We start from the raw sequence: 57,338 nt of genomic DNA, 5'->3' as shown, positions 1-57,338 counted from the left end.
GCGGACTGGGCGGACATCGACCTGCCGGCGCTCATGGCCGCCGCCAACATCTGCGACGAGATCATGGGCCGCCGCGATGGCACCGCCGAGCGGCGCTATACCGTGAACGGCGCCGTCACCCTCGGCGAGGGCAAGATCGCCATCACCCGCAAGCTGGTCGCCGCGATGGCCGGCGCGTTGGTCGTGAGCGGAGGGCGCTTCTACATCCATGCCGGGGCGCCCGCGCTGCCGGCCGCGACCCTCACCTCGGACGATCTGCGCGGCGACGTGACCATCGTGGGCTCGCGGCCGCGGCGGGACCTCTTCAACGGCGTGCGCGCCGTCTATGTCGAGCCGGCCGCCGCCTGGCAGCCGACCGATGCGCCGCCGCTGCTCGCCAGCAACTACGTCACCGAGGATGGTGGCGAGGCGATCTACCGGGACATGGAATTTCCCCTCACCACCTCGGCGGCGACGGTCCAGCGCCTGATGAAAATCGAGCTGGAGCGCAACCGCCGCCAGCGCGAGGTGGCGATGCAGGCTAACCTTGCGGCGCTGCGCCTGCGGCCCTGGGACGGGGTGACGGTAGCGCTCGAACGCTTGACGCCGTTCCCGGCGAGAGTGACCGGCTGGGCTCTGGCGCCGGATGGCGGGGTGAACCTGCAACTGGCCGAGGAGGATCCCGCCGTCTGGGCCTGGAACCCGGCGACGGATGAGCGGGCCACGGGCCAGAACCCGTCGGTGGTGCTGCCGAACCCGGGCGTGATCGCCGCGCCGGCCGCCATCCTGGTGGAGACGCCGCTCGGGACATCCTTAACGGCGATCGCGGTGTCCTGGTCGGCGGTAGGCTCGGCCTATCTCGCCGGCTACGAGATTGAATTTCGCCCCACCGCCGTCGCGGTTTGGCAGGGCTATGCCGGCGGCTTCGGCGCCACCGCTGTCGCCATCCCCACGGCCGAGCCGACCGCGTTCCGCGTGCGCGCCCAGGCGCGCAGCGGCGCGGTGTCGGGCTGGCGCGAGGCGCTGGTGCCGGCCGCCGCGTCGGGCCTGGCCGCGACCGGCATCACCGGCGGCGTGCGCCTGTCGGGCGGCTTTCCGGCTGACGGGGTGCGCCTGCAGGTCTTCGAGGCCAGCAGCGCCAGCCTCGCCGCCGCGACCAAGCTGGCCAGCGAGCCGACCGCACTGCCCTGGGACCGCATCGGCCTCACCACCGGCCAAGCCCGCTGGTACTGGCTGCGCAGCGTCTCGGCCGAGGGCAACGTTTCCGCCTTCGCCGGCCCGGTCACCGCCACCGCCCTCTGATCGGAGAACGCCATGCCGGCCCGCATCGACGACCTCCTGGTCCTCAACGCCAACCTCAACAAGAGCGACTTCGCGAAGTACCTGCGCGATCGTGAGGCGGTGCTGCCGAACGATTTCGGCGGGCTGGGCGACGGCGTGGCGGATGATCGCACCGCCATCCAGGCGTGCTTCGATCGCGCCGGGGCAGACCAGAAATTCGCGATGATCCCGCCCGGCACCTGGAACGTCTCCGGCACCGTCACGCTGCCGGGCGGGGCGCGCGGCCTGATCATGCAGGGGACCATCCGCTACACTGGCACGGCACCCACCTCCGTGCTGGTGCTGGGCGATGGCGGCACCATCCGGAACGCGGAAAAGCTCTACAGCGGGCTGAACGTGATCCGCGCCACCCAGTCCGACTGGTCCTCCGAGGCCGATATCGGCATCACCGTGCGCAACGTCGATGCGAGCCAGATCGAGCTGCGCCGCGTCGAAGGCTTCACCATCGGCATGCGCACGCTGGGCGATGGCCGCGGCGTGGAGGACAGCACCTTCACGCTGGGGCGCATCGTCAACAACCGCATCGGCCTCGACATCTGGTGCGCGACGGCAACGGCCTGGAACACTTCGATCCGCTACTATGGCGGCCACTTCGCCCAGGCGACGGGGGTGAATGCCGCGCTGGATCGGTTCGGCGTGCGCTTCGGCAATGAGGTCGGCGCCTATTCCAACCACAACCGCCACGTCTTCGACGCGCCGAACTTCGAGCTGCGCCAGGCCGGCAGCAATATCGCCATCCCCTTCCTGAACCAGACCTCGGGCTCCGCCATCATCGCGCGCAACATGCGCATGGAGGCCTGCTCACCGCTGGCCGCCCGCCACACCGCCGGGGCGCAGGATTGCGAGTACGACATCGCCTGGACCAACACCTACCTGGTCGCCATCGACTACACCGCGACGGCGAACCGCTGCGGCAATGCAGTGATCAACCGACACCGGGCGCCGGCGTCGCGGTTCCACCGCTTCCTCGCTGGGGCGCCCAACACCCGCGCCGCGGCGTTCCGGCAGTCGGCGACCGAGGTGGGTGTCGAGGGGCTGATCACCATCGCGACCTCGACCACCACCGCGACCTTCATGGCGGATTTCTGCTTCAACGGGCTGACCGACCTGACGCCGACCGATCGCGCGGTGACGCTGGCGGCGAACCGTGGGCTGGGGTGGATGCTCGACACCACCCAGGCCAAGGAATTCGCGCTGGCGCATTGGCTGACGAGCGGCGCCTCGGGCGGGCGACTGTTCGTGCGGGTGTTCGACGGGGCGGGGAACATCCGCGAGGACATCGCGGGCGACGTGCTGGCCTCCATCACCACCATGCAGTGGAACGGCCCGGCTAAGGGCTGGAACGCCGGCGCGCCGATGGATGATGCCAACTTCAATCGGCGGCAGACGATCCGCGTGGGGGCGTCCGTGGCCTATGCGCAGGTGGGGGTGATCGGCTTCGACGGGCCGATCGATCTGCAGTCGCTGCGGCTCTACGGGCTGCCGGAGGCAGCTCCTGCGGTGCTGAACGGCACGCCGCTGCTGACGGGAGCGCTATTCGGCTCGGGGCGACGGGAGTTTGCCGCGGAGGTGTCCTGGGATCTGCCGAGCCTGGCGCCGGGAGCGACGTCGCTGCTCGACGTCACGGTGAACGGGGCACGCGCGGGCGACCTGGCGTCGGCGTCGCTGGTGTCGTCAACGCGGTTCATCGAGCTCGATGCGGCGGTCTGGTCGAACAACACGGTGCGGGTGATGGCGCGGAACATCTCCGCGGCGACGTTCGACTTGGCGGCGGCGACGCTGTCGGTGGGTGTAAAAAAGCGGCGGGTTCCGTGACGGCGGTCCGCAATGAGCATCCCCCACAGGGAGGGGGTGCGCAGCCCAACCTCGCACCCCCTCCGTCTTACCTCCCGGCATGCCGGGCAACATCTGGCCGGCCCTATGACGGCCGGCCTGGTGGGCTCCGGTCGGGTTCGCCGCCATCCCCACCACCGCCATCGATCTGCCCCTCGTGCAGCGTCTCCGGCGGTCCCCGCGCTTTCGGGTCCGGGTCCCCATCGTGTGTGGGCCATCAATGACCCGATGCGGTCACGCGGCCACGCTGTCCATCTCCGCAATCTTCTGGAACTCTGCCAGAAACTCGGGACGCTGCTGCGCGAGATATCGAACGACGCGCGCATTGCCGAGCAGCCGCGCAAGATAGCCTCGTGCCAGCACGAGATGGAGATGGTCGGCTCCGTAGGATTGCTCAGCGACCTTCATCTCGCGGTTCAACTGCCCAGACTCCCTCTCCATCAGGGCCATCTGCTCATGGCTGAGCCCTTTGACCTGCTTCGGCTTCGCGTCGGGGACCAGCTGCGTCTGCGGCGTGGCCGCGAGCAGGGCACGGGCATAGCTCTCGGTATATCGGTCCATGGCCACCATGAGCTCCACCGCTTCGATCTGCCGCATCGGAACCATCTTCTTCAGCACGGCGAAGACATGCGACGAGACCGACTTGTCCGTCAGGATCTCCACGGCTTCGGGGCAAACGCCGTGCAGCAGCTTCTTCTTCTGGCGCAGCGTATTGATATCGATGTTGAGAGCGCGGGCGATCCGGTCCTCCGGCACCCTATCCTCGATCGCCTTCAGGATCATGCGATGCTCCTGGACGATGGCGAGCCGGTTGATGCGTTTGTTGTAGGTGAATGCCTCGTCATCCGTCGCAATCAGGCACACCACATCGAGGTCACCCCGCTCTTCCAGAACAGCAATGCGCAGGTGGCCATCGAGGAGCAGGTAGCGTCCCGGCTTTGATGGATGGCGCGCGACAACGGGCGGTTCAATGACACCGACCTCTCGGATCGATGCGGTGATACGAGCGTATTTCGACGACCGTCTCACCTTGGCCGGGACCGAGTGCAGCATCTCGATCTTAGCGATCGGGATCCTGATCCCGGCGCTCTCGAATGCCGACCGGATCGGCCCCGCGTTTGCATCGTCTGCCATACTCAATCGGCCCCTTTGCTCTGCAGTCGTTCGGCGAGGCCCCGCGGCAGGGTTTCCAACTGTTCAGCACGGAGAAGATTGACGAAGGCATCCTCGGAGAACAGCGCGCGCAACGCCTCCGTCACGAAGACGAGGCGATCCCGTGTCGCCTCCGCCTTCCGGACGATCATGCGCTTCTTATCCGTATCCTGCTGGTAGGTGCGGACGAGGGCCTCGACTGACAGGGTCCGATGGCGCTTCGGGTCGTTCGGGTTCAATCCTTTGCCGCGGCGCCGGCGCTGCTCCACGAGGCGCTTCGCGGCGATCAGCCTGTGGCCACGAAGCAGGTTCCGCTCATACGCGTCCTGCAGGACGTTCTGGGTCTCTTCGTCCTTGGCCATGGCAATGTCGACCGCGATACTGACAGGAATTTGGCCGCTCTCGACGGCGCGAATCAGGCGTGTTTCCCCTTTGCCGAGTAGCCGAATCACTCCTTTTACATACTCGCCCGTCAGCCCGGTCTTTCGCGCGATATCAGCCTCGGAATGCCCCCGCTGCCGCATGCCGTCGATGTCATGCAGCAGATCGAGCGCCTGGTGCTGCCGCCGAGCCAAGTTCTCCACGAGGCTCATAACCAGGCAGTCCTCGCTGCCTGCCTCGACCACGATCGCCGGGATTTCGGCTTGGCCGAGGACACGAAAAGCCTCCAACCGACCCTGTCCGCAGACGAGATCGTATTTCACGGCCCCCGCGACCACGCGGCGCGCCACCGTGATCGGCCTCTTGAGGCCAATGGCTGCAATGCTCGCGACGATCTCCTGGAAGGTCTTCTGGTTTCTGGCTCGCGGGTTGATGACCTCGATCAAATCGACCGCGACCGACTGAACCATGGGCGGCTTGGGGTCGGCCATCATGCGACCTCCAGGATGTGAGTTCGGGCTGCCAGGTCGAACAGCGCATCGAGCCTGTCGAAGCGGTAGGCATCGAGCGATATGCCGTTGCTCTCACGCAGCCGAAGCCGAGGCAGGTTCATGTCGAGGCGCGGCAGCAGGTAGTAGTCGAGCGCCTCACGATTGCCTGGCGCCATCCGAACCGCGACGGTGATGTCGGGGGCGATGCCCGTATCCATCCGGACATGCCACCGACGCCCACCAGCCTCGGTCTCCTGGCACCGGGCCAGGACAATGGATGTGGTGAACTCCCTGTTGACCGTCAGGAGCTCCGTCGCCGGATTCTGCTCCACGGAGCCGCCGGCAGCCCGAATGCCTTCGATGGTGGCTGCGACCACTTTCGGATGCATCGCCCGCAGAAGCCGATTCACCTCGAGGTAGCGATAGTCCCTGCCTGGCGTGAAGCCGACCAGCTGGTAGGCGCGGAGCAGGCTCCCAAAGCGTGCCTGATAGGCGCTGCTGGATGGCGCATCATCGGTCTCGTCGATGACGAGGCCAGAGAGATACCCACGATGCGCGAGGGCGCGACGCAGCACCTCCAGCATCTCGTCATCTGAGAGCCGGCGCGATCGCTCCTGGATGATGACCTGCACGGCGTCGAACAGCAGGCGATCGACCACAGCCTCGAAAGCGGCGTCGCGACGGACCCACATGTCGCGTCCATTGCGAACCCGCTTGCCGTGCAGCTTGCAGGAGATGCGGTTCCAGACGTTATCGCCAACGTATTTCTCGTTGATGAGAACCTGGTGCACCGTTCCGCGCGTCCAGGGGCGGTCCAGGTCCGTACGCAGATTACGGTCGTTCAGGATGGCCGCGATCTCCCGCTCCGGCCGGCCGTCTTCGACAAAGGTGCGATAGATCCAGCGTACCGTCTCCACCTCCTGCGGTGGCCCGGGCACCAGCACCACACGATCGATGTGAATGCTTTTCTGTTGACCCCGCGTCAGCACGCCCTTCGACGTGCCAGCCTCGTCGAGCAGTTTTCGCCGAAGTCCGAACCCGGGTGGCCCCCCTTGTCGAAAGCCTAGCTCGATCAGCCGGCACTGGCCGATGAAGGTCTTGTTGCCGAGGTCCCGGCTGTATTCCCGCGCCATGACCCGCTTGACGCTCTTGAGAATGTCGGAGCCGACGCTGCCATCATTCTCGAACTGCTCGGCGCAGTACTCGACCGTGACGCCGGCCCGCTTGCAGACATACTCGTGATAGGCACTCTCGTCCGCGTCCTGGAAGCGGCCCCAGCGGCTGATGTCGTAGACGAGGATCGTGGTGAAGTCGGCACGCCCCGACCGCACATCATCGAGCAACCGCTTCAGCGCATCTCGGCCTGCGATGCTGAGGCCGCTCTTGCCGTGATCCGCGTAGGTCCGAACGATCTCGATGCCACGTCGCCTGGCGTATTCCCGGATCGCGTCGGATTGGTTCTCGGTGGAGTAGCGTTGATGGTCGGTCGACATTCGCACGTATTCTGCGGCGCGGATACCGGCAGTCATTGCTGGTTTTTCATCGTCCACGCCAGGGTCCTGCACCACGCTGCGTCCCTCTTCGTTGTCCGTCGCTCCGCGTGGGGACCCTGCTGCCCCTGCTGAAAAGCAGAAGCTGCGCGACAGTTCGGACCGCGTTGCAATTTCGCCCAGAGAATAGCGAGGGCGAATCGTGTTGTGCGGACAAAGAAGGGCAATCAGTTGCACTCGAAGGGCAACAAGTTGCCCTTCTTCGAGAATGCGGAGGACGCGCGGGAGTGCTACGCGCGCGAGATCGGGAACGCGTTGCGAAGCGAGATCGCCGCCACAGGCCGGTCCGCGAAAGACATCATGCGCTGGACGCGGGCGAGCGAGCGCGCTGTGAAGGGGTGGATCAGCGGAAGGCGGGGGCCGACTGGCGAACACCTCATCCCGCTGATGGCACGCTCCGACGCCGTTTTTGCCGCGGTCCTCAGGGTCACCGGACGGGAGCGGTCATCGCGGAGCAGGCAGGTCGCCGAGGTCAGGCGCCTCCTTGGCGAAGTCGTGCTTGCGCTTGACGAAGTCGACCGGTGAGGTGAGCTGGTAGCGGGACGGGCGGAATGCCTGGTAGCCCGGGCCGGAGGTGCCTATTCGGGATCGCGTGGTGCCCGGATGATGCCGAGGTCCAGCGTGTGGCAGGCCAGACCAAGTTCAACTGGGCTATCCAGCACTCGCCGCCGCGCCGCGACCCGAAGGGCTCCACCGACCCGCGCCTGAAAGAGCGCGAGGTTGTCGCCGGTCCGGAAGCGCGAAGGAAAGGCGATGCCATCGAAATTGGCCGGGTGTCGGTGGAGTGCTGCGGCCCAGGAACGTGCCAGGCGCTGGTCTGCGGCGCCCACGACATCGGTCGGCACGCGCGAGCGGGCGAGCGCAGCACCACGCAGATCCACCACGCGCACCGGCCGGATCACCTCGATCACCGCCCAATCCCAGAGTGCCAATTCTGCCTCTGCGACCAGGAACGGACCCGGCAGGGCTGCATTGGCCCGGTCGCGCAGCAGGGTTTCCTGCAGGCAGAGGGTGAAGCTCTCGCCGAAATACATCGGCAGCCATCGCGGCGTCCTCCCGCGATCCAGCATGGGATCGGAGAAGCGGGATCTGCCAGGCCCGGCGCCAAGGGCGTCGGCATGGGTGGAGCGCACGAATCTCAGCCAGCGCGCGCCCACCGGAATCGTCGCGACCGACGGATGAAGTTCTGAGGCACTCCGCGGCGGACGGGCCCGCGCCCGCCGATCCATCACGCGCCTGTCGGGCCGAAGGCACCGATACTGCGTGCGAGGTCGACGAGCTCCGCGGCGCGACGCCGATCGGCAGCGACCTGCAAGCCAGACTGCATGCCAAGCTCTGGGTGCTGCTGGCGCAGGAAGCGGAATACGGCCCAAGGCTCGCCGAGCACGTCATGCAATTCTCGCAACGCCGCGATGGGCAGGCCATCCGGCCCCACCTGCCACGCAGGGAAGCGCACGCCACGCTTGGCGCCCTCGATCCCGAGCAATTCTCCCCGCCGCCGCTTCTGGAGGACGGCCTCACGCGACAGGCCGAGCCGCTCTGCGATCTGGTCGGAGGAGAGCATGTCCGGCCCCGCCAGCAGCTCCGCCGCTGCATCGGCGCCGCGCGTGTAGGCGCGTCGCAGCGCGGCACGGGCTTCTGCCGGCGTCAGCTCGGGGCGCCCTGCTTCAACCTCGGCAGCCGGCGCCTTTGGACGAAGGGCCTTGGTGATGTGAAAGCGGCTGTCCCCCTTCCGCTTGGCGGGGCCAATATCCAGCGTCAGCGTGCGACCAGTGCGGGCCACGGTGCCGGCGCTGCTGGCGACAGCCGATAGGACGCGGCGAGCCTCCTCAAGAGAGATTCCAGGAGGGACCTCAATCCGGGCGCCACGTCGGGCGGCCGCACTGGATGCGGTCGGGCGACGGGAGGGCTGGGATGCGGTTGGAGCGGCCATGACGGCAATATCGTCGTCGCAGGGCGTTTCGTCAAGTTCGTCAGGTTCGTCAGGCTGTGGGATGAGCGGGAGGTCGCGAGGCAATCGGCGACCGAGCCTCGCTACGCTCTCCAAGGCTCCAGCCTAGAGACCGCCTGTACCGAGTCGCACCTCCTCCGCCAGTTCCCCTCTGATTCGCACCGCGCCGCCGCCTCTCACTCGGGCTGGCGCATCCTGTCGCGACGCAATCGAAGCCGCGCAAGAAGCTGCTACGGCCCGCTCGTAACCGGTCGCGCCTCCTCCGCCAGCCCCCCATCCCTGCCTCACCAGCCGCATCCCGGTCCCGAGTCCACACCCTAATCGGCCGACGCCGCCTCTCCACCGCCCTTCCGTCCCCAGACCTGCACCACCGCATAGATCGTCGCCGTGGTGCCCGGATCGGCCAGGTGGGTGCGGCAGGCGGCCATGGTCTCGTCGAGCACGGCACAGCTTGTCAGCCCCGCCCGCAATAGCGGGCCGCGCAGGGAATCGACCGTGTCGGGCAGCCAGTCCGCCTGCGGATCGCCCGCCTGGCAGCCGACCAGGAAGGGGCGGTAGCGCACATCCTGCAGCTCCGCCTGCCGCAGCATGCCGAACAGCCGCCGTGCCACGCTGCGCCCGGTACCGCTTTGCTCCAGCCCCGCGCCGAGCAGCGCCTTCAGCCGGGCAAAGGCGGGATGCGGGGGGAAGCAGGCCATGCAGGCCAGGTCCTGCTCCTGCAGGGCCACCACGCCGCCAGGCCGGACCAGCCGGATCGCCTCGGCCAGCAGCGCCGCGAACCGTTCCCCGCCGGTAAACAGGAAGCGGCCATGCACCAGGTCGAAGCTGGCCTCCGGCAGGCCGGTCCGGCAGGCATCGCCCTGCAGATACGCCACCGAACCGGCGGCACAGGCGCCTGCGTGGTCCAGGAAGCGGCGCTCCAGATCGAGGCCCACCACCCGGCCCGTGGCACCGGCGCGCGCCGCCATCAGCCGCGTCACATCGCCCAGCCCGCAGGCCAGGTCGAGGCAATGCCAACCCGGCCCCACCCCGATGGCCGAGAGCAGCGCCTCGGTCTCCGCCGTCAGCCAGGCGCCCTGCGCCGCCAGCCGGACGATCTCGCCGGCGCGGGGTTCCAGCGGATACATCGCGCAGCCGCCTCAGGCCGCCCGGTCCGCGTGGCGATCCACCGCCGCAGCCATATCGGCCAGGCGCGGATGCTCCAGCAGGTCGGCATCGGTGATGAAGACCGACCGCCGCTCGTAAAGCCCGGCGGCCACCTGCAGCATGTCGAGCGAATCCCCGCCGAGTTCGAAGAAGTTGTCCTCGCGCCCGATCTCGTCGAGTTCGAAGAGCGTGCTCCAGAGGCCGGCGAGCAGCCGTTCCGTCTCGCCGCGCGGCGGCACGGCCGGCGGCAGCCCCTGCGGCCGGGTGCCGCTGAGCACGGGCATGCGGCCGCGCGCGATCTTGCCGCCGGCGGAGCGCGGCAGGCTCTCGAAGACGCCGATCCGCCAGGGCAGCATGTAATCCGGCAGCAGCGAGGCCAGCCGCTGCCGCAGGCCGAGGCCGGTGAGCAGGGCGCCCGGCACCGGCTGCACCCAGGCCGCCAGGCGCAGATCGCCGCAGGCCGTGCGCATGGCCTGCACCACGGCTTCCGCCACGCCCTCCTGCCGGCAGAGCACCGCCTCCACCGCGGCCAGTTCCACGCGATAGCCGCGGATCTTCACCATGTGGTCGGCGCGGCCGAGATGCTCCAGCATCCCGTCTGGATGCAGCCGTCCGAGATCGCCGGTGAAGAGGCAGATGCGGCCCGGGCGTTGCGGATCGGGGCGGAAGCGTTCCGCCGTCAGCTCCGGCCGCTGCCAGTAGCCGCTCGCCAGATAGTCGCCGGAGACGACGATCTCCCCCACCTCCCCCACCGGCACCGGCGTGCCATGCTCGTCCAGCACGGCGATGCTGCGCTCCTCCACCGGCAAGCCCACCGGCACCACCTCCCGCCCCTGCAGGGCGGCGGGATCGATGACCCATTCGGCGATCATGCCGGCCTCGCTGCTGGCCAGGCGGTTCACCACCGCGCAGTCCCAGCCCAGCCGGTCGCGCAGCGCCATGACATCCTCCGGCCGCAGCACCTCGCCGCCCACGATGATGCGGCGTGGCTGCCATTCCTGCCGCTCCGGCAACCGCGCCGCCACCAGGTCGCGCAGCACCGGCGGCGTCACCGGCAGCACGGTGATCCGCCGCTCCGCCGCCCAGCGCCCGAGCGCGAGCAGGCCGTGGCGGCGGCTGTCGAAGGCCTCCACCGTGGCGCCGGCCAGCAGCCCGCCGAGCACGGCCGGCGTCGAGCCCGCATAGGCGAAGGAGGAGAGATGCGCGATCCGGTCGCCCGGTGCATAGCCGTGGTGGCGCGTCTGCAGCCCGGCATGCCAGCACAGCGAGCGCTGGCTGCGCACCACGCCCTTGGCCGGCCCGGTGCTGGCGGAGGTGAGGTAGATGATGGCCGGATCCTCCGGCCGCGGCGCGCGCAGGACGCCAGCGGGCGCTGCAGCGTCCAGGCCCACCTGAACCGGCGTGCTGCCCGCATGGTCGCGGCACCAGGCTTCCTGCGCCGGCGCGGTGACGATGCGCGCCACCTGGCCGAACAGGCCGACGACATCCTCCGGCGGCGCAGCCGGGTCGATCGGCATGGCCGGGATGCCGGCCTTGAAGGCGCCGAGCAGGGCGACGATCGCCTCGATGCCGATGTTGAAGACCAGCGCCACCACGCTGCCCGGCGGCAGGTCGGACAGGGCGGCGGCCGCCCGGTCGCTCTCGGCCTCCAGCGCCGCATAGGTCAGGCTGCGGCCGTCCTCGACCAGCGCCTCGGCCTGCGGTAGGGCGGTGGCGATGCGGCGCAGGCGGGCGGGGATGGTGCCGTCGAATTCGGCGCGTTCGAAGGGGATCACGGCGCGATCTCCGCCACCAATTCGCCGGGCGTCAGCACGCGGTCGATCAGCTGCCGCTGCCGCAGCCACTGCTGGTAGGTCATCAGGCTGTCCAGCTGCAGCCGCGCATCGACCGGCATGCTCGGCCAGCAGGCCCGCGCCAGAAGCTCCGGCGGAAGCCGCGTGGCGCGCGCCAGGATCTCCAGGTTGCGCGGCGTCTTGCCCGCGTTGTAGCGGGCGAGCGCTGCGCGATAGGCGCGCAGGAAGCGGCGGCCAAGCGCCTGCCCATCCGCCAGCATGCGTTCGGAGAACATCAGCGCGGTGAACTGCCCGCCCGGCAGCAGATGCTCCCCACCCACCGCGACGCGACCGATGCCCGCCTGGTCCAGCCGCGCCACCCAGGGTTCGGAGAGGAAGGCAAGGTCCAGCGCGCCGGCGCCGAGCGCCGATTGCTGCGCCGCCACCGGCATTTCGCGGAAGCTCACCTGCAGCCGTTCCGCGCCGGGCCTCTGCCGCAGCAGGTCCACCAGGAAGCCCTCGAAGGCATTCGGCTCGGCGCTGATGCGCAGCGACCGCGGCTGGCCGGAGGTCAGCTCCGCCATCGTCAGCCCGGTGCCGTAGAAGGCGGCATAGGAGCATTCGCCCGGCGCCAGCACCACGCCGGAGGCGACCAGCCGGGCGCGGCCGCCACGCGCCACCGCATTGAACAGCGCCGGGGACGCCTGCGGGATGGCAGCGTCCAGGTCGCCGGTCATCAGCCCCGGCACGGCGAGGTGGGAGGAGGAGAGGGCGACGGGCTCGATCGTGATCCCCTCCTCCGCGAAAAGCCCTTCCTCCAGCGCGATGAAGATCGGCGCCTGGGAGAGGAAGGGCAGCACCACCAGCTTCACCCGCTCCGCCCGCGCCGCGCCCGGCAGCGCCGCGATGAGGCAGAAGGCGAGGCCCACCGCCCACGCCCTCCAGGCCACGCCGCGTTTTCGTTTTTGCCCTGTCCGCATCGATCGAATCCCTTTCCGCAATCTCAGCGGCCGAGGCAGCGATTGAAGACAATGCCGAGCGTGGCGACGACCAGCAGCGTGCCGTAGAGCTGCTCCACCCGCATGGTCTGCCAGGATTGCCAGACGGCGCCGCCGAGCCCGTCGCTGCCGGTCAGCATCTCGACCGAGATCAGCACCACGATGGCAGCATTGAGCGACAGGCGGATGCCGGCCCGCAGCATCGGCCAGGATCCGGGCAGCACCAGCCGGCGCAGCAGCATCAGCCGCCCGGCGCCGTAGTTGCGCGCCACATCCCAGAGCAGCGGGTCGATCGACCGCACGGCGACGGCGCCGGCGATGGCCGTGGGGAAGAAGGCGACCAGCGCCACCGGCACCACCTGCGCCCTCTCCCCGAAGCCGAAGAGCACCAGGAACAGCGGCAGTAGCGCCACCTTCGGCATCGGGTGCAGGCCAGCGATCACCGGATCCAGCGCCCGGTGCAGGCGCGGCAGCAGGCCCATGGCGAGACCCGCCAGCAGGCCGAGCCCCACGCCCGGCCCGACACCCATGGCCAGGCGCTGCGCGCTCGCCGCCAGATCCTCCGCCATCTCGCCGCTGCGCAGGCTGGCCAGCAGCCAGTCCAGGATCACGGTCGGGGCGGGGAAGAGCAGCGGCGCCACCCATCCGGCGCGCGCGGCGGCTTCCCAGGCCGCGGCGAGGGCCAGCAGGGCGAGCAGATGCGGCATCAGGCGGCCGGCGCCATGGCGGGCGCAACCTCGGGCGCAGGGGCTGGCACGACGTCCGTATGACGGGCGGGAGCCAACATCTCCCAGATGCGCCAGCGCAGCTCGGTCACCTCCGGCGGTGGCCGGCCGAGGATGCGCCGCGGCCGGGCAAAGGGCACCGTGATCTCCGCGATCACCCGGCACGGCCGCGCCGAGAGCACGACGACGCGGTCGCAGAGCAGCAGCGCCTCCTCGATGTCATGCGTGACATAGACCACGCTGCGCCCAGTGCCGGACCAGAGGTCCAGCAGCTCCTGCTGCAGCAGCATGCGGGTCTGCGCATCGAGCGCGCAGAAGGGCTCGTCCAGCAGCATCGCCTCGGCCTCCGCCACGAAAAGCCGGGCGAGCGCCGCGCGCTGGCGCATGCCGCCCGAGAGCTGGTCGGGCCGCGTCGCCGCGAAATCGGCGAGACCCAGGCGGCACAGCATCTCCCGCGCGCGCGCCTGCCGCGCCGCGCGCGAAACGCCCTGGGCTTCCAGGCCGAAGGCGACATTGTCGAGCAGGCTGAGCCAGGGCAGCAGGCCGTGATCCTGGAAAGCCATCAGCCGACGGGGCGGGCGGCGGCCGGTCCAGCCGGGGAAGTCGATGCTGCCGGCGCTTGGCGCCCGCAGCCCGGCCAGCATGGCCAGCACCGAGGATTTGCCGCAGCCGCTGGGCCCGATCAGGCCGAGGAATTCGCCCGGCGCGACCTCCAGGTCCAGCCCGTCCACGGCACGCACCGGGCCGGCCGCCCCGGGATAGTCCAGCCGCAGGCCGCTGAGCGCGATCCTCACGCCGGCGGCGCCTCGAACAGCGCGGCGACCAGCTCGGGCAGGCGGCCCTGGCGCAGGAACCAGCGGATGGTGCTGTGGTCGGCCAGGCCCTCGGCCGGCACCAGCCGCGCGCCCGGCAGGTCCCGCATCCGCTCCGCCTCCCGCCGGTCGGCCTCATGCCCTTCGCCGAAGCAGAGGATGGTGCGCGGCGGCCGCGCCACGGCGGCATAGGCCTGGGCCAGGTCGAAGACGAGGCCCGGATTGCGCTCCGCCACCGCGCGCATGGCCGGCGAGACCTGCGGTTCGTGCCGCGTCTCCGGATTGGTCATCAGGCTGAAGGCCAGCGCTGCCTCCGCCCCCAGGTCGAGCGCATAGCGCAGCGCCGCATAGCCGCCGGAGGAATTGCCCAGGCAGGCGAGGCGCGCAGCCCCCAGCCCGGCGGCCTGCGCGCGCAACAGGTCGAGCATGCCGCGATAATCCGCGATGCAGAGATCCGGGTCGCCGGCCAGGTAGAAGCTGGCGCCGAAGTCGCGCAGATAGATCAGGTGCACGCCGCAGCCGCGCAGCGCGCGGTGCAGCTCATCCAGCAGCAGCCAGTAGCCCCGGGCGCCGCCGGAAAAGACGATCAGCGCGCGATCGCTGCCCGCCGGATTGCGCCAGACCAGGCTGGTGCCGGGCCGCGCCGGATCGGCGCCGCCGGCCGCAAGATCCGCGATCAGCCCGCTATGCTCGACGCTCCGGATGATCTGCGCGCAGGCGCGGCCGGTCGTGCTCTCGCGGTCGATCTCGGGAAGCCCCTCCAGCACCTGCCTCGCCTGGTCCGGGGTGCCGAAGCGCAGAAGGTCCTCCACATCCCGTAGGCTGGACGGCGCATCCGGCGCGTGGCGCTCATGCGCATTGCTGCGACGGCCGAAGGCGCGCCGGTCCCACCAGGTATCGTGCTGCGGCCAGCGGGCGCGCAGGGTGGCGCGCAGTGCCTTGAAGGCGGGCCCGTCATGCGCCAGCCAGGCCGCCATCATGGCCTGCTCATACCAGCCGGGCTGCGCCAGCGCCTGGAAGCGGTCGAGGAGCGCCTGCCAGAGGACCACCGCCTCCGCCCAGGCGCCGCGCCATTCGGCCAGCTTCGCCAGGCCGATCCAGCCCAGCGGCTCCTCCGGCCAATCCGCCTGCAGGCGGGCCAGGGCCTCCGCCGTATGGGGCGGCACCAGCGCATCCTCCGGCCGGCGCGGCCGGTTGAAGTCGAGCAGGGCGCGCGCGAAGCTGAGCGCCTCCTCGCGCCCGCTCAGCAGCGGCCAGCGGTGCAGGGCCTCGCCCTGCAGATGCAGCGCAGCCAGCGGATCGCCGCCGGCGCTGGCCTGCCGGGCGCGGGCCAGGAGTGCGCTGCGCGCCTCCTCCGCCAACGCGGCCGCATCGGTCAGCGGCTGCCGCCCCACCTCCCCGCCTAGCGTCTCTCTCCGCGGTTCTGCCCAAACCAGGGCGCCCGTCGAACCATCGCACGGCCCATGGCCGTCGCCCCGTTGCACCGCGCCCGCATCCTGCCAGGAGGTGAGTCTCTGGTTTGAAAATGAGGGCGTAAACGTAAAGAAACGATGAAGGCGCGGCGCCGATTGAAAGTCAGTCGACCTGCGTGCTGATGCGCCAGAGATTGAAGATCTTGCGGCGCGCATCCTCGCTCGGCCGGCCGGCTTCGCGATCCGTCAGCGCCTGCTCGCCATGCAGCCCGATCCGCATCCAGCCGCGGCGGGCCACCGCGCGGCAGCAGATCGCCTCCGCCACCTCGCGCCGCGGCTCGGACCAGCTCCGCACCGGCATGCCATCCACCGTCACCGTCAGGCGGTCGCGCAGGGCGGGATCGATCCAGCCCTTGTTGTAGAGGCGGAGCGTCAGCCGCGCGCCGGGGCCCGGCACCGGCAGGTAGATCAGCGCCTCCCGGCTCGCGCCCACCCAGCGGCAGCATTCCCGGCTGCCGGCGGCGTCACGGCCATGCAGGCCGCGGCCGACGATCGGCATGTTCATGTCGAAGACCTGCTCCGCGCCGATCCGCATGGGCTGCAGCGTGGCGAGCCGGGCGGCGACGAACTCAGCCTCGAACTCCGCCAGGGTGTAGTCGGTGGCTGGCGCTTCGCGCAGCGCGGCGACCGCGCGCGCATGCAGGATGCGGTCGCCGGCGGTCAGCGCGGCGGCGGCGGCCAGCGCCGCCTCGCTGTGCGGTTCGGGGCGCGTCGGGTTGCGGACTTCCAGCGGATCGGGCGGGCACCAGCCCAGGTCGCGTGAGAGCGCGCCGAGCAGCCGGTCCACCTCCTCCAGCACGCCGATCCGGGCGTGATAGGCCTGCACGCTCCGCCAGGCCTGCTCGGCCCGCTCCTCCGGCGCCATGGCATCGAAGGCCTCGGCCGGGACGCTGTGCTGGGTCAGGGCCCGGCATTGATGGTCCTCGAACATGCTGCGGAAGGCGGGGTTGTCGGCGCAGGCATCGCGCAGCGCGGCGAAATCGGCCAGGCCGCGGCAGGCTTCGTGCATCCGCTGCCAATCCGCGGGCTTGTGCACATAGTCGTGCGGCGCCAGCCGGCGGTAGTCCTGGAATTGCGACAGCGCCCGCCGGTCGGCGCGGCGCAGCACGGTGACGACGTGATCCTCCGCCGCCAGCCAGGGGGCGATGTCGATATGGCCGTGCAGCACATCGTACCAGGCGATGCTTTCGCGCGCGGCCTCGGCCAGTGTGTCGCGCAAAGCGGGGTCCTGGAGATTCGCGATCTCGCTTTGCGCGATGCCGCGGTCGCGCAGCCGCTGCGCGAAATCCGCCGGCGATCGCGCGCGCTCCGCATGCGCCTGCGTATCCAGCAGGGCGTTGAAGGCCGTGCCGCCGCATTTCGAGATATGCAGGTGGAAGATCTTGCGTGCGGCGAGCATGGGATCCCGATGCGAGGTGGTGCCAGGCGGACGGGCCTGGCTGGACCGGTGGCCACCCTCCCTGCTACGGGAAGACTTAACCATTCCTTTCCCGAATCGTATAGATCCTGCGCGCGGCCGCGCAGCCAGGGGGAGAGTCCAGCACCCGTGATCTCGATCCGCCACGCCTTCCTGTTCATCCACCGGGGTAAGTCGGGCGGCAATTCCGTCTCCGAGGTGCTGCTGCCCTATTCCGAGGACCAGAAGCACGTCACCGGCAGCCAGGACGGCACGGAACGCTTCGACGTGCAGAACGACACGCTCGGCACCCGCAAGCATTCCCGCCTGGCCGACTACAAGCGGGCGCTGCCGGAGGAGGTCTTCAACCGACTCTACAAATTCTCCATCATCCGCAATCCGTTCGAGCGGCTGGTCAGCGCCTATTTCTCCCCGCATCGCCTGGCCGATCGCCAGATCGGGGGTTTCGACCGCGCCGCCTTCCTGCAGCTGATCGAGGGCCAGGCCACGCTGCGCGATTTCACCTGCACCCGGCCGGGCGGCACGCTGGATGCGGAGCTGGACCGGCTGATGCGCTTCGAGCGCCTGGAGCAGGATTTCGGCGAGGTCCTGCGCGCCCTCGGCCTGCCGGCGGCGCCGCTGCCGCATCGCAACCGCGGCCAGCACGCGCCCTATCGCGCCTATTACGATGCGGAACTGCGGAAGCTGGTGGAGACGCGCTTCCGCGAGGAGTTGGACTGGGGCGGCTACGTCTTCTGAAGGTTTGCGCGCCTGCCCTCAATGCGCCTGCGCGCGAATCCTCAACGCGCCTGCGCGCATGCCTTCAACGCGCCTGCGCGCGATGCACCAGCGGCGCGTCATCGCCCGCCCCCGCCCGCGCATCCGCCAGCACCCCGTGATGCGGCGACAGCGAACAGGCCGGGTCGGTGGCGTCGATCTCGCCGGTCAGCGCATAGGCCTGGCAGCGACAGCCGCCCCAATCCGCCTCGGCCAGGGCGCAGCCGCGGCAGGGGGCGGGCATCCAGCCGGTGCCCCGGAAGCGGTTGAAGGCGTCGGAGCCCATCCAGGCCTCGGCCAGGCTGGTCTCCCGCACATTGGGGAAATCCAGCCCGGGCAGGCTCTCGGCGGCATGGCAGGGCAGCACGCGGCCGGCGGGATTCACCACGATGAAGCGGCGCCCCCAGCCGCCCATGCAAGGCTTCGGGCGGGTCGCGTGGTAGTCCGGCACCACATAATCGATCACCATCCGGCCGCCGAGGCGCGCGCGTGCCGCCTCCACCTGCTCCGTCGCCCGGTCCAGCATGGCGCGGTCCGGCAGCAGCGCGTCGCGATTGGCCAGCGCCCAGCCGTAATACTGCACATGCGCCACCTCCAGCCGCTCCGCCCCCGCCGCCTCGGCGAGCGCGATCAGCCCCGGCAGGCTGGGCAGGTTCCGGCGATGCACCACGGCATTGATGGTCAGCGGCAGCCCTGCCTCCCGCACCAGCGCCGCCGCCGCCAGCTTTCGGACATGGCCGCCGGGGAAGCCGGCCTGGGCATCGGCGCGGCCGGCCTCGGCGTCCTGCACCGAGATCTGCACGTGATCGAGGCCGGCCTCGCGCAGCGCCGCGATGCGCTTCGCATCCAGCGTGACGGCGGCGGTGATCAGGTTGGTATAGAGCCCCGCCTCCACCGCCGCTTCCACCAGCGGCACCAGGTCCCGCCGCAGCAGGGGCTCGCCACCCGAGAGATGCAGCTGCAGGCAGCCGAGTTCCGCCGCCTCGCGGAACACCCGTGCCCAGCTTTCGGTATCCAGCTCGGAGGCGACCTGCGCCAGCTGCAGTGGGTTGGAGCAATAGGCGCAGGAGAGCGGGCAGCGATGCGTCAGCTCCGCCAGCAGCGCCAGGGGTGCGGAGACGGCGTTCATGACAGGCTCACCAGCCCCTTGTCGGACAGGTCCACCAGCAGCGCCGCCACATCCTCCGCGATCACCGCCTCCGGCGCCGCATAGGCGCGGGCGAGCTCCGCGGTGATCTCGCCCAGGCTGCGCGTGCCATCCACCAGGCGCAGCACGGCCAGCGCCGTCTCATCCGGCACCAGCATCCGCTCCGGCGCCATCACAACCCAGCGGTCGCGCGCCGCATCCTGCCGCAGCCGCACGCCGCGGCGTAGCGCCGGCACGGTGGCGGGGGTCATGACGGCCGCCGGAAGGCGCCCGGCGGCGGCAGGCCGGGCGTGACATAGGCATGGTGCAGCGCGTCCAGCTGCGCCCAGAGCAGGTCGCATTTGAAGCGCAGCGCGCCCAGCACCGCCTGCTGTTCCGCCACCGTTCGCGCATGTTCCCGCACGTGGTCCAGCGCGAAGTCCACATCGCGCGGCGCCTGGGTCAGCCGCGGCGTGAAGTAGGCGAGCGTCTCGGGCGAGACGAAATCGTAGTGCCGCAGCATGCCGGCCACACGCTCGCTGATGATCTCGGGGCTGAACATCTCGGTCAGCGAGGAGGCGATGGCTTCCAGGATGCTGCGATCGCGCACGAAATGCACATAGGCATCCACCGCGAAGCGCGTCGCCGGCAGCATCAGCCGCAGGGAGGTCACGTCGTCCCGGTCCAGGCCGAGGCCGTCGGTCAGCGCCAGCCAGCGCTCCACGCCGCCCGGCGCGCTGCCGTCACCATCGTGATCCTCGATCCGCCGACGCCATTCGCGGCGCATGCCGGGGTCCGGCAGGCGGGCCAGCAGCGTCGCATCCTTCGCCGGGATGCTGGCCTGGTAGTAGTAGCGGTTCAGCGCCCAGGCCTGCACCTGGAAGCGGTCCAGCTTCCCGTCATGCAGCAGCCGGTGGAAGGGATGCAGGATGTGGTAGCGCTCGGCCCCGATGGCGCGCAGCGCCGCCTCCAGCGCATCGGGCGACAGCGGCGTGCGGGACACTTCGTTCACAGCGTGATCTCCATCCCGTCGGTGCCGACCTCCCAGCCCGCGGCGAGGATCGCGGCGTGCTCGGGGCTGTCGGAGAGCAGCGCGGGGTTGCTGTTGTTCAGATGCACGAGGATGCGTCGGCCGAGCCGCAGACCCGCGAGCTGCGCCAGCGTGCCCTCCGGCCCATCGATCGAGATATGGCCCATGCGGCGCCCGGTCTTCGGCCCGATCCCGGCGCGCGGCATCTCGTCATCCTGCCACAGCGTGCCGTCGAAGCAGAGGCAATCGGCGCCCTCCAGCCGCGCGCGCAGCGCATCCGTCACCGCCGCGCAGCCCGGCACGAAGACCAGAGCATGGCCGGCGTCATCGGTGATGCGCAGGCCGATGGTCGCGTCCTCCGACAGGCCGGGGTCGCCACCGGACTCGGCGAAGAGCGGCACCTTGCCCGGCACGGCAAACCCCTCGACCGCCAGGCCGAGCGGCCGGCCCTCCGCATCCGCCAGCGCCACCTTCCGGTCAGTCGGCAGTTCGTGGCGCGGCACCAGCGCCGGGTTCACCGCGCCGAAGATCGGATTGGCCGCCAGCACGCCCAGCACGGAGGCCGGCGCATGCAACACAAAGCGGTGGCCCTCGCGCAGGGTCAACAACCCGGCGATGGCATCCACCTCGCCACCCGTCAGCACCACCGCGGCAATCGGCGAATGGCGCTTGCGACCACCGTCTGGCCGCGGATGCAAGGCGGGCGTCGCCTCGATCTGGGCGCGCAGGTCGGGGGAGGCATTCACCAGCACCCAGCGCGCACCATCGGCGGAAACCGCCAAGCCGCATTGCGTGCGTGGCAGCGCCGCCGGATCCCCGGCCCGGGCGCGCCGGCAGGCCTCGGCGGCGGAGTTCCACTGGGGAAACCCGCCGCCGGCCCCGGTACCGAGCAGGATCGCCTTCATCGCCATCCGGCGCGGTAGCCGAGGCCGAAGCTCAGACCTTGCGGGCCACTTCGGCGCAGGCGTAGGAATTGATTTCGCAGCCGAGCGAAATCTCGACGACGCGGGGCTTGGTCCAGGCCATGATCTTCTCCTCCTTGGTTGGCGACGCCCGGGATATGGCGGCCCTTCACGCTAGTCCCGCCACACATTTCCGTCATGAAAAATCGTTCATGCCGTTGGGCGGTCATGATCAGAAAGCGCAGGGCTGGGCGGAGTTCGCCCTGGGGGCCGGAATAAGCGCCCTCAACCCTCCCCGGGCTCCGGCGCGGCGGGCCGGCGGGGCTTCAGCGGCGTCATCAGGTACAGGGTCACCGCCGTGAACAGGCAGATGGTGACGGCGACATGGTAGCTGCCCAGCGCCACCGCCGCGCCGATGGCGCCGGTGGCCCAGATGCTGGCAGCCGTGGCCGTACCGCGGATCATCGCATCGCCCTTCAGGATCGCGCCGGCGCCGATGAAGCCGATGCCGGTGATCACGCCCTCCACGATCCGGGCCACCGCCTCGGGGTTGTTCTGCGTGATCGGCTCCGCCGCCTGGACGAAGCCACAGCTGGCGATCGCCACCAGGGGGAAGGTGCGCAGCCCGGCGCTGTTGCTCTCCCGCTCACGGTTCCAGCCGATGATGAAGGCCAGCGCGTAGGAAATGCCGAGGTCCCGGATATTCGGGCCATAGTCGAACACCAGGTGGCGCAGCACCTCCTCCAGCCAGGCCTGATCCACCCCGAATGCCCTCCCCTGTCGAAACAGGCGGCATAACCCGCCGGCATCGCGCGGGTTGCACCCGGTCCGGCACCTATTCCGCCGGCTGCGGCTCGGCCTCCTGCCGCCGCAGCTCCGCCGCGCGGGCGCCGGGGGCGCTGGTGAAGCCGGCCAGGCGGGCATAGGCCACCGGCACCACGAACAGCGTCAGCAGCGTGCCCAGCAGCAGCCCGCCCGAGATCACCAGGCCGATGGTGCTGCGCGATTCCGCCCCGGCGCCACCGGCCAGGGCCAGCGGCACGGCGCCCAGGATGCTGGCGGCGGTGGTCATCAGGATGGGGCGCAGGCGCAGCGCCGCGGCTTCCTCCGCCGCCTCGGCCGGCGCCATGCCCTCGTCGCGCAGCTGGTTGGCGAATTCCACCAGCAGGATGCCGTTCTTCGCCACCAGGCCGATCAGCAGCACCATGCCGATCTGGCTGTAGATGTTCACCGTCAGCCCCGCCGCCCAAAGGGTCAGCAGCCCGCCCGCCAGCGCCAGCGGCGCCGCCGTCATCACGATCAGCGGGTGCAGGAAGCTTTCGAACTGCGCCGCCAGCACCAGGAAGGTCAGCACCAGCACCAGCGCGAAGATCACCAGCACGGCCTGGCCGGTTTCCTGAAGGTCCAGGCTTTCGCCCAGCCAGCGCAGCGTCGCCTCCCCGGGCAGCGCCTCGGCGGCGGCGGCCTCGGTGCGGTCGATCATGCTGCCCAGCGTGGCGCCGGGGGCCAGGTTGGCGCCGATCTCGACCGCCGCCAGGCGATCGACGCGGCGCAGTTCCTGCACCGTGCCGACCTCGCGCAACTCCACCACGGCCGAGAGCGGCACCAGCGTGCCGTCGCGGGCGCGCAGATGAACCGTGCCGATATCGCCCGGCGCGGCGCGGTCCTCCGCCTCCGCCGCCAGGATCACCTCATATTCCTCGCCGCGGTCCAGCCAGCGCGTCACCTCCCGCTCGCCGAACAGCACGCCCAGCGTCTCCCCGATCGCGGCGGCGCTCAGGCCAAGGCCGGCGGCGCGATCGCGGTCGATGCGGATTTCCACCTGCGGCTTGGTCGGCTTGTCGGAGGTATCGAGCGCGACCAAGCCGGGGATGCCGCCTGCCTCGGCCAGCATCGTCGCGCCCCATTCGCGCACGCGCTCGCGCTCCGTCCCCGCCACGGCGAAGCGGAACTGCCGCCCGCTGCGGCGCTGGCCGAGTTTCGGCGGCGCCACGGCGAAGGCGCGCACGCCGGGGATCGCCGCCAGCCGGCCGCGCAGATCGGCCACCACCTCGGCCTGGGAGGTCTCGCGGTCGCCCCAGGGTTTCAGCCGGAGGATGACGATGGCCCGGTTGGTGGTGGCGGTGCCGCCGCGGCCGGGGGCCACGATGCTCAGGAATTCCTCGGCCGGCGCATCCTCCCCGACCAGGGGCGCCAGCGCCGCCTCGATCTTCAGGACCGAGGCCAGCGTATCCGGATAGCCGGCGCCCTGCGGTCCTTCCGCGATGATCAGCACCGAACCGCGATCCTCCTCCGGCGCCAGTTCCTGCGGCAGCGCCATCCAGGCCAGCACGCCGGCGCCGGCGAAGAGCAGCCCGCCCAGCAGCACCAGCGCCGGCGCCTGCAGCAGGAAGCGCAGCACGCCGCGATAGCGGTCGCGCAGCCAGTCCTGCGCGCGCGTGCTGGCGCGCGCGAGGCGCCCATCTTCCTGCGTGCCGGCAAAGAAGCGCGCCGAGAGCAGCGGCGCCAGCGTCAGCGCCGCGGCGGTGGAAAACACCACCGTCGCCGCCAGCATCACGGCGAATTCCGCGAACAGCCGCCCGACATTCCCCTGCAGGAAGGCCAGCGGCAGGATGACGGAGAGCAGCGCGGCGGAGGAGGCGAAGACCGCAAAACCCACCTGCCGCGTCGCCCGCACCGCGGCCACCATGATCGGCTCGCCCTGCTGCTGCCGCCGGCGGATATTCTCCAGGATCACCACCGCATCGTCGACGCAGAAGCCGATCGCCAGGATCACCGCCAGGATGGTGAGCACGTTGATGGAATAGCCGAGCGCCGCGGCCACCGCGATGGCGGGGATGATGGAGGCCGGGATGGTCACCGCCGGGATCAGCGTGGCGCGCAGCGAGCCGAGGAACAGGTAGATGACCAGCACGATGACGCCGATGGTGATGGCCAGCGTCCAGGCGACATTGGCCAGCGTCTCCCGGATGAACAGCGCCTCGTCATAGGACAGCTGCAGGGAGACGCCGGGCGGCAGCGACCCGCCCAGCCGCTCCGCCGTTTCCGCCACGCCGGAGGAGACCTCCAGCGCATTGGCATCAGACCGGCGCAGGATGCCGATGGCGATCGCCTCCTGCCCCCCGGCGCGGAAGGCGGAGCGGTAGTTCTCCACGCCCACCTCCACCCGCGCGACATCGCCGAGGCGGACGCGGCCATCGCCCGTGGCCTCGCCCTCCCGCAGCACCAGCCCGGCAAAATCCTGCACCGTGCCGAGGCGGGTCAGCGCGCGCAGGGTCAGCTCCTGCCGCCCGGTCTCCAGCCGCCCGGCCGGGACTTCGAGGTTTTCGGCGCGCAGCGCATTGGCCACGTCCACCGGCGTCAGGCCCCGCGCCGCCAGCGCCGCCTGGTCCAGCCAGATGCGCATGGCATAGCGCCGCCCGCCATAGATCTCGACGCCGGCGACGCCCGGCACGATGCCCAGCGCATCCACCAGCCTTCGCTCTGCCAGGTCGGTCAACTCCGCCGTGCCCAGGCTCTCCGAGCGCAGCGTGAGGTACATCACCGCATCCTCGTCGGCCGAGGCCTTCTCCACCACCGGATCCTCGATCTCGGTAGGCAGGTCGCGGCGGGAGGCGGAGACCCGGTCCCGCACCTCCGCCGCCGCCGCGTCGAGGTCGGTGCCGGTGGTCAGTTCGATGATGATGATGGAGGATTCGTCGCGGGTGATGGAGCGGATGATGCGGATGCCGGCGATGCCGGAGAGGTTGTCCTCGATGATCCGCGTCACCTCGCGCTCCACCACCTCCGCCGGCGCGCCGTTATACAGGGTGCGGACGGAGACCACGGGCGGGTCAACATCCGGATATTCGCGGACGGAGAGGCTGAAGGCCGCGCCGATGCCGATGGCGACCAGCAGCAGGTTGAAGGCCAGCGCCAGGACGGGGCGCAGCACCGGCAGGTCGAACAGGCTGCGCATCAGCGGCGCGCCACCGGGCCTGGCACCGGCTCCGGCTCGGCCGCCGGCGTCGCGGGATCGGCCGGCGCGGCCTGCACCCGCGCGCCATCCTGCAGGCCCTGCAGCCCTTCCAGCACCACCTGGTCGCCGGCCGCCAGACCCTCCTGGATCTCCATGCGCTGCGGCAGGCGCTGGCCGATGCGGACCGGGGTGCGCTGGGCGATGCCGTCCGCGACGCGGAAGACGAAATGCTCCGGCCCCTGCAGCACCACGGCGCGCGGCGGCACCGTCACCGCCTGCTCCACCACCTCCGCCGCCACCCGCACCTGCATCAGCATGCCGGGCCGCAGGGCGCGGTCCTCGTTCGGCAGCCGCGCCTCCACCTGCACCGTCCGCAGCACCGGATCGACGCGCGGCACCACGATGCGGACGCGGCCCTCGAAGACGCGGCCGGGAATGGCTGTGGAGGTGGCCTGCACCGCGGCACCCTCCGCGATGCGCGCCGCGTCGCGTTCCGGGACGGCCAGGCGCAGGTCGATCGGGTCCACCGCATCCAGTGCCACCAGCGGCGTGCCGGGCTGCACCAGCGTGCCGATGCTGACCTCCTTCAGCCCCAGCCGGCCGGCGAAGGGCGCCAGGATGCGGGACTGGGACAGGCGGGATTCCGCCGCAGCCGCCCGCGCCTCCGCGCCCGCCAGGCGCTGGCGCAGATCGGCCACGTCGCCGCGCGGGGCAAAGCCACCCCGGGCTAGGCGGGAGGAGCGGGACAGCTGCTGCTCCAGCTCCGCCGCCTCGGCCTGCGCGGCGCGGAATTCGGCCTCGGCCGGGCCGGGGTCCAGGGTGACCAACAGCTCACCCTCGGCGACCTCGGCGCCCTCCTCGAAAGGCAGGCTGGTGACGCGGCCGGTGATCTCGGCGGCCAGCCGCACGCTGCTGGTGGCGAGGATGGTGCCCAGCGCCGGCACCTCCCGCACCAGGCGGGTGGATTGCGCGGTGGCCAGCACCACCGGGGTGGGCGGCGGCGCGGGGGCGGCCTGCTGCTCCGCCGCGGGCCAGAGCAGCCAGGCGCCAAGCCCGGCAGCGGCCAGGATGGCGACGCCACCGGCCAGGGCGGCGCCGCGGCGCACGCGGCCGTGATCGGGTTGCGGATCTGTCATCCGCGCAGCAACGGCAGCTGTGGGTGCGGAGTTGCCTCGGCGCTTCGCGATGCAACAAAGCGTCACACGGCGGGCGGCTCAGCGCTGGATCAGGCGATAGTTCACCGTCAGGTCGATGGTCACGCCTTCCGGATCCGCGGGCGGCGGGAAGGCCGGCAGGCGGGCGCCGCTGAAGGGGAAGGTGGTGCCGAAGTTCAGCGAGGGCGAGCCGGAGGGGGTGATGAGCCGCACGCTCAGCACCCTGCCATCCGGCGCCGCCACCACCCGCACCCGCACCGTGCCGGATTCGCGGTTCTGGATGGCGCCCAGCGGATAGCTGATGTTCTGGTCCAGCCAGCGCCGGAATGCCGCGCGCCAATCCGCCCCCACCTGGGCGCCGGTGACCCTCAGGTTCGGATCGGCGCGGGTTTCCCCCTGCAGCAGCCGCGGATCAACGGAAAGGTCGAGCCCCCGCCCCGTTGGCCGGCCCGCGGGCGGGCTGGGCCTGGCGGCGGGGCCGAGCGCGATGCCGCCCGGCGCCCAGAGCACGCCCGGCGGCAGCGCCGGGGCCGAGCGTCGGGGCGCGGGCGCGGCGGGTGCCGGGGGCGGCGGCAGGGGCAGCGCCTCCGCCTGCTGCGGCTCGGCCTCCGGCGCCGGTGGCGGCGGGGCGGGCGGCTGCAGCTGGGCCATCGCGGGGGGAGGTGGCGCAGGCGCCTCGGCCGGCGGCGGTGGCGGGGCCAGGGGCAGCGGGATGGAAAGGGGCGGCTGCGGCTGGGCCAGCTGGGGCTGGGCGACGGGTGGCCGGGGCTGGGGCGGCGGCGGTGGCGCCTGGGGCAGAGGGATCGGCGGCGCGGGAGAAGGCTGCGGCAGCGCGAGCCGCGGCGGCGGGGCCTGCGGCAGCGGCGGGGCGGCCTGGAGCGGTTCCGATGGGGTGGGCGCCACCTGGGTCGGCGGGGGGGGTGCCGGAGGCACGGGGGGGGGCGGCGGCGGGGGCGCGGCGGCCTCGGAAGGCGGCGGGGCGGGCGGGGCCTCGATGCCGGGCGGGGGCTCGGCCAGGGGCCGTTCCGGCTGGCCGCCCTCGAAGACCACCTCCACCGCCGGCGCCGGCAGTTCCTGCACCTCCCGCGGGCGGGCCACGAAATAAAGCGCCAGCAGCCCGTGCAGCAGCAGCGAGGCGACGAGCCAGGCCAGGATGCGGCGGGTGCGCCGCCGGGTGCGCGGCACCAGCCATGGCGAAACAACCGCCGCGCTGGGCCGCAGCTGGGGCGGATCGCGCCGCGCCGCCGCGACGGGCGCAGGGCGGAAGCGCGGCATCGGGCGGGTCAGCAGGCGGGGGTCGGAAGCGTCTGGCACGGTGCCCGGTGTGATGCTGACGGGGGGCTTACCGGATTCCGCGCCCGGACCAAAACCGGGCGCGGTAACGAAGTGTGGTGGTGCGGGACCGGGGCGGAATGATGCGCCCCCGCCCGCTTGCCGGTGGACAGGCCGCGCATCCACCGCAATACGCAAGGAACACAGCGGACAGGAATGCCGGATGGCCCGTCCAAGCCCCGCCCTCGTCAGCATCGGCCAATCCCCGCGCGAGCATATGGTGCCGGAGGTGCTCGCCTTGGCCGGCGCCGCGGCGGATGAGGTGGCGGTGCGGGAATTCGGCGCGCTGGACGGGCTGGACGAGGCCGGCATCGCCGCCGGCGCCACGGGAGCGGGAGCCGGTGCTCTTCACCCGCCTGGCCGATGGCAGGCGGGTGCGGCTGGGCGCCGGCTTCCTGGCCCGCCGCCTGGCCCCGCTGTTGCACCGGCTGGACGCGGAAGGAAACGACCTGATCGTGCTGGCCAGCACCAGCCTGTTCCAGCCCTATCGCCTGCGCACGCCCTTCGTGCATGCCCAGCAGGTGGTGGATGCCTGGATCGGCGCCCTGGTGATGGGGGAGGCGCGGATCGGCGTGATGCATTCCCTGCCGGAGCAGCATCGCGGCTCCGCCCATGGCGCGCTGATGCAAAGCGCCCGCGCCGTGGCGCGGGAGGATGACATCGCCGATTTCGACGAGGCGGCGCAGCGCCTGGCGGCGGCGAACCTCATCCTGATGCATTCGGTGGGCTATACGGAGGCGATGGCCGAGCAACTGGCCGCGCGCACCGGCAAGCCGGGTGGTCACCGCGCGGCGCATCCTGGCGGGCGCCATCCGGCTGCGCCTGGTGGCGCTCGCCCCGCGCCCGCCGCCGGTCCATCCGACGGAGCCGGGCTTCGGCAATGAGGCGGAGCCGCTGCAGGCGCTGATCGACCGCCTGCCCGGCCAGACCGAAAGCCTGACGCCGCGCGACCGCGACGTGCTGATGGCGCTGCTGGGAGGCGAGGGCAACAAAGAGATCGGCCGCCGCCTGGGCATCAGCCATCGCACGGTGGAAATCCATCGCGGCCGCGTCATGGCCAAGCTGAATGCGGGCTCCGCCATCGAGCTGTTACGGCGGCTGATGATCGTGCGGGATTTGTAGGATGCCCGGATTCCGGCATCCCTGCCCGCTTGCTCGGCGGAACGCGCATCTCGGGTAAGGAGCCGCCCTTATTCAGAAGCGCGCCGCCGCACTGCAAGCTGCCAGGCAAACATTTCCGGCCGCCCTTCGCGGGCCGCTGCAAGGAGAGGTGCTGGCCAGATGGCAGACGCGGCGACCCGCTACCGGATCGGATTCGACATCGGCGAGACCTTCACCGATTTCATCCTGCTGGATCGCGCCACCGCGACCATCCGCCTGCACAAATGCCTGACCACGCCGCAGGATCCGGCCGAGGGCGCGCTGGCGGGCCTGGCCGCGCTGGTGGCGGAGGCGGGGCTGGCGCTGTCCGAGATCTCGGAAATCGTGCACGGGACCACGCTGGTCACCGATGCGCTGAACGAGCGCAAGGGCGCCGGTCTCGGCATGATCACCACCGCCGGCTTCCGCGACGTGATCGAGATGGGGACGGCGCAGCGCTACGACATCTACGACCTGTTCCTGCAATATCCCGATCCGCTGGTGGCGCGGCGCAACCGGCTGGAAGTGCCGGAGCGGCTGGACCGTGATGGGCAGGTGGTGACGCCGCTCGATCTCGAGGCGGTGCGGCAGGCGGCGCGGCAGCTGGTGGCGGGCGGGTCGCAGGCCCTCGCCATCTGCTTCCTGCATGCCTATCGCAATCCGATGCATGAGAAGGCGGCGGCCGCCGCGATCCGCGCGGAATTCCCGGATCTCGCGCTGTCCTTGTCGAGCGAGGTCGTGGCGGAGCTGTGGGAGTACCAGCGCTTTGTCACGACCTGCGCCAATGCCTATGTGCAGCCGCTGATGGACCGCTACCTGGCGCGGCTGCAACGCGAATTGTGGAGCCGTGGCTTCCGCGGCGCGCTGCGGCTGATGCAATCCGCCGGCGGCCTGGTGGGCCCCGAGGCGGCGCGCAGCTTCCCGATCCGCCTGCTGGAATCCGGCCCCGCCGGCGGCGGCCTGGCGACCGCCTTCTTTGGCGGGCTGGTCGGCCAGAAGGATGTGATTTCCTTCGACATGGGCGGCACCACCGCCAAGGCCTGCATGATCGCCGATGGCGCCTGCGAAGTGGCGCCGATGATGGAAGTGGCGCGGCTGCACCGCTTCAAGAAGGGCTCCGGCCTGCCGATCAAGGCGCCCGTCATCGACATGATCGAGATCGGCGCCGGCGGCGGCTCCATCGCCAACATCGACGAGGTGGGGCTGCTGAAGGTCGGGCCGCATTCGGCGGGCGCCGATCCGGGTCCCGCCTGCTACGGCCGCGGCGGCACGCAGGCGACGGTGACCGATGCGAAACTGATGCTCGGCTACTACGATCCGGGCTTCTTCCTCGGCGGCCGCATGGCGCTGGACAAGGCGGCGGCGGAGGCGGCGCTGGCTTCGGTCGGCGCGCAGATCGGGCTCTCGGCGGCGCAGACGGCCTGGGGCATCCATCGCACGGTGACGGAAAACATGGCCGCCGCCGCGCGCATCCATATCGTGGAGAAGGGCAAGGACTCGCGCCGCTACGCCATGGTGGGTTTTGGCGGCGCCGGCCCCGCCCATGCGGTGGAGGTGGCGCGCATCCTCGGCGTGGAGGAAGTGCTGATCCCGCCCGCCTCCGGCGCCGCCTCCGCGCTCGGTTTCTTGGCCGCGCCGCTGTCCTTCGAAAGCGTGGGATCGCTGCCCGTGGCGCTGGAGGATCCGGCGGCGCCGGCGGTGATGCAGCAGGTGCTGGCGGAACTCGCGGTGGAGACGGCGGCGATGCTCACCGCCTCCGGCGTGGACCAGGCCGAGATCAGTATCGAGCGCAATGCGGATATGCGCCTGGCCGGCCAGATCCATGAGATCAACCTGCCGCTGCCGGAGGGCGACATTACGGCCAAAACCTGCCGGCGCTGATGGCGGCCTTCCGCCGCGTTCATTCCGCGCGATTCACCTCGGTCTACGAAGGTGTTTCCCCCGAGATCGTCTCCTTCCGCGTGCGCGCCGCAGGACCCGCCCCGGCGCTGACCGTGGCGCAGGCGGATGCGCCGGCGGGTGGCGTGCCGCTGAAGGGCCGTCGCATGGCTTGGTTCGGCGACCGCTTCCACGACACGCCGGTCTATGACCGCTATGCTCTGGCCTCCGAGGGCATGATCCAGGGCCCCGCCATCATCGAGGAGCGGGAGGCCACCACCATCCTTGGCCGCAGGACGGTGTGACGGTGGGTGCCGCCGGCACGCTGCGCATCCGCGTCGGCGTCGCCGCCCCCATCGCCGCTCGCATCACCCCCGCCACGCCGATCACCGAGGCCCGCGCGCTGATCGAGGCCGATCCGGTCTCGCTGGAGATCATGTGGAGCCGGCTGGTGACCATCGTGGAGGAGATGTGGCAGGCCATCTGCCGCACCGGCTTCAGCCTCATCGTCTCCGAGGCGCAGGATCTCGCCTGCGACATCCTGGATGCGGCCGGCGAATCCCTCGCCCAGTCGCCGCGCGCCATGCCGGTGTTCAACCTGACCCTGCCGCGCGCCGTGAAGGCGATGCTCCAGAAATATCCGGCGGAGACGCTGCGGCCGGGCGATGTGCTGATCACCAACGATCCCTGGCTCTGCGCCGGGCATTTGTACGACATCGCCATCGTCACGCCGGTCTTCCTGGATGGCCAGCTGGTGGCGCTGATGGGCACGGTCGGCCATGTGGGCGATATCGGCGGCATCAAGGACGGGCTGAAGGCGACCGAGATCTTCGACGAGGAGCTGCAGATTCCACCCGCCAAGCTGTACCGAGCCGGCGAGCCGAACGACACGCTCTTCGACATGATCGCGGAAAATGTCCGCAAGTCGGAGGAGGTGCTGGGCGACCTGCATTCCTTCATCGCGGCCAATGCGCAGGGCGGCGAACGCCTGCTCGGCTTCATGCGCGACTACGGCATGCAGGACCTTCGCGCTCTGGCCGCCGTGGTGCAGGGCCGTGCGGAGCGCGCCATGCGCGATGCGATCCGCGCGCTGCCCGATGGCGTCTACCACTCCACCGTCAGCAATGCCGCGCTGGGCCGCAGGCTGGACTATCCGCTGAAGCTGACGGTGGCGGGCGATGAGATCGAGCTGGATTTTGCGGGCGCGCCGGAGCAGCTGCCGCTCGGCGGGCTGAACTGCACCTACAGCTACACCATCGCGCATGGCTCCTACCCGCTGAAATGCATCCTCAGCCAGCAGGTGCGCGGCAATGCGGGCTGCTACCGGCCGATCACGGTGAAGGCGCCGGAGCACTCCGTGTTGAACTGCACGCGCCCTGCCGCCTTAGCACTGCGCACGCGCACCGGCTGGCACCTGGCGCCCAACATTTTCCGCGCGCTGTCGGATGCGGCGCCGGATAGGGTGCAGGCGCATACGGGACTGCCCGTCTCGGTGAAGGTGCATGGGCTGGATGCGAAGGGGCGGCTCTATGCCGACCACTTCTTCATGGGCGGCGGCCAGGGCGCGAGTGCGGCGCATGATGGAAAATCCGCGCTGCTCTGGCCGACCTCGGCCGCCAATACCTCCATCGAATTGTTCGAAACACGCTCCCCCGTGCTGGTGGTGGAGAAGTCGCTGATCGCGGATTCCGGCGGCGCCGGGCAGCATCGCGGCGGCCTCGGCACGCGCACACGGATGCGCAAGCTGCATGATGACGGGCCGCCCACCCAGGCCTCCGTCGCCGCGGAGGGCGTGGGCGTGGACTCGCCTGGCCTGTTCGGCGGGTTGCAGGGTGGTGCCGCGCGTGGCGCGGTGCTGGACCGCGACGGCAACCTCGCCCGCGACTGCGGCGCGGGCGAATTGGTGACGCTGACCGATACCAGCCGGATGATCGAGCTGCGGCTCTGCGGCGGGTCCGGCTTCGGCGACCCCGCCTCGCGCAGCGCGGCGCTGGGGGAACGGGATTTATAGGCAGGTTACGTCAGCCCCGCCGCGGCGAAGGCCGCGGTGCAGGCAGCAGAATAGGAGACGACGCATGAACCGCCGCGAACTCTTCCTTGGTGCCGGTGGCCTGGTCGCCGCCGCCTCGCTCAGCCCGGCCTATGGCTTCGAGCGCGAGGGCAATCGCCGTATCCTGGTCTTCTCCGGCAATCAGCCCGTGCCGATCCTGGACCCGCATCAGCGCTACGACTGATCGACGCGCATGATGCAGCGTTGCCTCTATGATTCGCTGGTGCGCTACGAGGGCGCCCCGCGCGCATCATCCCGTGGCTGGCAGAGAGCTGGCAGACTAGCGCGGATGGTCTGACCTGGACCTTCCGCCCGGTCGGCAACGCTAAGTTCAACAATGGCGACGTGCTGGATGCGGAAGCCGTGCGCTTTTCCTTCCAGCGGGGGCATCTCCTGGATGCTGTCGCGGCACCTGAAGCCGGAGAATGTGGTGGCGGTGGATGCGCGCACCGTGCGCTTCACGCTGGAACGCGCCTATCCCGACTTCATCTCCTTCCTGCCGCTGTGGTTCGTGGTGAGCCCGAAGCAGGTGATGGCGAATGTGGAAGGGGACGATGACGGCCAGAAGTGGCTGACCACCAGTGCCGCCGGCTCCGGCCCCTTCACCATCCGCCGCTGGGATGGCCAGACGGTGATGTCGCTGGCGGCGGTGCCGTAATACTGGAAGGGCTGGCCGATGTCGGAGGCCGACCGCCCCGCCGGCGTGATCTACCGCGCCTTGCGCGAATCCGCCCCCCGCAAGGCGGCGCTGCAGCGTGGTGAGGTGGATATCGCCGCCGGGCTGACGCCGGACGACCTGGAACAACTCGCGCGCATTCCGAACATGGTGGTGACGAACGATACGGGCGCGGCCCCCTTCGCCATCATGATGAATACGCAGAAGGGTCCGACCGCCGATATCAACCTGCGCAAGGCCATCGCCTTTGCCTTCGACTACGATGCGCTGATCGCCATCCACAAGGGCGATGCCAAGCTGATGGACGGCCCCTTCCCCTTCGTGACGGAGGGCCGCATCGCGCTCGACATGCCGCGCCAGGACCTGGACCGCGCGAAGCAGTACATCGCCCGCACCGCGACGCCGCAGGGCGGGTTCGAGCTGGAATACCTGCTGGTGGCGGGGCATGAGGTGCAGCGGCAGATCGGCCTGGTGCTGCTGAATGCGCTGCAGCCGCTCAACGTCCGCGTGAACATCGTGGGCCAGCCCTGGCCGACGCTTATCGGCCGCGGCGCGAAACCGGAGACGGCGGCGGCGATGACGGCGGTCTATGTCACGCCCGTCACCACCTCGCCGGACACCGTCGCCTCGCAATATGCGTCCTCCGCCGCCGGCCAGTTCTGGGGCATCCACCATCTGCGCGATGCGAAGATCGACCGCATGGTGGCGGAGGCCGCGGTGGAACTGGATGCGGCGAAGCGCATGGCGATGTATGCCACCATCCAGCGGCGCGTTGTCGAATTGCAGCCGGTGGTGTTCTGCATGACGGCGAACCAGCAATGGGCCATGCGCAGCTACGTGCGCGGCTTTGCGCACCAGGCGCTGAACCTGACGGCGAGGTGGACCTGTTCCCGCTGTTCGCCGCGCGCGGATGAGCATGGCGCGCTACCTGGTCGGGCGGCTGGTGCATGTGGCGCTGATGCTGCTCGGGCTGGTGGTGATCACCTTCATCATCGCCAATGTCACGCCGGCCGATCCCGCCGCCCTGGCCGCCGGGCCGGATGCGACGCCGGAGATGGTGGCGACGATCCGCGCCGAATACGGGCTGGACCGGCCGCTGCCGGAGCAGTTCTGGCGCTATGTAACCGATCTCGCCCAGGGCCATTTCGGCCGGTCGCTGACCAGCGGCAATACAGTGGGCGAGGATCTTCTGCGGTATGTGCCGGCGACCTTCCAGCTGGTGATCCTGGCCATGGGCTTTGCCTGTGTGGTCGGCATTCCGCTCGGCATCCTCGCAGCCGTTTGGCGCGGTTCCTGGCTCGACCACGGCACCCGGGTGCTGGCCGTCTCCGGCATCGCGCTGCCGGCCTTCTGGATCGCGCTGCTGCTGCAGATGGTGGTGGACGTCTGGTGGGGCTGGCTGCCGACCGGCGGCATCATGTCGATCGCCGCCGATCCGCCGCCCGCCATCACCGGCATGGTGCTGTTCGATTCCCTGATGACGGGGCAATGGGACAGCCTGCGCGATGCCGCATCCCATGCCGTGCTGACGGCCTTCGTCCTCTCCCTGCCCTGCCTCGCCTCCGTGCTGCGGGTGAACCGGGCGGAGATGATCGAGGTGCTGGGATCGGACCATGTCACCGCGGCGCGCGCCCATGGCGTGATGCCGGCGCGCGTGGTCGGGCTGCTGGCGCTGAAGAATGCCATGCTGCCGACGCTCGCCATGATCGGGCTGCGCTTCGGCTGGATGCTGGGCGGCACGGTACTGGTGGAGACGGTCTTCGACTGGCCAGGCGTCGGCCTCTATGCGGTGAATTCCGCAATCGCCTCAGACTTCAAGCCGGTGATGGGGGTGACGCTGGTGATTGGGCTGATATTCATGCTGGCCAATCTGCTCGTCGATCTCGCCTATGGCTGGCTCGACCCAGGGACGCGCGGCGCATGAGCGAAGCGAGCCTTCCCCCCTCACGCCTCGCGCGCTTCGGCACGGAACATGCCGGCAGCATCCGCCAGGCGCGCTTCTTTGTCTGGACCTTCACGCGCAGCCCCTCGGCCATGCTGGGCCTTGTGCTGGTGCTGGCCTTCCTGGTGCTGACGCTGATCGGGCCCTGGATCGTGCCCTATCCGGATCACGCGCGAGGCGCGGTGAACCTGGCCAACCGCCTGCAGCCGCCTTCCGCCGCGCATTGGTTCGGCACGGATGAGATGGGCAGCGATATCCTGACGCGCGTCGTCATCGGCACGCGCACCAGCTTCTGGATCGGCGTAACCATCACGGGTCTCGCCGCGCTGGTCGGCGTGCCGCTGGGCATCGCGGCCGGCTATTTCGGCGGGCGCATCCGCGCCGTCATCATGCGCGTCACGGACGTATTCCTCCCTGTCCCCGGGCTGGTGCTGGCACTGGCCATCGTCGCCGCGCTCGGCCCGGGCATCCTGCATGGCGTGCTGGCGCTCGCCATCGTCTGTTGGCCCGGCTATGTCCGACTGATCCAGGCCAAGGCGCTGACGCTGCGCAGCGAATCCTATGTCGAGGCCGCGCGCACCATGGGTGCCTCCCACGCCCATATCCTGTGGCGCCACATCCTGCCGAATTGCGTCAGCCCGCTGGTGGTTAAGGCCAGCATGGACATGGGCATGGCGATCCTGGCCGCCGCCTCGCTCGGCTTCATCGGCCTAGGCGCCAAGCCGCCGGCGCCGGAATGGGGCGCGATGATCGCCACGGACCGCACCTATATGCCGGACTGGTGGTGGTATTCCGCCTTCCCCGGACTGTTCATCTTCCTCACCGTCCTCGGCTTCAACCTGTTCGGCGACGGTCTGCGCGATACGCTCGACCCACGGAGTTCGCGCGGGTGAGTTTGATCGAGATCCAGGACTGCCGCCTCGCCTTCGACGGCTTCGAGGGCCGCGTGCATGTGCTGGATGGCATCGACCTGGCCATCGAGTCCGGCGAATCCGTCGGCATCGTCGGCGAGACCGGATGCGGCAAATCGGCGCTGGCGCGCAGCCTGCTGCGGCTGAACCCGGCGCCGCCGGCGCGCATCGTCTCCGGCGCCATCCGCTACGACGGCGCGGATATCCTGGCGATGGACGCGGCCGCGCTGCGTCGGCTGCGCGGCGGCACCATCGGCATGGTCTTCCAAGACCCCGTCACCTACCTGAACCCCGTCTTCACCATCGGCCGCCAGATGGAGGAGGTACTGCGCGCGCATGAGTCGGGCCTTTCCCGCGCCCAGCGCCGCGCGCGCTGCATCGAATTGCTGGACTCCGTGCGCCTGCCGCAGGCCGCTTCGCTGCTGGACCGCTACCCGCACGAGCTTTCGGGCGGCATGCGCCAGCGCGTGCTGATCGCGGAGGCGCTGGCCGGCAATCCGCGCGTGCTGGTGGCGGATGAGCCGACCACGGCGCTGGATGTCACCATCCAGCGGCAGATCCTGGCGCTGATCGCGGGTCTTGTCGCGCGGCTGGGGCTGACGCTGATGCTGATCAGCCACGACCTCGGCGTGATCGGCGCGGCCTGCCGGCGCATCGTCGTGATGTATGCCGGCACGATCGTGGAGGATGCGCCGGCCGAGGCGCTCTTCGCCGAGCCGCAGCACCCCTATACACGCGGCCTGCTCGCCGCCATGCCGGATCTGCGGCAGCCGGACCATATGCCGTCGGGCATCCCCGGCAGCATCCCGAACCTGCGCGACCCGCCGCAGGGCTGCCGCTTCCATCCACGCTGCCCGCTGGCTATGTCGGTCTGTCGCAGCGCCAGGCCGGTGCTGCGCGGCGCACCGCATGCTGTGGCCTGTCATGCCGTAGGCGATTGGGCGGTGGCGCCATGATCCCGCTGCTGGAGCTGCGCGAGGTCACCGTGCGCTTCGGTACGCAGGCGGCGGTGCGCGATGTGAGCCTGGCGCTGCAGCCGGGTGCGGCGCTCGGGCTGGTGGGCGAATCGGGCTCGGGCAAATCCACCTTGCTGCGGGTGCTGCTGCGCCTTCAGGACGTGGCCTCGGGCCAGATCTTGATGGATGGCGCGGAGATCACCACCGCTCGCAGTGCCAGGCTGCGCGCCTTGCGCTGCGATGTGCAGGTGGTGTTCCAGAATCCGCATTCCGCCTTGAACCCGCGCCTGTACGTGCATGACGCGGTGGCGGAGCCACTGCAGATCCAGGGCGGTCTGAGCCGCACGAGGCTGCGCGCGCGCATCGACGGGCTGCTGGAGGATGTGGGCCTCGGTGAGGAATTCCTCTGGCGCTATCCGCATGAACTGTCGGGCGGCCAGAAGCAGCGCGTCTGCATCGCCCGTGCGCTGGCGCCGGGGCCGCGCGCGCTGCTGCTGGATGAGCCGACCTCGGCGCTCGATGTCTCGGTCCAGGCGCAGATCATCGATCTGCTGCGCCGCCTGCGGGCACGCCACCAACTGGCCTTCCTGTTCATCTCGCACAACCTGGCAGTGGTGCAGTTGCTGTGCGAGGAGGTCGCGGTGCTGCGCCAGGGCGCAGGTGGTGGAGCGCGGCCCGGTTGCCCAGGTGCTGCACGCGCCGGCGCATGACTACACGAGAGCGCTGCTCGCCTCCGTCCTGCCGCCTGGTATCAGCCGGCTCGATCCGCCAGCCGGCTGAGGGCACCAGCGGCCTGCCGGACGCCCACCGACCTCATACAATCGCGAGCAGGAAAACCGTTCCGACGACTCAAGTCGGAACGGATCTGGATTGGGCGTCGTCCAGGTCGGCGAATGACTCCGCCGACCTGGGTAGGCGCTAGAGGATGGTCAGGGTGCTGTTCTGATCCCAACCCGAGACGGCACGGTACTCGTTCCAGTCATACCAGTCGCCGTAGGCGAACCGGTCGTCGGTCGCATTGGTCACCTGGTACTCGTTGTTGTCGAAGCTGTTCCCACCGGCGAGCAGGCCTGCCTCGTTGAAATCCGCGACCGCGCCGACGCCGCCATGATCGGCCGTGCGGCTGATGATGACGTTGTCATGCACGGTGTTGCCGATCGTGATGTACTCGCCATACTCGCCTGTGCCGCCGAACTGGGCAGGGTCGCCGCGATCCTGCTGGATCAGGCTGATGCCGTTCCCGCCTTCCGTCATGTCCACGGTGTTGCCGTAGATGTCGACGTTGCGCGAGTTCTGGATGATGATGCCGGCGCCCCAGAGCCAGGTGTTGAAGTCGGCGCCGTTGCCGGTCAGCACGTTGTCGCGGATCACGGCATCGTAGCTGATCTCGTGCACGATGCCGCCGTGCGAGTTGTACTCGACGCGATTACCCTCATATAGCGTGTTGAAGTTGTCGATGTCGGTCCAGAGGCCGAAACCGTGGTTGTCGTGCACGAAGTTGTCGCGCACCACCAGGTCCTCGGTCAGCGCGAACTTCGTGCCGCCGCCTTCCCACAGCACGTCGATCCCGGCCCAGTTGCCGTTCTCGGCGATCTCGTTGCCCTCCACGAGGATCGAATCGCCGACACCCGCCAGACCCATATTGCCGTTGTCGGTGATGCGGTTGTCGAGGACCTGGGTGTTGCTGCCGACTGCGATGCCGACGCCGTAGTTCAGCTGGATGTCGTTGTCCTGGATGATCCAGCCTTCGGGCAGCATATCACCCCCGATGGCGCCGCGCTGGATCGGCGTTGCGTACTTCTCGATCGTGAGGTTCTGCACGACGACGTCGGAGGCACCGCCCTCGAAGGCCCATGGCTGCACGCTCGCCTCGACCTTGTGGCCGGCCGGGTCGTTGCCGATGTAGATCTTGTCGGCAGCGTAGTCGAAGAAGAAGGTCCCCTCCACCACCTGCGCCTTGGTCCCGACATGCTTCAGCGGCTGGTCATCGATGTAGATCGTCTCGGGGTAACCGGCGCGGTCGTAGCCCTCGGCGGCCTCACCGAGTGCGTTCCGCATCCCCTCCTGCGTCTGGCCGCTGGCAACCCAGGCTGAGCCATCCTTGCTGAAGCTGTTCAGCAGGCGCGAGCCGTTGAGGACCGCACCTTCCTCGCCCAGGAAGTGTTGGCCGTCCTTCGGCGTGATCGACTGAAGGCGATGCACACCGGCCTCGATCCAGAACACGGCGCCCTCGGGGGCTGCGCTGACCAGTGCCTGGATGTCGTCGCCGACCGATACGATGATGGCGCCGTCAGGGGCAGTGGCTGCGCCCGGAACAGGCCCCGGCTGCGGAGCAGGTGTGGGTTCGGGCATAGGCGCAGGCACAGGCACAGGCACAGGCACAGGCACAGGCACAGGCACAGGCACAGGCACAGGCTCGGGTTCGGGTTCGGGTTCGGGCGCAGGCTCCGGCACAGGCTCGGGCTCCGGCGCAGGCAGGGGCTCCGGCGCAGGCTCGGGCGTCGGGATCGGGCTGGGGGTCGGAATTGGCGGCGGGGTCGGTACAGGCTCCGGATCCGGGGTCGGCTGCGGCGCGGATTCGGGCGCAGGCTGCGGCTCTGGCCTAACCCCGCTGCTTGACGTCCATCGAAACCAGGGACTTTCCGAAACTAATCGTTTGAAGCCGGACAGTTCCCCGTCATCACTTCCTGCCTGCGACTGCAATGGGATTCCTGAGAAAATTGTCGCGAACTTCGTCGGGATTCGTGGCATACAAAATATCTCTCTGCAATTCTGGCTTGGTCCAGTGGTTGGACTTTGACTCACGGCCATGTGAGTCGATTGAAGTCCCTAAGCCGGAATTAACGGTTACACAACCATGAATTGTGTAACATGAAATTTGCACAACCCATATTGGATACACTCTGCTTCTCGGCCATCCAGGCGAGTATTTTGCCTTCCACTGCACAAGAGAGCCCCCCCTCTGAGATGCCTCGCCCGACCTCAAGGATGATGGATCAGGGCTGCAGTTCGGGCAGGATGTCGCCATGCGCGGGGGATGCGATGACCGTCACGCGGATGTTCCGCAGCATGCTGCTGCTCCTGGCCCTACCCGCCGCAAGTAGCGCTGCCGGGTCCGAAGCGCCCCAGGTCCGGACTGCCGGGGCTACAGGGCCCGTGGCCGGCAGCACCTGCCCGCCCGGCTCGCTTCGCCTGGGACCTGGAGCGGATCTGCGGGCCGCCGCCATGATGGCCGACGAAGGTGCGGCCTTCTGCATCGCGGCCGGCGAGCACCGGCTTCAATCCATCCAGCCGAGGCGCGGCCAAAGCTTCCACGGCGAGGCCGGCGCCATCCTGAACGGTTCTCGCCTGGTGACCGGCTTTCGTCGCGTCGGCTCCCATTGGGTGGCAGGCGGCCAGTCCCAGCGTGGCCAGCGAAAATTCGCCGAGCGCTGCATCGCCACCATGCCGCGCTGTTCGCATCCGGAGGCGGTGTTCCTGGACGATGTCCCACTGCTTCACGCGGCCAGCCTCGGGCAGCTCCGGCCCGGTCATTTCTTCCTCGACTACGCGACGCAGCAAATCTACCTCGCGGAGGATCCGCGTGGCCGGAAGGTCGAGGCCAGCGTTGCTCCCTACGCGTTCATGGGCGGTGCCGTCGGCGTCTCCATCAGCAATCTCATCGTCGAGAAATATGCCAGCCCGCTGCAGGCCGGCGCCATCGGCCATGACGTCGTCTCCCAGGACTGGCTGGTACGCAACAACGAGATCCGGCTGAACTACGGGATCGGCCTGGTGGTCGGCACCGGCAGCCGGGTGATCAGCAACCGGCTGCACCACAACGGCAACATGGGCGCCGGCTGCGTCGGCGACCGCATCCTGTTCGAGGGCAACGAGATCGCCGGCAATGGCCACTTCGCCGGCCTGGATGTGCTTTGGGAGGGCGGCGGCGCCAAATGCGCGAAGACCAGCGACCTCGTCGTGCGCGGCAACCACCTGCACGGCAACCACGGCATGGGATTCTGGACCGACATCGACAACAGGGCGACGCTGTACGAGGACAACCTCGTTGAGGACAACAGCATGGGCGGGCTGTCGCACGAGATCAGCTATTCGGCGGTGATCCGCGGCAACCGCTTCCGCGGCAACGGGCATGGATTCAACACTTGGCTCTGGGGCGGCGCGATCCAGGTGCAGAATTCGCAGGATGTGCTGGTGCAGGAGAACCGGATTGAGGTTTCAGGACCAGGCAACGGCATAGCCCTGATCCAGCAGGATCGCGGGACCGGCGCCTACGGCCCCTACCTGACGCGGAACAACGTCGTCCGCGACAATCTGCTGGTGCTTCGCAGCGAGGGCAGGCCGGGCGCGTCCGGCCTCATTGCGGATTACGCAACCTTGGCAATGCAGCGGGGCAACAACGTCTTCGACGGGAACCAGTACCTGGCGGCCGACCCCGATGCGCTGCGCTGGGGCTGGGCCGACCGTTTCCTCGCCTGGGATGCGTTCCGCGCGGCCTCGGGCCAGGAACGCCAGGGTCGCCTGCGGCGGCTGAGCCAGTGACGTCGTGCCCAGAACAGGACCGGGCCGGATGTGCCCATCCGGCCCGGCCTTGCCTCGGTACGCAACGCGCCTGACTAGGCTGGCATCAGGACCGACGCCGGCGCAGCCTTTGCCGCCGCCACCTGCTGCTCGATCCAGGCATAGGTCGGCCGCAGCCCCTCGGCGAGGGTCATCTTCGGCTCCCAGCCCAACACGTCACGCAGCCGCGTATTGTCGCTGTTGCGGCCGCGCACGCCTTGCGGCTTGGTCCGGTCATGGTGCCGCCGCACGGTCTTGCCCGCGACGGCGGAGACCAGATCCACCAGCTCGTTCACCGTCACCATCTCGTCGGTGCCGAGGTTGAGCGGCAGGGCGTAGTCCGACTGCATGATCCGATGAATGCCTTCGACGCAGTCGGAGACATACATGAAGGACCGCGTCTGCTCACCGTCGCCCCAGACCTCGATCTCGCCGCCGTCGGCGATGCCGGCGATCTTGCGGCATATCGCCGCCGGCGCCTTCTCGCGTCCGCCGTCATAGGTGCCGAGCGGACCATAGACATTGTGGAAGCGCACGACGCGGGTCGGCAGCCCGCGATCCGAACTGTAGTACTGGCACATCTTCTCGCAGAACAGCTTCTCCAGTCCGTAGCCTTCCTCGGGCTGCGCCGGCCAGGCATCGTCCTCGCGCAGCGGCACGACGTCGGCGTTCGTCTGCAGGTGATGCGGATAGACGCAGGCGGAGGATGAGAACAGGAAGCGGCTGACCCCCGCGGCGCAGGCGGCATCGAGCATGCCGATGTTCATCAGCGTGTTGTTGCGCGCGATGGAGGCGCGTTCCGCGGTGATGTAGCCGATCCCGCCCATATCGGCCGCAAGGTGATAGACCTCGTCGATGCCTGCCGATGCGGCCGTGCAATTGGCGGGATCGCGCAGGTCGAGCGTCAGGAACTCATCCGCATCCGTCGCGGCGTATTCCGGCTGCTTCTGATCAACGCCGCGGACCCAATGGCCGGACCGCACAAGGTGGCTGACCAGGTGATGTCCGATGAACCCGCCTGCTCCCGTAACCAGAACCCGCTTCACTGCCATCGCCGACCTCCTGGTGGAATTGCTGCTGGCTCCATCGGTATCAGCGAAAGGCTGTTCGCCATCGGGCGCAAAGGTGTGTGCCCCGCTATGGGGATGACGTCCCGCCGGGATGATGGCCGGCGGTCCGGCCGCGGCTTTCGTCCGCGCGGCGCAGACGGGGCAGTCCGGACGGGGTGCGTTGACCGACGGGACTACCACTCAATTTCCCTAAGCCTCGGCGCGTTCCGGGCCGACAATGCGGCCACTGACCGTCCTCCGACACGGCATCAGAAGGTCAGGGGGGCGGTCCGGCGGTCGATCCGAGGAGGTGGGACGTGGAGTGGGTGACGCCAGATCCGAGGAATGCCGGAAGCAGCACGACGGAAGGTTTGGGCACGCCCACGGCGACCGCCAGGGGCAGCCCCTGGGGCAGCGCCGGAGGCGCAGTCCCGCGGCCCGAGGCGATGCGCCTGCAGGGCTACCTGCCTGCAGGCCGGGCCAGTTTCGACATCCATCGGCTCGGAACAGAATCACCCATGACGCACACGCGCATCCTCATCACCGGTGGCAATGGCTATGTCGGCCGTTACCTCACGGACCTGCTCCGCCCGCACGGCTCACTCTGCATCGCCGACCTGCTGCGCTACGGGCATTGGCGGTTCGCGGAGAACGACCGGGACCGCCTGCGTCTGGAGCAGGTGGACATCCGCGACGGCGCGCAGGTCGCGGCCATGATGGCGTCATTCCGGCCCGACGTGATCGTGCATCTGGCGGCGCTGCACTACATCCCGGAATGTGAAGCCGATCCGGCGCTCGCGGTCTCGACCAATGTCCAGGGCACGCTGAACCTCCTGCTCAGCTGCCCCGCGGGATGCCGGTTCGTCTTCGCCAGCAGTGGCGCCGTCTACAAGCCGGATGTCCGGCCGCATCACGAGACCACCTCGGAGCTCGGCCCGAGCGACATCTACGGATTCAGCAAGCTGCATGGGGAGCACTACGTCAAGGCGATCGCGGCCAAGCGCCGGCTGAAGGCGGTCATCGTGCGGCTGTTCAACGTGATCGGACCGGGCGAGACCAATCCGCACCTGCTGCCGGAGTTGATCGGCCAGCTGAAGGCCGGGCGCAGCGTGATCGAGCTCGGCAACCTGTCGCCGCGGCGCGACTACATTAGCGTGCGCGATGCGGCGGCGGGGTTCTGCGCCGTGGCCCTGCACAATGAGGTGGAGGCCGGCGCCACCCGCACCGTCAACCTCGGCACCTCCCGCACCTATTCCGTGGCGGAGGTGGTGGAGAAGCTGCGACGCATCTCCGGCATCAACTTCGAGATCAGGCAGACCGCCGACCGCACCCGCCAGGTGGACCGGCCCATCCTTGCGGCCGACAACCGTTCCATCGAGGAGCTGTATGGCTGGCGCGTGCGCCAGACCATCGACGACACGCTGACGGAGTTGTGGCAGGCGCCGGACTTCGCGCACGGCCTCGTCGAGAAGTACTTGTGAGCCCGCCGGACTTCGCCGACCACGGACCGTCCCGCGACGAGGCGCCCGGCGCGCCGCGGCTGCGCGTGCTGGCCGCGGTCGTGGTCCCGCCGCACCTTTCCGTCAGCGGGGGCGCGCGGGCGGCAGAGCAGCTCAGCCAGGCGCTCGCCCCCTACTGCGACGTCACGGTGGCCAGCATGATGAACGGCGCCGGCATCCATCCGCACGGCAATGGCCCGCTGCCCAGCCGCGTCCCGGTGCACAGCGCGCTGCCGCCGCTGCTGCCCTGGTCCTGGCTGCCCAACCGCTATTCAACCCTGTTCTACCGCTCCGACATTCCGCGCCGCGTGGCCGAAGGCCACGACATCGTGCATCTCCACAACCCGATGCCGGCGCTGGAGTTCGCGCGCATCGCGCGCGCCTGCCGCGCCAGGGGCACGCCCTACGTCATCTCGACCCACGGCTTCAATGAGGTGGCGAACGGCCTGACGATCTACGGCTTCGGTGCCGCACGGCGCGAGGCCTGGCGCCGGCTTGTCTACGAGCCGGTAGCCCGCGCGGTGCGTGGCGCCGCGGCGATCTTCGCGCTGTCGCCAGCCGACATCGACATCGTGCGCAGCATGGGCTTCGCCGGAAGCGTCCTGGTCGTCAACAACGGCGTCGATCTTCCAGCCGCGGGCGACGCCACGCCGCTGGATTCCGGGATCATCGCCAGGTTCGGCATTCCGCCCGACGCGCAGGGCATCCGCTGCATGTTCCTGGCGAACCACACGGCGAACAAGGGCCTGCCGGACCTGCTCGCCGCCTTCGGACAGCTGGCATGCCCGTTCACCCTGGTGATCGGCGGCGAGCGGCGCGACACGATCGACTATGACAGCCACCTGCGGGCGGGGCGCCCGGACCAGCGCATCATCGTCACCGGCCGGCTTTCCGATGCCGAGGTCGCTGGGATCTTCGCCCAGTCCGACCTGTTCGTCTTCCCGACGCTTGCCGACACCTTCCCGCTGGTGGTGCTCGAGGCGATGTCGCATGGCGTGCCGGTGCTCGCCTCCCGGGTCGGCGGCATCCCGCACCAGATCGACGAGCGTTGCGGCATGCTGGTGCCGCCGGGCAACCCCCGCGCGCTCGCGGCCGCCATCGAGAGCCTGGCGGCGGAGCCGGCCCGGCTGAAGCAGATGGGCCTGCACGCCCGGGCCCGCGTCGCGGCGGAGTTCACCTGGGACCGGGCGGCGCAGCGCGCGCTGTCGGGCTACCGCGCCGTGATGCGCCGGCATGGTGGCGTGGCGATGGGCCGCGCCAGTGTCAATTAGGCTTCACCTGTCCCGGATCTCCTGGTCGCTGATCGACCAGGGCGTCGTCAGCGGCGGCACCTTCCTGCTGAACGTGCTGCTGGCACGCGGGCTGCCGGCGACCGAATACGGCGTCTTCGCGATGCTGTTCGGCGGCATGCTGACGCTGCAGCTGGTCAACACCACCCAGGTGTTGCATCCGCTCTCGGTCCGGCTGGTGACCGCAGCGCCGGCGGACCAGCCGCGGCTGCTGACGGCGAGCCTGGTGCTGATCGCAGGCAATTCGCTGGTGTTGGGGGCTATGCTGGCGCTGGTGGTGGCCCTGCTCGGAGCGCCGGGGCTGGTGCTGCCCGCGCTCGCCTGCTTTGTGGCCTGGCAGTTGCAGGAAGGCGTCCGGCGCGGCCTTCTGTCGGTGTTCCGCTTCCGTGCCGCGACGCTGGGCGATGCGGTCAGTTATCTCGGCCAGGCCGGCTTCGTGCTCGGCCTGTCAGCGGGCGGGATGCTCACGCTCAGCGGTGCCTTGTATGGCATGGCCGCCACCTCCGCCCTCGGCGCGGCGGGACAGGTTCTGCAATTGAAACTGCGGCATTGCGGCCCCTTGCGGCTGCGCGCCACGGTGCTGGACTACCTGTCCATCGGCGGCGGCTGGGCGCTCGGCAACGGCCTGCTCCTGCATGGCCGCGCGCAAATCCTGCTCTGGTTCCTGGCGGCCACCTCGGGCGCGGCCGCGGTCGCGTCCTTCCAGGCGGTGCTGAACGTCGTCAACCTGACCGGGCCCATCCTGCTGAGCCTGTGCAACATCATCCCGCCCACCGCGTCGCAGGCGCGGTCCAGGGGCCTGGCGGAGGCATGGCGGGCGTCGCGGGTCTATGCGGTGATCGTGGCCCCGCTGGTACTGGCCTTCGCCGCCCTGGTCATGGCCGTACCCGAGACGATGCTCTGGCTGCTCTATGGCCCGCAGTCGGACTATCTCGGTCTGTCGACGGCGCTGCGCCTGCTCATCGTCGCCACGCTGCTGGGCTATGCGGCCGATGTGGTGGCGTCCTTCCTGCACGGCGTCAGCGCCGTCCAGCTGGCCTTCCAGGTCGCCATCATCGGCGCGGTGGCCACCCTCCTCATCGCGCCGCCGCTGATCGGGCCGTTTGGCCTGATCGGCATCTGCCTGACGCATCTGGGCGCCAACCTGGTGCGGCTGATCGCTTCCTGGATCGTGCTGTCCCGCCTGATCGGCCCAGCGCCGGCCGCACGCGCGGTGGGGTCGGCATGAACCGCAACATTCACCCGAAAGGATATGCAATGCCTGACGCGAAGCCACCCCGGCTTGCCATCATCGGCTGCGGCGCGGTGGTCCAGCACCATCTGCTGCCGGCCCTGCGCCGCATCGGCTGGCGGCCGGACGTCCTCGTCGATCCATCGGAGCGCAACCTCGCCGCCACGGCCGCCATCGCCGGCGGCGGCAAGTCCCTCGTCAGGACGGCGGACTGGACCCATGTCGCCCACGCCTTCGACGCGGCGATCGTCGCGGCACCGCACACGCTGCACGGTCCGATCGGCAAGGCGCTGGTGGCCGCGGGCAAGCATGTGTTCATGGAAAAGCCTCTGGCGACCAGCGCCGCCGATGCGCGCCTGATGCTGGAGGCGGCGGACAGCGCGGGTACGATCCTCTCGGTCGGGCTTCTGCGGCGCTACCTGCATGTCACGCGCTGGATGAAGGCGCTGCTCGAGGCCGGCGTGCTCGGAACCATCCACCGGTTCGAGGCGCGGGAGGGCTTCGTCTTCAACTGGGCGACCAGCACCGATGGCCTGCTCAAGCCCGGCCTTGCGGGCGGCGGCGTGCTGATGGACACGGGCGCCCACACGCTGGACGAGATCCTGTGGTGGCTCGGCCCGGCGCGCATCCTGCGCTACCGCGACGATGCGCTGACGGGCGTGGAGGCGGATTGCCTGATCGAGCTGGAGCTTGCCGCGGGCGGCCAAGGCCTGATCGAGCTGAGCCGCAGCCGCGAACTGCCGAACACCTGCCGCATCGAGGGCACCAATGGCTTCGTCGAGGTCCACCTCTACCGCAACGAGGTGCTGTACTGCTCCGAGAATGTCCGCGCCTTCAAGGCGCATGGCTTCGGTGTCGGCAGCTTCCCCGAGCAGCGTTTCCCCGAGCTGTTCGGCGCCGAACTGGCCGATTTCCGCAAGAGCATCGGCAGTGGCCGCCAGCTTGGCGTGGCCGGGGTGGAGGGGCTGCGCTCGATCGAGACGATCGAGGCCTGCTACGCCCGGCGCGAGCCGCTGGACCTGCCATGGGACGCCGCCGCGCCCCAGCCGGATGAGCCGGTCGTGGCCCGCGGCACGAAGGTCGCGATCACCGGCGCCACCGGCTTCATCGGCGGCAGGCTGGCCGAACGCCTGCTGGAACAGGGCGCGGAGGTGCGCTGCCTGGTCCGCAGCATCGGCACCGCCGTCCGGCTGGCACGGCTGCCGGTGGAGATCCGCAAGGTCGACCTGGCGGATGCGGCGGCGGTGACGGAGGCGCTGGACGGCGTGGAGCTTGTCTTCCACTGCGCCTACGACCCCCGCTCCGCCGCGCAGAACCTGACGGGCACGCGCAACCTGATCGACGCCTGCGTGGCAAGCAAGGCCAGGCGCTTCGTCTATACCAGCACCTTCTCGGTCTACGAGCCCTTTCCGGACGGCCCGCTGACCGAGGAGACGCGGGATGGTGACAAGTCCTGGGTCTATACGCGCACGAAGCTGGAGCTGGAGCAGGCCGTGCTGGATGCGGTGCGGACGCGGGGGCTGCAGGGCACCATCGTGCAGCCCACCATCGTCTATGGACCTTTCTCCCGCCCCTGGACCATCGCGCCGGCGGAGATGCTGCTCTACGGCACGGTGATTCTGCCGGACCGCGGCGAGGGCCTGTGCAACGCCGTGCATGTGGACGACGTCGTCGATGCCATGATCCTGGCGGCGCAGCGTCCGGAGGCTGTGGGCGAACGCTTCGTGATCTCTGGGCCGGAGCCGGTGACCTGGGGCCGCTTCTTCGAAGCCTTTGCCAGCGCGCTCCGCATCCCGGGCCCAGTCTATCGCCCCGCGGCAGACATCGCGAAGGAGAACAGCGGCCTGCTGCACGACATCAAGCTGGTCGCACGCAACCCGAAGAAGATCGTGCAGATCGCGGTGCGCGCGCCGGCCGTGCGAAGCCTGCTGCAGGCCGGGCTCGATGCCCTGCCGAAGCCGGCCTACGACCTGGTGAGCCGGCTGTATTTCGGCGATGGCAGCCGCCCGACCGGCCTGGTCCATCTGCCTGATCCCCAGCTGCTGCGCCTGTACGCGGCGAAGGCCTCGGTCGATTCCGGCAAGGCGCGGCGGCTGCTCGGCTACGCGCCGCGCTACGATTTCGGCAAGGGCATGGCGGCGACGGCGCTCTACCTGGAATGGGCCTTTGGCGCGCAGCGGCGGGCCCGCCTGCCGGCCGCTCCAGCCTCGGCACCGCCGCAGCCGGCGGCGATGGCGGCGGAGTAGCCCATGAACGCCATCGCCCCGCCGCTCCAGCGACCCGCGCCGGCGCAGCCGGGCGGGCCTGCGCTGGAGGTCCGCCACCTGGCCGTCGCCGACGGCCTGGGCCACCCGAGCGAGGCGAATGGCGTCCACAACGTCGCCCGCGCCCTGGTGCGGGAACAGCGCGCGGCGGGCGACCGGGCCAGCCTGGTGCTGCTGGCCCGCGGCGATGTCGCGCCAGCGCTCGATCCCGCCTGCCCGACGCGCATCGTCCGGCTGGAGGGGCCGGCATTGCGCGGGCGCACGGTGCGGCTTTCGCAGGCTGCGATCGAGGCGCTGCTCGCCGGCGCCGGGCCCGGGACCCTGTGCCATATCCATGGCGGCCGGGAGCCGATGCTGCCGGGGCTCGGGCAGGCGCTGCGTCGCCGCGGCATCCCCTACGCCATCACCGTGCATGGCCGCTTCTCCCACATCTACGACCCCACCGGCCGCACGCTGAAGCGCAGCACCGCGCTCTACCTGCGGCTGTTCGAGCGCAGGCTGCTGGAAGGCGCGCGGGTGGTGCAGGCGCTGTCGGAGGAGGAGGCTGCGATCCTGCGGCGGGTCGCACCGCGCGCCCGGATCGCGATCATCGGCAACGGCGCCTGGTCCTCCCGCCTCGGCGCGGTGCCGGCGGCGCCGGCGGTGCGGCAACCCTCCGCGGCGTTTCCGCATTTCGCCTATTGCGGCCGCTACGCCATCGCCCACAAGGGCCTCGACCTGCTGCTCGAAGGCTTCGCTGCCTATGCCAGCGCCGGCGGGGCCGGGCGGCTGACGATGCTGGGCAGCGGTCCGGCGCAGGCGGAGCTGGCGCGGATGGCGTCGCGGCTCGGCATCGCTGGGCGCGTCACCATCCTGGGGCCGCATTTCGGCGACATGCGCGATGCCGTGCTGCGGGAATGCGACTACTTCGTCATGGCCTCACGCTATGAGGGCGTTCCGCTTGCGGCGCTGGAGGCCGGGCTGCTCGGCCTGCCGCTGATCGTCACGGCGGGCACCGGCCTGCGCGCGGCGGTGGTGGCGGAGCAGGCCGGGCTGCCCATCGCGGAGCATTCCGCCGCCGCGGTCGCCGCGGCGCTGCACGCGGCCGAGGCGCTGACGCCCGCCGAATGGCAGGCGCGCGCCGCCGCCGCCCATGCGCTGGTGCTGCGCCACGGCGACTGGACCGAGATCGCGGCCCGTCTGCGCCGGTGCTGCCTGCCATGAGGCATCCTGACGCCCTGCCCCTTCCCGGGCCGAAACCCGTGCCCCTCCCGGGCGCCGCGATGCGGCGCGTGCCGCGCCCGGCCGTGCGCCAGAGCCTTGGCGATCGCTATCTCATGGCCCTCGCCGTGAGCCTGTGCGGCTATGCGATCTTCGGCAAGGGCTTCGCCTATCTCGGACTGGCGCCGCTCTATATCGGCGAAATCCTGCTCGGCCTGGGCGTGCTGGTGCTGCTGTTCAGCGGCTGCCTCTACGGCACGCTGACCAACCTGCCGAACCTGCTGCTGGCGGTGCTGTGCCTCTGGGGGGTGATCCGGACGGTGCCCTATATCGGCATCCACGGCATCGATGCGCTGCGGGACAGCGTGCTGCTGCTGTATGGCGCCTTCGCCTTCATCGCCTGCGGGCTGCTGCTGCAGCGACCGGGCCGGCTGCCCCTCATTCTCGGCCTGTTCAGCACATTCGCGCTGATCTTCGGCAGCTATGCCCTGGTGCCCTATGCGCTGGCCCTGGTCCCGCAGCTGGTCCCCACCTGGCCGGGCTCCGGCCTCCCGCTGGTCCTGCTGCGGCCCGGGGAGGTGGCGGTGCACCTGGCGGGCGCCACGGTCTTCGCCCTGCTGTTCTTCCAGCGCGTCAACTGGCTCTGGCTGCTGCTGCTGCTGGCGGGGATCGGAATGACGGCCGGCCAGAGCCGGGGCGGGATGTTGGCGATCGCCCTGCCGGTCGGCTGCGCAATCCTGGCTTCAGGCAAGACCCTCGATGCGCTGAAGGCGCTCGGCGTCGCTCTGGTGCTGGCGGGTGCCGCATCCGTGGCGGCGGACGGGCTCGAACTCGGCGCCACAACCCGCGAGGTGAGCCTCGAACAGATCATGCTGAACGTGCTCAGCATCTTCAGCGACACCTCGGAGGCGGGGCTCGACGGGACCAAGCTCTGGCGCCTGCGCTGGTGGGACGACATCCTGGGCTACACCGTGCACGGCCAATATTTCTGGACCGGCAAGGGTTTCGGCATCTCGCTGGCGGAATCGGATGGGTATCAGGGCACTGTGGTGCCCGGCACGCCGATCCTGCGCAGCCCGCACAACGCCCACATGACCATCCTGGCACGCACCGGGGTGCCGGGCCTGGTCCTGTGGCTGGCGATGCTGGCCTCGTGGTTCGGCATGATGGGACGCAGCATGCTGCTGGCGCGGCAGCGTGGCGAGCCGGCCTGGTTCCGGCTGTTTCTCTTCCTCGCCTGCTACCTGGCTTCCATCCTGGTGAACGCGTCCTTCGATGTCGCGATCGAGGGGCCGATGCTTGGGATCTGGTTCTGGGTGCTGCTCGGCCTGGGCAGCGGAAGTGCGATGATCTACCGGGCGCAATCGCGGGGCGGCGCGGCATCGATGCCGCGCCGCGTGCTGCAGCGGCGCGCTGCGGATGGGGACGGCCCGGACCGGCCAGGCTGAAGCTTCGCCACGCGCCGTGTTGCACCGACCTGCAGCGAGGACATGGCCGATCTGCCATGGAACCGCACGATGAGACAAGGCCGTGCGGCCTGGTGTCCTGCCGCTTGGCGCCTGGGCCTGTCGCGGCGGGTCGCCTCATTCCCGTGGATCGGCCTGCGCGCGGCGCCGCTGCGAAGGGAAGCCGGCCCGCCGCTTCTGCGTCACGCAGCAGGCCCGTTCACCGCACTGCCCTGAAGCCATGGAGGTCGAAGATCTCCTCCCGGCCTTCGATGGGCCTGGAAGCGGTCCTGCCAAGGCGCCGTCGGCATCAGGCGGCGCGCTGCAGCGGGCTCGGGCGCCTCGCCAGGCGCGTCGCGATGACGCGGCCGAGCTGCTGCATCGGGCGCTCCACCAGGGCGTGCAGCACCCAGGCGAGGGGCAGCGTGATGCAGAAGGCCAACAGCGTCAGCAGCAGGCCCCAGCCCAGCGCCGCCACCGGCCCGAGCTGCACCGGCAGCCATGGCAGCACCGCATGGCCGATGACGCTGAGCACGATCATATGCAGCAGATAGAGGCCGAAGGACAGCCGGGCCAGTAGGCGCATGGGTGCGGCATGAAAGAAGACGCGGTCGCGCCCGTGCAGCAGCAGCACGACGGCCACCGCGGCGCACAGCGCCTCCAGCAACACGGCGCCGGGCGGCGCGAAGGCATCGGGGGCCAGCAGCCTGCGCGAGAACAGGAAGACCAGCGTCAGCAGCGCCAGCACCGCCATCCGCGGCCAGCGGCCGAGCCGCAGCAGCCAGGTCGCGACGGGCCGCCCCCATCGCGGCAACAGCGCGCCCAGGAAGAAGCAGAACAGGAAGACGTTCATGTGGTGCCATCGTGCGGCGCTGCCCGGCAGCAGGAACATCGCGGCGCACAGCACCAGCGCCGCCGGCACGGCGCGGCGCGCGGTCAGCGAGAGCAGGTACAGCACGGGGAAGGCCGCGGAGGCCAGGATCTCCACCTTGATCGACCAGGCCGGCCCATTGAGCGTGGCGCTGCGGCCCTGCGCATTCGCCAGGAACTCCGCCGGAAGCTCGGCCGGGTCGATCTTGAAGCTGTCGTTGAACCAGCTGGTCGCCTGCGGCCAGTCGCGCAGCTCGAAATAGTACAGATGCAGCAGCGCCGCGATGCCCGCGCTGACGATGAGCAGCGGATACAGCCGGAAGCCGCGCCGCACCAGGTAGCCCAGAACGGCACCCGCATGGGCGGGCGGGTCGCGGTCCAGCGACAGCGCCAGCACGGTGCCGCTGAGGACGAAGAAGAAGGTGACGTAGGCCGGCCCATTGGCCAGGCCGAGCAGCAGATGCTGCGCCAGCAGCCAGGGATCCGAAACATCGACCGGCAACAGGTGGGGATTGTCGACGCCGTCGATCCGCAGCACCAGCAGGCCATGGAACAGCAGCACGAGCACCGAGCAGATGCCGCGGCCGACATCGAGGGAATCGGTGCGATGCCCGGAGGCAGGTCCTGCGTTGGCGGGCATCGTCATCCCCCTCAACCAACCGACCGGGCGCCGGCCCTGGCCGGCCAGAGCGAAGCGTGGCGCGACAGCCCGGCACCCGGCCGCCGCAAGGCCCGCAGCAGCTGGCCAAGGGCCACCACCAGCGCCGCGCCGATGAGCAGCGCGCCGAGGTATTTCCCCGGGGCGAAGTCGAGCATGTGGGCCGCATAGGCGCCCAGCGAGCCGAGCTGGATCGCAACCGCCACGCCGATCGTCCACGGGCGAGGCCGGCTGATCGCGAGCGCGTAGGCCAGCACATCGGCCAGGAAGAAGTAGCGGTCGTGCATCTTGGGCAGCAGGTAGGGCATGCTGCCCGCCACCACGACCGCCAGCAACAGCAGGTCAACCCGTTCCAGCCGCCGCCAGAGGACCGACAGCCCGCCCAGCAGCAGCGCGGCCAGGATGGTGGCGAGTGTCCCGATGATGACGCCGGTCTCGTAGGGCACCAGCCGCAGATACTGCACGAAGGACCAGGGATTGGGCGCGTTCATCGACAGCCAGCGATAGGTTCCGGCCTGGTCGAGATACACCCTCGCCAGATCCCAGGCGGGGCGGCCCGCAAGCCAGGCCGGCAGCATCATCGCCGCATAGGCCAGCAGCGGCAGCGGCCAGTAGCGCAGCCCGACGCGGCGGGAGAGGATGATGTGGAGGATGAAGGGCGCGATGAAGATCGCCTGGAGCTTGAAGGCCAGCGCGACGCCGAAGGTGATCAGCATCGCGGCCCAGCGCTCCCGCAGCGCGAAGGCCACCACGAGCACCGCCAGCCCGGACCAGATCGTATCCGTCTGGCCCCAGGCCGCGCCGTTCAGCGCGACGGTCGGCAGAAGCAGCACGCCGGCGGCACCGAGCAGCGCCACGCCCGGGGGCACCAGCGCCCGCAGAAGATAAAAGACGCAGCCTGCACAGAACACCGCGCCACCGACCGCCACCAGCTTCACAAGCGCGAAGGAGGACAGCACGTCCGACGCGAATCCTGCCAGGATCAGCAGGTACAGATAGGGCGGCGTGTAATTTGCGAAACCCTGTGCGCCTGCGACCTGGATCTCGATCGGCTCGGCGAGCGACGCCCGCGCGCCGTGCTGGATGATGTGCTCCATCCAGGGCACGAACCACCAATCCACATCCGTGCTTCGCCAGCCCAGCAGCCCGAGATAGAGGCCGCCCACCGCAAGCAACAAGCCGGTGAGGACCAGCGCCTGCCGCCGCGCGGCGCGCACCGCTGTGGAGTCGATCATGGCAAGGCTTCTCCTCATGCTTCAGACGCGGTGCCAGGCCCGCATCCCGGCGCCGCGTGGCCCGAAGGTGACGAGGCTGTGGCCCAGGTAGTTCAGCAGCGCACCGGCAGCGATGGCGCCCGCATGCGCCACCGCCTCCGCCAGCACGGTGCCCATGCCGAACCGCACGGCCAGCGCGACGAACAGCAATGCAAGCAGCGCCACGAGGCCCGAGGTCAGCAGGTTGACCAGGAAGAAGTCGCGCGCCTGCAGCAGCACCGGACGCGCCGATGCCGGGAACACGAAGCCCCGGTAGAGGACGAAGCCGACCAGCATCCCGATCACCGCCGCCACCAGCACAGCGGCGAGGAAGGGCATGACCGCCGAGAGGGGAAAGCGCACAAGCCAGTTGACGGCGGCGGCGCCACCGCCGGCCAGCAGGAAGCGGACGGGCTGCGGCAGCCCGCGCAGCAGGCCCCATGCCGTGCGGTTCATCCGAACAGGCCGGACCAGGCCAGCACGAAGGCGCAGAGCATGACCGCGCCGAGCAGGATGCTGGGCGCGTCCCGCACGGCGAAGGCGACGGGGTCGTCATCCAGTTCGCCGCGCGCAGCCATCAGCCAGATGCGCGAGACCCACAGGAACAGGATCAGCGGAAAGGCCCAGAGCCAGGCAGTGTTGCCGTAGAAGGTCTGCCGGAAGGCGTCGAAGATGACGTAGAGGATCAACGTTACGACCGCGCCCATGCCGGCCGAGGGACCGAGCACCAGCAGCAGCGGGCCATCGGCGCCCTTGTAGCCGCGATGCGCCAGCGCAGCCGTGCCGCGCTGCCCGGCCCGCACCAGCTCGACATACCGCTTGGCGAAACATAGCGAGGAGAACAGGAACATCGAGAAGACCAGCAGCCAAGGCGAGGCGAAGACCTGCGCGGCCGCGATTCCAAGCACGAGGCGAAGCGTGAACAGCCCGGCCAGGACGCTGACATCGAGGATGGGGATGCGCTTGAACGCCAGGGAATAGGCGAGCGTCATCCCGAGGTAGCAGGCCGCCGCCAGGGCGGCCATGACGCCCACCGCCAGCGCCAGCAGCAGGCCAAGCACGATGGCGACCGGGGCCGCCACCATCGCCACGCCGACCGAAAGCCGGCCGGACGGCAGCGGGCGCTTGCACTTCGACCAGTGCAGCCGGTCATCCTCGCGGTCCAGGATATCGTTCAGCAGGTATGTACCCGAAGCGATCAAGCAAAGTGCCACGAAGGCCAGTGCCACCGCCAGCACCCGGTTCACGTCGGTGATCGTGCCGCTCAGCACCGCCGGCACGAAAACCAGCAGGTTCTTCGCCCATTGATGGGGCCGCGCGCATTCCAGCAGCGCCCGCAGCTGCGCCCAGGCCTCCGCTGCCGTCGTACGCGCCGGCAGCCGGTAGGCCAGGCCGAATACCGCATCCCCGGTCACCCGAGGCATGGTCGCGCCCTTGGCGGAGGCCACTTGGCCGCCGGCACTGTCGCGGTCTGAAGGCTTCATGGCTTTACCCTGCTGATGCCACCCGGACAGTGCGATGGGGAATCGTACGGGTCATCTTCTCTTCGGGATGGCGCCTGTCTCAGGAGGGCTAGTCCAACTGGGCGCTTCTGCCCGTCCCGCATGGCGGCGCATCATCGCCCGCAACCGCGGAGTGGATGTTCGATGGATGGCGCGATGAGCGACGGCGGCAGGCGCGAGGCGCCGGTGCGCGTTGCAGTATTCGACCTGGACGGAACGATCTCGCGGCGCGACCTGTTCCTGGTCTTCCTGATGCAGGCCGCGCGACGCCTGGGGCCGGCACGGAAGCTGCGCACCGCGCTGCTGCCGCTGCACACGCTACGCTTCGGCCTGCGCGCGATCACCAACAGCGATCTGAAGGCGGCCTACCTCGACGCCATCCTCGGCGGCCGGCCACGCAGCGCGCTTGCGGCGCTGGCCGCCGACTTCGCCGCGCACAGGCTGGCGCACGAGCTGAAGCCCGCCGCCCTGCAGGCGATGCAGCGGCACCGCCAGGCCGGGGACGCGCTGCTGCTCGCCTCGGCCAGCCTTGATCTCTATGTCGAGCCCATCGCGGCGCGGCTCGGCTTCGATGCCGTGGTCTCAACGCGCGTCGCCTGGACCGCGGAGGACCGGCTGGCGGGATCGCTCGATGGCGACAACCTGCGCGGTGCACCGAAGCTCGCGGCGGTGCGCGCGCTGCTGGCAAAACGCTTTCCCACGGCGCGCGACTTCGTCGCCTATTCCGACCATGAAAGCGACATCCCGCTTCTGGCGGCGGCTGGCAGCGCCGTCGCGGTGGATCCCACCGCCACCCTGCGGCGCGTGGCGCACGAGCGCGGCTGGGCGATCGTGGACTGGCGCGGCACCGGCAGGCTTCCAGTGAGCCTCCTCAACCCGGGCGAGGACCGCTGCATTGCTCCACTCGGGGTAGATACAAAGATATTTTGACCCGGTTACAATATCGCGGGCAAGCTGTGGTTCGCGCGGCGGTATCGCAGATCCTACTAAATTCCCACCAACGAAAAATGATGGCCGGCGGCGCCTGTGGCAGGCGGCGGCACGGGCTGCTGCCCAGCCGCGAAAGGCGGGAGGAACCGAGACCATGAAACTGGCACCGAACTCCGTGAATGTGGCGCTGGAACTGCTGGCAGAACGGCGATACGCCGACTTCGCCAGACGCTGCATGGGCCTCATCTACGACCAGCGCGTGGCCCTGGGGCTGCGCCGCGACCTGGAGATTCCGCTGATCGCACCGAAGGCGAAGATCCCGATCCGGATCCGCGCCTTCGAGGAATCCGACCTGCCCGTGCTGCTGGATGAAAACCAGCCCGGGCTGGCCCGCAAGGAGATGGTCGAGATCCGTACCCGCCGCGCGCATCACGAGGCAGCGATCCCGACCTGCTACGTCGCCGTCGACGAGACCACCGGATCGCCCTGCTATTTCCAGTGGCTCATGGGGCCAAGCCAGAATGCGAAGATCCAGTCCTTTTTCCCGGCGCAGTGGTTCCCGGTGCTGCAGGAGAACGAGGCGCTGCTGGAGAATGCCTACACGCCGGTGGCCTATCGCGGCAACGGCATCATGTCCGCGGCCATGGCCCTCATCGCGGAGCGCGCCGTCGATCTCGGATGCCGCTACGTCATCACCTTCGTCGAACGCGACAACGTCCCTTCGCTCCGCGGCTGCAGGAAATCCGGCTTCTCACCG

Annotated in this window: 51 protein-coding genes and 2 pseudogenes (2 of these 53 only partly in view); 25 read left to right on the top strand and 28 right to left on the bottom strand. The window is 69.9% G+C overall.

Translation table 11 applies throughout. The features are described from left to right. Together J3S20_RS27065 and J3S20_RS27060 are read left to right on the top strand one after the other, a co-directional pair. On the top strand, positions 1–1,281 hold the 3' portion of the coding sequence (locus J3S20_RS27065; RefSeq protein ID WP_216840045.1) for a phage tail protein. The gene continues 741 nt to the left of window position 1, outside the view; 1,281 of the gene's 2,022 nt are visible here — the last part of the coding sequence; the start codon falls outside the window, past its left edge; it ends in the stop codon at positions 1,279–1,281. Positions 1,282–1,293: 12 nt separating this feature from the next. Further along, a complete protein-coding gene (locus J3S20_RS27060) occupies positions 1,294–3,135 on the top strand; it encodes a glycoside hydrolase family 55 protein (protein WP_216840044.1) in 1,842 nt (613 codons plus the stop codon). Positions 3,136–3,387: 252 nt separating this feature from the next. Here J3S20_RS27060 and J3S20_RS27055 read toward each other — a convergent pair whose 3' ends face one another. Genes J3S20_RS27055 through J3S20_RS27045 form a run of 3 tightly spaced genes read right to left on the bottom strand, consistent with a single transcriptional unit; the run spans position 3,388 to position 6,727 of the window. Beyond that, positions 3,388–4,287, bottom strand: a complete 900-nt coding sequence (locus tag J3S20_RS27055; RefSeq protein ID WP_216840043.1) for a plasmid partitioning protein RepB C-terminal domain-containing protein — start codon at positions 4,285–4,287, stop codon at positions 3,388–3,390. A 2-nt stretch (positions 4,288–4,289) separates the two neighbouring features. Then, positions 4,290–5,180 (bottom strand): plasmid partitioning protein RepB C-terminal domain-containing protein, encoded by an 891-nt coding sequence (locus tag J3S20_RS27050; RefSeq protein WP_246603317.1) that lies wholly within the window; start codon positions 5,178–5,180, stop codon positions 4,290–4,292. After that, the gene (locus J3S20_RS27045) at positions 5,177–6,727 is read right to left on the bottom strand and encodes a recombinase family protein (RefSeq protein WP_456305712.1); all 1,551 of its coding nucleotides are present in this window, start codon (positions 6,725–6,727) and stop codon (positions 5,177–5,179) included. Before J3S20_RS27045 ends, J3S20_RS27050 begins: the two co-directional genes overlap by 4 nt. 192 nt (positions 6,728–6,919) lie before the next feature. On the opposite strand from J3S20_RS27045, the gene J3S20_RS27040 reads away from it, so the two are divergent. Beyond that, on the top strand, positions 6,920–7,252 hold the full coding sequence (locus J3S20_RS27040) for a hypothetical protein (protein ID WP_216840042.1): 333 nt from the start codon (positions 6,920–6,922) through the stop codon (positions 7,250–7,252). A gap of 53 nt (positions 7,253–7,305) precedes the next feature. Here the strand turns inward: J3S20_RS27040 and J3S20_RS27035 are convergent, their stop codons facing one another. The 9 genes from J3S20_RS27035 to J3S20_RS26995 form a co-directional block, all read right to left on the bottom strand. Next, complete coding sequence (locus J3S20_RS27035; protein ID WP_216840041.1) at positions 7,306–7,956, bottom strand: RES family NAD+ phosphorylase; 651 nt, start codon at positions 7,954–7,956, stop codon at positions 7,306–7,308. After that, on the bottom strand, positions 7,956–8,510 hold the full coding sequence (locus J3S20_RS27030) for a hypothetical protein (protein WP_216840040.1): 555 nt from the start codon (positions 8,508–8,510) through the stop codon (positions 7,956–7,958). Before J3S20_RS27030 ends, J3S20_RS27035 begins: the two co-directional genes overlap by 1 nt. Before the next feature lie 485 nt (positions 8,511–8,995). Further along, positions 8,996–9,805 carry a class I SAM-dependent methyltransferase gene (locus J3S20_RS27025; protein ID WP_216840039.1) on the bottom strand — a complete coding sequence of 270 codons (810 nt, stop codon included), beginning with the start codon at positions 9,803–9,805 and terminating at the stop codon, positions 8,996–8,998. A 12-nt stretch (positions 9,806–9,817) separates the two neighbouring features. Further along, positions 9,818–11,599, bottom strand: coding sequence for a non-ribosomal peptide synthetase (locus tag J3S20_RS27020; protein WP_216840038.1), 1,782 nt, complete (start codon positions 11,597–11,599; stop codon positions 9,818–9,820). After that, positions 11,596–12,546 (bottom strand): ABC transporter substrate-binding protein, encoded by a 951-nt coding sequence (locus J3S20_RS27015; protein WP_216840037.1) that lies wholly within the window; start codon positions 12,544–12,546, stop codon positions 11,596–11,598. Before J3S20_RS27015 ends, J3S20_RS27020 begins: the two co-directional genes overlap by 4 nt. 53 nt (positions 12,547–12,599) lie before the next feature. Beyond that, entirely contained in the window at positions 12,600–13,301 is a 702-nt protein-coding gene (locus tag J3S20_RS27010) for an ABC transporter permease (protein WP_216840036.1), read from the bottom strand. Beyond that, on the bottom strand, positions 13,301–14,113 hold the full coding sequence (locus tag J3S20_RS27005) for an ABC transporter ATP-binding protein (RefSeq protein ID WP_216840035.1): 813 nt from the start codon (positions 14,111–14,113) through the stop codon (positions 13,301–13,303). Before J3S20_RS27005 ends, J3S20_RS27010 begins: the two co-directional genes overlap by 1 nt. Next, positions 14,110–15,525 carry a hypothetical protein gene (locus J3S20_RS27000; RefSeq protein WP_216840034.1) on the bottom strand — a complete coding sequence of 472 codons (1,416 nt, stop codon included), beginning with the start codon at positions 15,523–15,525 and terminating at the stop codon, positions 14,110–14,112. The genes J3S20_RS27005 and J3S20_RS27000 overlap by 4 nt, the downstream gene beginning before the upstream one ends. A 181-nt stretch (positions 15,526–15,706) precedes the next feature. Continuing rightward, complete coding sequence (locus tag J3S20_RS26995) at positions 15,707–17,002, bottom strand: hypothetical protein (protein WP_216840033.1); 1,296 nt, start codon at positions 17,000–17,002, stop codon at positions 15,707–15,709. A 147-nt stretch (positions 17,003–17,149) separates the two neighbouring features. On the opposite strand from J3S20_RS26995, the gene J3S20_RS26990 reads away from it, so the two are divergent. Continuing rightward, complete coding sequence (locus J3S20_RS26990; RefSeq protein WP_216840032.1) at positions 17,150–17,758, top strand: sulfotransferase family 2 domain-containing protein; 609 nt, start codon at positions 17,150–17,152, stop codon at positions 17,756–17,758. Positions 17,759–17,822: 64 nt separating this feature from the next. On the opposite strand, the gene pqqE is transcribed toward J3S20_RS26990, so the two are convergent. From pqqE to J3S20_RS31215, 9 genes are all read right to left on the bottom strand, one after another. Then, positions 17,823–18,905 (bottom strand): pyrroloquinoline quinone biosynthesis protein PqqE, encoded by a 1,083-nt coding sequence (gene pqqE / locus J3S20_RS26985; protein ID WP_216840031.1) that lies wholly within the window; start codon positions 18,903–18,905, stop codon positions 17,823–17,825. Continuing rightward, positions 18,902–19,174, bottom strand: a complete 273-nt coding sequence (pqqD, locus tag J3S20_RS26980; RefSeq protein ID WP_216840030.1) for a pyrroloquinoline quinone biosynthesis peptide chaperone PqqD — start codon at positions 19,172–19,174, stop codon at positions 18,902–18,904. Before pqqD ends, pqqE begins: the two co-directional genes overlap by 4 nt. Beyond that, positions 19,171–19,905: a pyrroloquinoline-quinone synthase PqqC gene (gene pqqC, locus J3S20_RS26975; RefSeq protein WP_216840056.1), complete on the bottom strand. Its 735-nt coding sequence runs from the start codon at positions 19,903–19,905 to the stop codon at positions 19,171–19,173. Before pqqC ends, pqqD begins: the two co-directional genes overlap by 4 nt. A gap of 5 nt (positions 19,906–19,910) precedes the next feature. Beyond that, entirely contained in the window at positions 19,911–20,837 is a 927-nt protein-coding gene (gene pqqB, locus J3S20_RS26970) for a pyrroloquinoline quinone biosynthesis protein PqqB (RefSeq protein WP_216840029.1), read from the bottom strand. Positions 20,838–20,868: 31 nt separating this feature from the next. Continuing rightward, a complete protein-coding gene (gene pqqA, locus J3S20_RS26965) occupies positions 20,869–20,958 on the bottom strand; it encodes a pyrroloquinoline quinone precursor peptide PqqA (protein WP_216840028.1) in 90 nt (29 codons plus the stop codon). 161 nt (positions 20,959–21,119) lie between these two features. Beyond that, the gene (locus J3S20_RS26960; protein WP_216840027.1) at positions 21,120–21,596 is read right to left on the bottom strand and encodes an MgtC/SapB family protein; all 477 of its coding nucleotides are present in this window, start codon (positions 21,594–21,596) and stop codon (positions 21,120–21,122) included. 73 nt (positions 21,597–21,669) lie between these two features. Next, positions 21,670–24,792: an efflux RND transporter permease subunit gene (locus J3S20_RS26955; RefSeq protein WP_216840026.1), complete on the bottom strand. Its 3,123-nt coding sequence runs from the start codon at positions 24,790–24,792 to the stop codon at positions 21,670–21,672. Continuing rightward, on the bottom strand, positions 24,792–25,928 hold the full coding sequence (locus J3S20_RS26950) for an efflux RND transporter periplasmic adaptor subunit (RefSeq protein WP_216840025.1): 1,137 nt from the start codon (positions 25,926–25,928) through the stop codon (positions 24,792–24,794). Before J3S20_RS26950 ends, J3S20_RS26955 begins: the two co-directional genes overlap by 1 nt. A 78-nt stretch (positions 25,929–26,006) precedes the next feature. Beyond that, positions 26,007–27,260: a TonB family protein gene (locus J3S20_RS31215; RefSeq protein ID WP_216840024.1), complete on the bottom strand. Its 1,254-nt coding sequence runs from the start codon at positions 27,258–27,260 to the stop codon at positions 26,007–26,009. A gap of 13 nt (positions 27,261–27,273) precedes the next feature. Between J3S20_RS31215 and J3S20_RS26940 the strand changes: the two are divergent. From J3S20_RS26940 to J3S20_RS30590, 8 genes and pseudogenes are all read left to right on the top strand, one after another. After that, positions 27,274–28,162, top strand: a pseudogene (locus J3S20_RS26940) (AroM family protein). Further along, complete coding sequence (locus J3S20_RS31210) at positions 28,104–28,400, top strand: response regulator transcription factor (RefSeq protein WP_216840022.1); 297 nt, start codon at positions 28,104–28,106, stop codon at positions 28,398–28,400. The pseudogene J3S20_RS26940 and the gene J3S20_RS31210 overlap by 59 nt, the downstream one beginning before the upstream one ends. Positions 28,401–28,559: 159 nt before the next feature. Next, positions 28,560–30,299, top strand: coding sequence for a hydantoinase/oxoprolinase family protein (locus J3S20_RS30605; protein WP_246603312.1), 1,740 nt, complete (start codon positions 28,560–28,562; stop codon positions 30,297–30,299). Continuing rightward, positions 30,299–30,601 (top strand): hypothetical protein, encoded by a 303-nt coding sequence (locus J3S20_RS30600; protein WP_246603311.1) that lies wholly within the window; start codon positions 30,299–30,301, stop codon positions 30,599–30,601. Before J3S20_RS30605 ends, J3S20_RS30600 begins: the two co-directional genes overlap by 1 nt. Then, positions 30,598–32,307 carry a hydantoinase B/oxoprolinase family protein gene (locus J3S20_RS30595; protein WP_343215310.1) on the top strand — a complete coding sequence of 570 codons (1,710 nt, stop codon included), beginning with the start codon at positions 30,598–30,600 and terminating at the stop codon, positions 32,305–32,307. Before J3S20_RS30600 ends, J3S20_RS30595 begins: the two co-directional genes overlap by 4 nt. 64 nt (positions 32,308–32,371) lie before the next feature. Further along, on the top strand, positions 32,372–32,530 hold the full coding sequence (locus J3S20_RS26925) for a hypothetical protein (protein ID WP_216840021.1): 159 nt from the start codon (positions 32,372–32,374) through the stop codon (positions 32,528–32,530). Positions 32,531–32,595: 65 nt separating this feature from the next. Further along, entirely contained in the window at positions 32,596–32,904 is a 309-nt protein-coding gene (locus J3S20_RS31320) for an ABC transporter substrate-binding protein (RefSeq protein WP_379793903.1), read from the top strand. Beyond that, positions 32,798–33,613: pseudogene (locus J3S20_RS30590) on the top strand (ABC transporter substrate-binding protein); the annotation flags it as partial. The gene J3S20_RS31320 and the pseudogene J3S20_RS30590, both read left to right, overlap by 107 nt. Here J3S20_RS30590 and J3S20_RS26905 read toward each other — a convergent pair. Beyond that, positions 33,610–33,849, bottom strand: a complete 240-nt coding sequence (locus J3S20_RS26905) for a hypothetical protein (protein ID WP_216840019.1) — start codon at positions 33,847–33,849, stop codon at positions 33,610–33,612. The pseudogene J3S20_RS30590 and the gene J3S20_RS26905 sit on opposite strands and share 4 nt — an antisense overlap. Positions 33,850–33,938: 89 nt before the next feature. Here J3S20_RS26905 and J3S20_RS26900 point away from each other — a divergent pair, with 89 nt between their 5' ends. The 4 genes from J3S20_RS26900 to J3S20_RS26885 are packed head-to-tail and all read left to right on the top strand — an operon-like array spanning position 33,939 to position 37,541. Next, complete coding sequence (locus tag J3S20_RS26900) at positions 33,939–34,946, top strand: ABC transporter permease (protein WP_216840018.1); 1,008 nt, start codon at positions 33,939–33,941, stop codon at positions 34,944–34,946. Further along, on the top strand, positions 34,943–35,857 hold the full coding sequence (locus J3S20_RS26895; RefSeq protein ID WP_216840055.1) for an ABC transporter permease: 915 nt from the start codon (positions 34,943–34,945) through the stop codon (positions 35,855–35,857). Before J3S20_RS26900 ends, J3S20_RS26895 begins: the two co-directional genes overlap by 4 nt. Continuing rightward, positions 35,854–36,831 carry an ABC transporter ATP-binding protein gene (locus tag J3S20_RS26890; protein ID WP_216840017.1) on the top strand — a complete coding sequence of 326 codons (978 nt, stop codon included), beginning with the start codon at positions 35,854–35,856 and terminating at the stop codon, positions 36,829–36,831. Before J3S20_RS26895 ends, J3S20_RS26890 begins: the two co-directional genes overlap by 4 nt. Beyond that, positions 36,828–37,541 carry an ABC transporter ATP-binding protein gene (locus J3S20_RS26885; protein ID WP_246603310.1) on the top strand — a complete coding sequence of 238 codons (714 nt, stop codon included), beginning with the start codon at positions 36,828–36,830 and terminating at the stop codon, positions 37,539–37,541. Before J3S20_RS26890 ends, J3S20_RS26885 begins: the two co-directional genes overlap by 4 nt. 208 nt (positions 37,542–37,749) lie before the next feature. On the opposite strand, the gene J3S20_RS26880 is transcribed toward J3S20_RS26885, so the two are convergent. Beyond that, the gene (locus tag J3S20_RS26880) at positions 37,750–39,183 is read right to left on the bottom strand and encodes a right-handed parallel beta-helix repeat-containing protein (protein ID WP_216840016.1); all 1,434 of its coding nucleotides are present in this window, start codon (positions 39,181–39,183) and stop codon (positions 37,750–37,752) included. 519 nt (positions 39,184–39,702) lie between these two features. Here J3S20_RS26880 and J3S20_RS26875 point away from each other — a divergent pair. Beyond that, on the top strand, positions 39,703–41,373 hold the full coding sequence (locus J3S20_RS26875) for a right-handed parallel beta-helix repeat-containing protein (RefSeq protein ID WP_216840015.1): 1,671 nt from the start codon (positions 39,703–39,705) through the stop codon (positions 41,371–41,373). A gap of 74 nt (positions 41,374–41,447) precedes the next feature. Here the strand turns inward: J3S20_RS26875 and J3S20_RS26870 are convergent, their stop codons facing one another. Continuing rightward, positions 41,448–42,443 (bottom strand): NAD-dependent epimerase/dehydratase family protein, encoded by a 996-nt coding sequence (locus tag J3S20_RS26870; protein WP_246603309.1) that lies wholly within the window; start codon positions 42,441–42,443, stop codon positions 41,448–41,450. 515 nt (positions 42,444–42,958) lie between these two features. Between J3S20_RS26870 and J3S20_RS26865 the strand changes: the two genes are divergently transcribed. The 6 genes from J3S20_RS26865 to J3S20_RS26840 all read left to right on the top strand — a co-directional run bounded on the left by J3S20_RS26865 (position 42,959) and on the right by J3S20_RS26840 (position 51,371). Continuing rightward, positions 42,959–43,921: an NAD-dependent epimerase/dehydratase family protein gene (locus J3S20_RS26865; protein WP_216840014.1), complete on the top strand. Its 963-nt coding sequence runs from the start codon at positions 42,959–42,961 to the stop codon at positions 43,919–43,921. Further along, the gene (locus tag J3S20_RS26860) at positions 43,918–45,210 is read left to right on the top strand and encodes a glycosyltransferase family 4 protein (protein WP_343215309.1); all 1,293 of its coding nucleotides are present in this window, start codon (positions 43,918–43,920) and stop codon (positions 45,208–45,210) included. Before J3S20_RS26865 ends, J3S20_RS26860 begins: the two co-directional genes overlap by 4 nt. After that, positions 45,200–46,456: an MATE family efflux transporter gene (locus J3S20_RS26855; RefSeq protein WP_216840013.1), complete on the top strand. Its 1,257-nt coding sequence runs from the start codon at positions 45,200–45,202 to the stop codon at positions 46,454–46,456. The genes J3S20_RS26860 and J3S20_RS26855 overlap by 11 nt, the downstream gene beginning before the upstream one ends. Positions 46,457–46,485: 29 nt before the next feature. Further along, the gene (locus J3S20_RS26850; protein ID WP_216840012.1) at positions 46,486–48,705 is read left to right on the top strand and encodes an NAD-dependent epimerase/dehydratase family protein; all 2,220 of its coding nucleotides are present in this window, start codon (positions 46,486–46,488) and stop codon (positions 48,703–48,705) included. A 3-nt stretch (positions 48,706–48,708) separates the two neighbouring features. Beyond that, positions 48,709–49,926, top strand: coding sequence for a glycosyltransferase (locus J3S20_RS26845; protein ID WP_216840011.1), 1,218 nt, complete (start codon positions 48,709–48,711; stop codon positions 49,924–49,926). Positions 49,927–50,039: 113 nt separating this feature from the next. Next, complete coding sequence (locus J3S20_RS26840) at positions 50,040–51,371, top strand: O-antigen ligase family protein (RefSeq protein WP_246603308.1); 1,332 nt, start codon at positions 50,040–50,042, stop codon at positions 51,369–51,371. Between the two features lie 307 nt (positions 51,372–51,678). Here the strand turns inward: J3S20_RS26840 and J3S20_RS26835 are convergent, their stop codons facing one another. The 4 genes from J3S20_RS26835 to J3S20_RS26820 are packed head-to-tail and all read right to left on the bottom strand — an operon-like array spanning position 51,679 to position 55,633. After that, positions 51,679–52,878 carry an acyltransferase family protein gene (locus J3S20_RS26835; RefSeq protein WP_216840010.1) on the bottom strand — a complete coding sequence of 400 codons (1,200 nt, stop codon included), beginning with the start codon at positions 52,876–52,878 and terminating at the stop codon, positions 51,679–51,681. Positions 52,879–52,889: 11 nt separating this feature from the next. After that, on the bottom strand, positions 52,890–54,131 hold the full coding sequence (locus tag J3S20_RS26830) for a hypothetical protein (RefSeq protein WP_216840009.1): 1,242 nt from the start codon (positions 54,129–54,131) through the stop codon (positions 52,890–52,892). A 21-nt stretch (positions 54,132–54,152) separates the two neighbouring features. Continuing rightward, a complete protein-coding gene (locus J3S20_RS26825; protein WP_216840008.1) occupies positions 54,153–54,605 on the bottom strand; it encodes a GtrA family protein in 453 nt (150 codons plus the stop codon). After that, positions 54,602–55,633, bottom strand: coding sequence for a UbiA family prenyltransferase (locus J3S20_RS26820; protein WP_216840007.1), 1,032 nt, complete (start codon positions 55,631–55,633; stop codon positions 54,602–54,604). Before J3S20_RS26820 ends, J3S20_RS26825 begins: the two co-directional genes overlap by 4 nt. A 174-nt stretch (positions 55,634–55,807) precedes the next feature. Here J3S20_RS26820 and J3S20_RS26815 point away from each other — a divergent pair, with 174 nt between their 5' ends. Together J3S20_RS26815 and J3S20_RS31205 are read left to right on the top strand one after the other, a co-directional pair. Next, positions 55,808–56,581, top strand: a complete 774-nt coding sequence (locus J3S20_RS26815; protein ID WP_216840006.1) for an HAD family hydrolase — start codon at positions 55,808–55,810, stop codon at positions 56,579–56,581. A 175-nt stretch (positions 56,582–56,756) separates the two neighbouring features. Beyond that, positions 56,757–57,338, top strand: the 5' portion of a protein-coding gene (locus J3S20_RS31205) for a GNAT family N-acetyltransferase (protein ID WP_216840005.1). 78 nt of this gene lie beyond the right edge of the window; the window shows 582 of its 660 coding nt (coding positions 1–582); its start codon is at positions 56,757–56,759; the stop codon falls past the right edge of the window.

It is taken from the genome of Falsiroseomonas tokyonensis, assembly GCF_019024325.1.
GTDB classification, from domain to species: Bacteria; Pseudomonadota; Alphaproteobacteria; order Acetobacterales; family Acetobacteraceae; genus Falsiroseomonas; species Falsiroseomonas tokyonensis.
This window is presented reverse-complemented; position numbering and strand designations above follow the sequence as displayed.

Coding starts and splice junctions, on each gene's coding strand:
- pqqE (WP_216840031.1), bottom strand. CDS start 18,905: ATGAACGCCGTCTCCGCACCCCTGGCGCTGCTGGCGGAGCTGACGCAT.
- J3S20_RS26865 (WP_216840014.1), top strand. CDS start 42,959: ATGACGCACACGCGCATCCTCATCACCGGTGGCAATGGCTATGTCGGC.
- J3S20_RS26905 (WP_216840019.1), bottom strand. CDS start 33,849: ATGGCCCATTGCTGGTTCGCCGTCATGCAGAACACCACCGGCTGCAAT.
- pqqB (WP_216840029.1), bottom strand. CDS start 20,837: ATGAAGGCGATCCTGCTCGGTACCGGGGCCGGCGGCGGGTTTCCCCAG.
- J3S20_RS26950 (WP_216840025.1), bottom strand. CDS start 25,928: ATGACAGATCCGCAACCCGATCACGGCCGCGTGCGCCGCGGCGCCGCC.
- J3S20_RS27010 (WP_216840036.1), bottom strand. CDS start 13,301: ATGCCGCATCTGCTCGCCCTGCTGGCCCTCGCCGCGGCCTGGGAAGCC.
- J3S20_RS30605 (WP_246603312.1), top strand. CDS start 28,560: ATGGCAGACGCGGCGACCCGCTACCGGATCGGATTCGACATCGGCGAG.
- J3S20_RS26820 (WP_216840007.1), bottom strand. CDS start 55,633: ATGAAGCCTTCAGACCGCGACAGTGCCGGCGGCCAAGTGGCCTCCGCC.
- J3S20_RS26825 (WP_216840008.1), bottom strand. CDS start 54,605: ATGAACCGCACGGCATGGGGCCTGCTGCGCGGGCTGCCGCAGCCCGTC.
- J3S20_RS26835 (WP_216840010.1), bottom strand. CDS start 52,878: ATGCCCGCCAACGCAGGACCTGCCTCCGGGCATCGCACCGATTCCCTC.
- J3S20_RS27050 (WP_246603317.1), bottom strand. CDS start 5,180: ATGATGGCCGACCCCAAGCCGCCCATGGTTCAGTCGGTCGCGGTCGAT.
- J3S20_RS26875 (WP_216840015.1), top strand. CDS start 39,703: ATGAAATTTGCACAACCCATATTGGATACACTCTGCTTCTCGGCCATC.
- J3S20_RS26925 (WP_216840021.1), top strand. CDS start 32,372: ATGAACCGCCGCGAACTCTTCCTTGGTGCCGGTGGCCTGGTCGCCGCC.
- pqqD (WP_216840030.1), bottom strand. CDS start 19,174: ATGACCCCCGCCACCGTGCCGGCGCTACGCCGCGGCGTGCGGCTGCGG.
- J3S20_RS27035 (WP_216840041.1), bottom strand. CDS start 7,956: ATGGATCGGCGGGCGCGGGCCCGTCCGCCGCGGAGTGCCTCAGAACTT.
- J3S20_RS26815 (WP_216840006.1), top strand. CDS start 55,808: ATGAGCGACGGCGGCAGGCGCGAGGCGCCGGTGCGCGTTGCAGTATTC.
- J3S20_RS26845 (WP_216840011.1), top strand. CDS start 48,709: ATGAACGCCATCGCCCCGCCGCTCCAGCGACCCGCGCCGGCGCAGCCG.
- J3S20_RS26830 (WP_216840009.1), bottom strand. CDS start 54,131: ATGATCGACTCCACAGCGGTGCGCGCCGCGCGGCGGCAGGCGCTGGTC.
- J3S20_RS27060 (WP_216840044.1), top strand. CDS start 1,294: ATGCCGGCCCGCATCGACGACCTCCTGGTCCTCAACGCCAACCTCAAC.
- J3S20_RS27025 (WP_216840039.1), bottom strand. CDS start 9,805: ATGTATCCGCTGGAACCCCGCGCCGGCGAGATCGTCCGGCTGGCGGCG.
- J3S20_RS30600 (WP_246603311.1), top strand. CDS start 30,299: ATGGCGGCCTTCCGCCGCGTTCATTCCGCGCGATTCACCTCGGTCTAC.
- J3S20_RS26880 (WP_216840016.1), bottom strand. CDS start 39,183: ATGCCCGAACCCACACCTGCTCCGCAGCCGGGGCCTGTTCCGGGCGCA.
- J3S20_RS26840 (WP_246603308.1), top strand. CDS start 50,040: ATGGCCCTCGCCGTGAGCCTGTGCGGCTATGCGATCTTCGGCAAGGGC.
- J3S20_RS26995 (WP_216840033.1), bottom strand. CDS start 17,002: ATGCTCGCCGCACGCAAGATCTTCCACCTGCATATCTCGAAATGCGGC.
- J3S20_RS26900 (WP_216840018.1), top strand. CDS start 33,939: ATGGCGCGCTACCTGGTCGGGCGGCTGGTGCATGTGGCGCTGATGCTG.
- pqqA (WP_216840028.1), bottom strand. CDS start 20,958: ATGGCCTGGACCAAGCCCCGCGTCGTCGAGATTTCGCTCGGCTGCGAA.
- J3S20_RS26870 (WP_246603309.1), bottom strand. CDS start 42,443: ATGGCAGTGAAGCGGGTTCTGGTTACGGGAGCAGGCGGGTTCATCGGA.
- J3S20_RS27055 (WP_216840043.1), bottom strand. CDS start 4,287: ATGGCAGACGATGCAAACGCGGGGCCGATCCGGTCGGCATTCGAGAGC.
- J3S20_RS26895 (WP_216840055.1), top strand. CDS start 34,943: ATGAGCGAAGCGAGCCTTCCCCCCTCACGCCTCGCGCGCTTCGGCACG.
- J3S20_RS26955 (WP_216840026.1), bottom strand. CDS start 24,792: ATGCGCAGCCTGTTCGACCTGCCGGTGCTGCGCCCCGTCCTGGCGCTG.
- J3S20_RS26885 (WP_246603310.1), top strand. CDS start 36,828: ATGATCCCGCTGCTGGAGCTGCGCGAGGTCACCGTGCGCTTCGGTACG.
- J3S20_RS26850 (WP_216840012.1), top strand. CDS start 46,486: ATGCCTGACGCGAAGCCACCCCGGCTTGCCATCATCGGCTGCGGCGCG.